Here is a 56004-nt window from a genome sequence, read left to right as displayed (position 1 = left end):
TGTCGCTGGGCGTCTATGCCAGCGCCTGGGCGTTTTACGGCACCGTGGGCCTGGCCTATCAGTACGGATACGGATTCCTGTCCAGCTACCTCGGTGTGTCCGGGGCATTCCTGCTGGCGCCGGTGTTGCTGTATCCGATCCTGAAAATCACTCGCACCTATCAGCTGTCGTCCCTCGCGGACCTGTTCGCGTTTCGCTTCCGCAGCACCTGGGCCGGCGCGCTGACCACGATTTTCATGCTGATCGGCGTGCTGCCATTGCTGGCGCTGCAGATTCAGGCGGTAGCCGACTCCATCGGGATCCTCACTCGCGAACCGGTGCAACATCGCGTGGCCCTGAGTTTCTGCGCCCTGATCACCCTGTTCACGATTTTCTTCGGCTCCCGGCACATTGCCACTCGCGAGAAGCATGAAGGCCTGGTGTTCGCGATTGCCTTCGAATCGGTGATCAAGCTGATCGCCATCGGCGGCGTTGGTCTGTATGCGCTTTATGGCGTATTCGACGGTCCGCAACAGCTCGAACTGTGGCTGCTGCAAAACCAGACCGCCCTCGCCGCCTTGCATACACCGCTGCAGGAAGGCCCGTGGCGCACGCTGCTGCTGGTGTTCTTCGCTTCGGCGATCGTGATGCCGCACATGTACCACATGACCTTCACCGAAAACCTCAACCCGCGCTCGCTGGTCAGCGCAAGCTGGGGCCTGCCGCTGTTCCTGTTGCTGATGAGCCTGGCAGTTCCGCTGATTCTCTGGGCCGGCCTGAAACTTGGCGCCACCACCAACCCGGAATACTTCACGCTGGGTATCGGCATCGCCGCCAACAGCAAGGCCCTGGCGCTGCTGGCCTATATCGGCGGATTGTCCGCCGCCAGCGGCCTGATCATCGTTACCACCCTGGCGCTGTCGGGGATGGCCCTGAACCATCTGGTATTGCCGCTGTACCAGCCTCCGGCCGAAGGCAACATCTACCGCTGGCTGAAATGGACGCGCCGGGCGCTGATCGTCGCGATCATCATGGCTGGCTATGGCTTCTACCTGCTGCTGGGCGCCGAACAAGACCTGGCCAACCTCGGCATCGTCGCCTTTGTGGCCACCTTGCAGTTCCTGCCGGGCGTACTGTCGGTCCTGTACTGGCCGACGGCCAACCGCCGAGGTTTCATCGCCGGGTTGCTGGCGGGGATTCTGGTATGGCTGGTGACCATGCTGCTGCCGCTGGTCGGCAACCTGCAGGGCTTCTACATTCCGCTGCTGAACATGATCTATGTGCTGGACGATACGAGCTGGCACATGGCCGCAATCGCCTCGCTGGCGGCCAACGTACTGATGTTCACCCTGATCTCGCTGTTCACCAACGCCAGCACCGAAGAGGCCAGCGCCGCCGAAGCCTGCGCCGTAGACAACGTGCGTCGCCCACAGCGCCGTGAACTGCACGCCGCCTCCCCCCAGGAATTCGCCACGCAACTGGCCAAGCCCTTGGGCGCCAAGGCCGCGCAGAAAGAGGTCGAGCAAGCCCTGCGTGACCTCTACCTGCCATTCGACGAGCGTCGGCCTTACGCCTTGCGCCGCTTGCGCGACCGGATCGAAGCCAACCTCTCGGGCCTGATGGGACCGAGCGTGGCCCAGGACATGGTCGAGACGTTCTTGCCTTATAAGGCGGGCGGTGAAAACTACGTCACCGAAGACATCCACTTCATCGAAAGCCGCCTCGAGGACTACCACTCTCGCCTGACCGGCCTGGCCGCCGAGCTCGATGCGCTGCGCCGCTATCACCGACAGACCCTGCAGGAATTGCCGATGGGCGTCTGCTCCCTGGCCAAGGACCAGGAAATCCTCATGTGGAACAAAGCCATGGAGGAGTTGACCGGGATCGCCGCGCAACGCGTGGTTGGTTCGCGCTTGAGCACCATTGCGGCCCCGTGGAAAGAACTGCTGCAGGGCTTCATCAACGTACCGGACGAACACTTGCACAAGCAGCATCTGGCCCTCGACGGTCAAACCCGCTGGCTGAACCTGCACAAGGCGGCGATCGACGAACCGCTTGCACCGGGTAACAGTGGCCTGGTGTTACTGGTGGAAGACCTGACCGAAACCCAGATGCTCGAAGACAAACTGGTGCACTCGGAGCGCTTGGCCAGCATCGGTCGCCTCGCGGCTGGCGTGGCCCATGAAATCGGCAACCCGATCACCGGGATCGCCTGCCTGGCGCAGAACCTGCGCGAAGAGCGCGAAGAAGATGGCGAACTCAAGGAAATCAGTGGTCAGATCCTCGAGCAGACCAAACGCGTATCGCGCATTGTCCAGTCGCTGATGAGCTTCGCCCATGCCGGCAGCCATCAGCACAGCGACGAGCCCGTCTGCCTGGCCGAAGTCGCCCAGGACGCCATCGGCCTGCTGGCATTGAACCGACGCAATTTCGAAGTGCAGTTCTACAACCTGTGCGATCCGGACCACTGGGTCGAAGGCGACCCGCAGCGTCTGGCACAGGTGTTGATCAATCTGCTCTCAAACGCCCGCGACGCCTCGCCTCCCGGCAGCGCGGTGCGCGTCAAAAGCGAAGCCGGCGAGCACACGGTCGACCTGATCGTGGAAGACGAAGGCAGCGGAATACCTTCGAGCATCATGGACCGATTGTTCGAACCCTTCTTCACCACCAAGGACCCGGGTGAAGGTACCGGCCTGGGCCTTGCACTGGTCTATTCCATCGTTGAAGAGCATTATGGACAAATCACCATCGACAGCCCGGCTGATGTTCAGAGCCAACGCGGCACCCGTATCCGGGTGACATTACCGCGTCATGTCGAAGCGACGTCCGCTGTGAACTGAGACCGTCGAGAGTATCGAATCAATGCCGCACATTTTGATCGTCGAAGACGAAACGATTATCCGCTCCGCCTTGCGCCGCCTGCTGGAACGCAACCAGTATCAGGTCAGCGAAGCCGGTTCAGTGCAGGAAGCACAAGAACGCTTCACCATTCCCACGTTCGACCTGATCGTCAGTGACCTGCGCTTGCCTGGCGCACCGGGCACCGAGTTGATCAAACTCGGCCAGGGCACTCCGGTGCTGATCATGACCAGCTACGCCAGCCTGCGCTCGGCGGTCGACTCGATGAAGATGGGCGCGGTGGACTACATCGCCAAGCCTTTCGATCACGACGAAATGCTCCAGGCCGTCGCACGCATCCTGCGTGACCGGCAATCGACGCCTGCCAGCGGTGAACCGGTTGCCGGCAAAGTCGCCAACGGCGCGGCAAAACCGGGTACCGACAACAGCAACGGCGAAATCGGCATCATCGGCTCCTGCCCGCCGATGCAGGACCTGTATGGCAAGATCCGCAAAGTGGCGCCGACCGATTCCAATGTCCTGATCCAGGGCGAGTCCGGCACCGGTAAAGAGCTGGTGGCGCGCGCCCTGCACAACCTGTCGAAACGCGCCAAGGCACCGATGATCTCGGTGAACTGCGCGGCCATTCCGGAAAGCCTGATCGAGTCCGAACTGTTCGGTCATGAAAAAGGTGCGTTTACCGGAGCGAGCGCCGGGCGTGCCGGCCTGGTGGAAGCGGCGGACGGCGGCACCCTGTTCCTCGATGAAATCGGCGAACTGCCACTTGAAGCACAGGCCCGCCTGCTGCGCGTACTGCAGGAAGGCGAAATTCGCCGGGTGGGCTCGGTACAGTCGCAGAAAGTCGATGTGCGCCTGATCGCCGCGACTCACCGCGACCTCAAGAGCCTGGCGAAAGTCGGCCAGTTCCGTGAAGACTTGTATTACCGCCTCCACGTGATCGCGCTGAAACTGCCGGCCCTGCGTGAGCGCGGTGCCGACGTCAACGAAATCGCCAATGCATTCCTGGCGCGGCAGAGCGCGCGGATCAACCGCACCGACCTGAAGTTTGCCCCGGATGCCGAGCAAGCCATTCGCCATTACTCATGGCCCGGTAACGTTCGAGAACTGGAAAACGCCGTCGAGCGCGCTGTCATCCTGAGCGAGAGCCCGGAAATATCCGCCGAGCTGCTGGGCATCGACATTGAGCTGAGTGATCTGGAAGACGACGAATTCATCGGCCTGGCACCGCAACAAGGCAACAGTGCCGCCAACAACAGCCACGAGCCGACCGAAGACCTGTCCCTGGAAGACTACTTCCAGCACTTCGTCCTTGAACATCAGGACCACATGACCGAAACCGAGCTGGCACGCAAACTCGGGGTAAGCCGCAAATGCCTGTGGGAACGCCGTCAGCGCCTGGGCATCCCACGGCGCAAGACCGGGGTTGCCAGCGAAAGCTGAACCCCACCTGTCTCATGTGCGGGTAACACATGATTTTGTGAAGAAACTGTTACCTCAGGTTTTTCACGTAACAGAAGCCGGGGCTTACGGTAACGAAGCCCCGGCTTTTTTTGGCCGTCAGCCACCCCACCAGTACAGGCAAGCCCTTGTTTTACTGGGGTTTGTAAAAGTTGGCACGCACCCTGCTATATGTTTGGTACAAGAACAATAACAAGCAATGCACAAGACAATAAAAATAAGACGAATCGACTCACGCACAATAAAAACAAGACGGCGAGAGGCGCAGCTAACTGATTCTTTTGGAGAGGCGTTGTATTTGGGGCTTGCCCCACGACCAGGCCGAGAACAACAAAAAACTGTCTTAAGACAGAGCCTGTACTGGTTGGATCGCAAGATCAACGCAACACAGCGACCAAAGCAATCCGTTTGCTCTTGGCTCCCGATTGGGAGGGTCATGAAGGAAAACTTCATGGCGAGGGCACTTAACAAAAACAAAAAGCCCGAAACCAATAATAAAAACAGAGCATGCAACTACTTCTTGGGGAGCTTCGGCTCCCCTTGTAGTTTCTGGCGAGTGGGCTTGCCCCCGCTGGGTTACGAGGCAATCCCAAGCGATTGAGCGTTTCCGACGTCATGCCACAGTGCCTACCAGACATCTCCCTCAAGCGCTTTCGCAGCTTCCTACACCATCCCCCGACTAAATGCTAGAATCCCCGCCCATCATGCGGTCATTCTTCGTTTTTGGCCGAACATTCCTTCAAACAGTGCATCCCATGCTGAAGAAGCTGTTCCAGTCATTCCGTACTCCCCTGCGTCGTACGCAACACATCCGCAGCACACCTGAAGTGCTTAACAGCGGCCAACACTCGCTGCAAAAGGCGCAATTCAGCCGTTATGCGGTGAATATCGTCGAACGCCTGCAGGGCGCCGGCTACCAGGCCTACCTGGTCGGCGGCTGTGTGCGCGACATGCTGCTAGGCATCACGCCGAAAGACTTCGATGTCGCCACCAGCGCCACCCCTGAACAGGTACGGGCCGAATTCCGCAATGCGCGGATCATCGGGCGTCGGTTCAAATTGGTGCACATCCACTTCGGCCGCGAAATCATCGAAGTCGCGACCTTCCGCGCCAATCACCCGCAAAACGACGAAGAGGAAGACAGCAATCAGTCTTCCCGCAACGAAAGCGGGCGCATCCTGCGCGACAACGTCTACGGCACCCTGGAAGAAGACGCGCAACGCCGCGACTTCACCATCAATGCCCTTTACTACGATCCGGTCAGCGAACGCATCCTCGACTACGCCAATGGCGTACACGACATTCGCAATCATCTGATCCGTCTGATCGGCGATCCGAAGCAACGCTACCAGGAAGACCCGGTCCGTATGCTGCGGGCCGTGCGTTTTGCAGCGAAGTTGAATTTCGGCATCGAGAAACACAGCGCCGTGCCCATCCGCGATCTGGCACCGATGCTGCGCGAAATTCCGTCAGCCCGCCTGTTCGAAGAAGTGCTCAAGCTGTTCCTCTCCGGCCATGCCGCGGACACCTTCGAGATGCTGGTCGACCTGCAATTGTTCGACCCCCTGTTCCCGGCCAGTGCCGAAGCGCTGGAATACAATCCGACCTACACCCACACATTGATCAGCGAAGCGCTGATCAATACTGACTTGCGCATCAAGCAGAACAAACCGGTGACGCCGGCGTTCCTGTTTGCCGCGCTGCTCTGGCCTGCGCTGCCAGCGCGTGTGTTGCGCCTGCAGGAACGTGGCATGCCGCCGATTCCGGCGATGCAGGAAGCGGCCCACGAGTTGATTGCCGAACAATGCCAGCGCATCGCCATTCCAAAACGCTTCACCATGCCGATCCGAGAGATCTGGGACATGCAGGAGCGTCTGCCCCGTCGCAGCGGTAAACGTGCCGACCTGCTGCTGGACAACCCACGATTCCGTGCCGGTTACGACTTCCTGCTGCTGCGCGAAAGCGCGGGCGAGCAGACTGATGGCCTGGGCGAATGGTGGACGGATTATCAGGATGCCAATGAAAGCGAGCGTCGCGACATGATCCGCGACCTCAGCGGCAAGGATGACGGCACCGGCGCACCGCGCAAGCGTCGCCGCAGTGGTGGCTCCAAGCGCAAGCGCGCCGCGGGCGCCTCGAGCAACACGGGCGAATAATCCATGGAACGCATCTACATCGGCATGGGCAGCAATCTGGCGGCCCCCGCCGAACAGTTGCGCAGTGCCGTCGCCGCACTGGCCCGGCTGCCGCGATCGGTACTGGTCGGTGTTTCCGGGTTTTATCAAAGCGACTCGCTGCTTCCTGGACAACCGCGCTACACCAACGCGGTCGCCGCCCTCGACAGTGCCCTGGCACCGCTGGAGCTGCTGGATGCGCTGCAAGCCATCGAGAACGAGCAAGGCCGCGAACGCCTTGAACGCTGGGGGCCACGCACCCTGGATCTCGATATCGTGCTGTTCGGTGATCGGTTGATCGATGAGCCTCGCCTGAAGGTGCCGCACTACCATATGCAGGAACGAGCCTTTGTCCTGTATCCGCTGGCGGAGTTGGCGCCAGCCGATCTGCGTTTGGCCGATGGTCGCTTCCTCAGCGAACTGCTCGCCGCATGCCCGTTCGTCGGCCTGGAACGCCTGCCCCCAAATTGACCCCAATACCCCTGTGGGAGCGAGCCCGTTCCTACATTGGTGCGGTGTCAGTCCTACAGAACTTGCTGAATCGCATCAGTAACCCCGGTAACACCCCAGACGTAACAAGGCGGTAACACACCCAATTGACTTCCCGAGTTCTCCTCACGACTATAGGCGTCCCGTTGCCGTCAACACGGCGTTGAAGGGCGCAATCCAGGCCTTACAAGCACGACAAAAGAACGTGCGCCTGTATTTAACGAAGAATCACGCGCGTTACTCGCAGTAGTTTCCACAGCGCCTGAATGAGGAACTTTTCATGCCAGCCATCACCCTGACCACGCTGCAAGGTCTCAAGCAAAAAGGTGAAAAAATCACCATGCTGACCTGCTATGACGCGACCTTCGCCCACGCCTGCAATCAGGCTGGCGTTGAAGTTTTGCTGGTGGGCGACTCCCTCGGCATGGTTTTGCAAGGTCACGACAGCACCCTGCCGGTCACGACCGCCGAAATGGCTTACCACGTGGCCGCGGTCAAACGCGGTAACACCGATGCGTTGATCCTCGCCGACCTGCCATTCATGGCCTATGCCACCACCGAACAGGCCATGACCAACAGCGCTCTGTTGATGCAGGCCGGCGCGCACATGATCAAGGTCGAAGGCGCGTTGTGGTTGGCGGATTCGATCCGTCTGCTCGCCGAACGCGGCATCCCGGTGTGCGCGCACATGGGCCTGACGCCACAATCGGTGAACATCCTCGGCGGCTACAAAGTCCAGGGTCGTAACGAAAACCAGGCGCGGCAGATGCGTGCCGATGCGATTTCGCTGGAACAGGCCGGCGCGGCAATGCTGCTGCTCGAGTGCGTTCCCAGCGAACTGGCCGAGGAAATCACCCAAGCGGTAAAGATTCCAGTGATCGGCATCGGCGCCGGCCATCGCACCGACGGTCAGGTACTGGTCCTGCACGACATGCTGGGCCTGTCCATGACCGGCCGCGTCCCCAAATTCGTGAAGAACTTCATGGCCGGCCAGGAGAGCATCCACGCAGCCTTGAGTGCCTACGTCACTGAAGTCAAAGCAGCAACTTTCCCCGGCATCGAACACGGATTCTCTGCATGAACACCGTAAAAACCGTACGCGAACTGCGAGCCGCCGTGGCTCGCGCCCGCAGCGAAGGCAAGCGCATCGCTTTCGTGCCGACCATGGGCAACCTGCACAGTGGTCATATCGCACTGGTGACCAAAGCCTCGCAACGAGCGGATTTCGTGGTCGCGAGCATTTTCGTCAACCCGTTGCAGTTCGGTGCCGGCGAAGACCTCGACAAGTACCCGCGCACCCTCGCCGCCGATCAGGAGAAACTGCTCCAGGCCGGCTGCCACTTGCTGTTCGCACCCACCGTTGAAGAGATGTACCCCGACGGCATGGCGGGCCAGACCCGCGTCAGCGTCCCACAACTGTCAGAAGGCCTGTGCGGCGCCAGCCGTCCGGGGCATTTCGAGGGCGTGGCGACAGTGGTCAGCAAGCTGTTCAACATGGTCCAGCCGGACCTGGCGATCTTCGGTCAGAAAGACTTCCAGCAACTGGCGGTGATTCGTGCGCTGGCCCATGACCTGAACATGCCGATCCAGATCATCGGCGAGCCGACCGTTCGTGCGGCCGACGGCCTGGCGCTGTCATCGCGCAACGGTTTCCTCAACGAAGACCAGCGGGCCGTTGCGCCGGTGGTGTATCGCACACTGAGCGAGATCGCCGAGTCGATCAAGCAGGGTGAACGCGATTATCCGACCCTGATCCGCGCACAACTGCAAAAGCTCGAAACGGCAGGCCTGCGTCCGGATTATCTGGAAATTCGCCATGCGTTGACCTTGCGTCCGGCAACGCCCGAGGACCGCGATCTGGTGATTCTGGTCGCGGCATTCCTGGGCACGACGCGGTTGATCGACAACCTGCACCTGAATCTCGACGCATAATTCCGAGCGCCTCCACTCCTGTGGGAGCGAGCTTGCTCGCGATAACGGACTGACATTCAACAGCTGTGTTGGCTGACAGTCAGGCATCGCGAGCAGGCCCCCTCCCACAGAGTTTCCGACTGCTCCGTCAATTGAATTCCAAGCTGTATTGTCGCCCCCAACGCCATCGGGCAAACTGCCCGCCGTTCGATTCCGACCCGGGAAACACTCATGCACGCCATCATGCTCAAAGCCAAGCTGCACCGCGCCGAAGTCACCCATGCCGTACTCGATTACGAAGGCTCCTGCGCCATCGACGGCGAATGGCTGGATTTGTCCGGCATTCGTGAGTACGAACAGATCCAGATTTACAACGTCGACAACGGCGAGCGCTTCACCACCTACGCCATCCGTGGCGAAGAAGGTTCGCGCATGATCTCGGTTAACGGTGCCGCCGCGCACAAGGCCAAGGTCGGCGATCGCGTGATCATCTGCGCTTACGCCCATTACAGCGAAGCCGAATTGCTCAATTTCAAGCCGCGCATGCTCTACATGGCACCGGGCAATGAACTGAGCCACACCAGCAACGCCGTTCCGGTTCAGGTCGCCTGATCGAACCCGCCATTCTCCACCCCGGACCCCTCTCTATTGTCCTCGCCTGCCGTACCGGTATAAAAAAGTACCGGTCGCAGGTCAGACAAAGCCAAGACAGATCAACCCGCGAGGTTTACTGTTACCGGTCTGCGCTATTTAATCGTGTGCACGCAGGCTGACCGGACTTCGTCCACAATGTGGCCGAGACATTCCGGGACTTTCAGTGTCATAAAAGCCGTTCAAGTAAAAAGGAAACCCGCAGCGATGGCGTACTACCGCACCCCTCATGACGTTACCGCTCTGCCTGCCTGGCAAGCGTTGAATGACCACCGCCAGGCCATGCAGGATTTCAGCATGCGCGAGGCCTTCAATGCCGACCCGCAGCGCTTTACCCAATTCACCCTCAGCAGCTGCGGCCTGTTTCTCGATTATTCGAAAAACCTGATCAACGCCGAGACCCGCAAGCTGCTGGTTGGCCTGGCCAACGAAGTCGACCTCAAGGGCGCGATCAAGTCGCTGTTCGACGGCGAAATCGTCAATGCCTCCGAAGGCCGCCCTGCCCTGCACACCGCCCTGCGTCGCCCGGTTGGCGACAAGCTGTCGGTCAACGGCGTCAACGTGATGCCGGAAGTGCACAAGGTGCTGAACCAGATCACTGACCTCGTCGGCCGCATCCACGACGGTCTGTGGCGCGGTTACACCGAAAAACCGATCACCGATGTGGTGAACATCGGCATCGGTGGCTCGTTCCTCGGCCCTGAACTGGTGTCAGAGGCACTGCTGGCCTACGCCCAGAAAGGCGTGCGTTGCCACTACCTTGCAAACATCGACGGCAGCGAGTTCCACGAACTGGCCATGAAATTGCGCGCCGAGACCACGCTGTTCATCGTCTCGTCGAAATCCTTCAACACCCTCGAAACCCTGAAAAACGCCCAGGCCGCCCGCGCCTGGTACCTGGCCCAGGGTGGTTCGGAAGCCGAGCTGCATCGTCACTTCATCGCGGTTTCAAGCAACAACGCTGCCGCCGTGGCCTTCGGTATCCGCGAAGAGAACATCTTCCCGATGTGGGACTGGGTGGGCGGGCGTTACTCGCTGTGGTCGGCCATTGGTCTGCCGATTGCCCTGGCCATCGGCATGTCGAACTTCAAGGAACTGCTGTCCGGTGCCTACACTATGGACCAGCACTTCCTGACCGCGCCGTTCGAACAGAACATGCCCGTGCTGCTGGCCTTGCTCGGCGTGTGGTATGGCAATTTCTGGGGTGCCCAGAGCCACGCGATCCTGCCGTACGACCACTACCTGCGCAACATCACCAAGCACTTGCAACAGCTGGACATGGAATCCAACGGCAAGAGCGTGCGCCAGGATGGCACCGCCGTTTCTACCGATACCGGGCCGGTGATCTGGGGCGGCGTGGGTTGCAACGGTCAGCACGCTTACCACCAGTTGCTGCACCAGGGCACCCAATTGATTCCGGCCGACTTCATTGTGCCGATCGTCAGCTTCAACCCGGTGGCCGACCACCACCAGTGGCTGTACGCCAACTGCCTGTCGCAAAGCCAGGCGCTGATGCTGGGCAAAACCCTCGCCGAGGCGCAAGCCGAGCTGCGTGACAAGGGCATGAGCGAAGCCGAAGTGCAACGACTCGCGCCACACAAAGTGATCCCGGGCAACCGTCCGAGCAACACCCTGGTGGTCGAGCGCATCAGCCCGCGCCGCCTCGGCGCACTGGTGGCGATGTACGAGCACAAGGTCTTTGTACAAAGCGTGATCTGGGGCATCAACGCCTTCGACCAGTGGGGCGTGGAGCTGGGCAAGGAGTTGGGCAAGGGCGTCTACAACCGTCTGGTTGGCAGCGAAGAAGCGCCGGCTGACGACGCGTCCACACAAGGCTTGATCAACTACTTCCGTGGTCGTCACCGCGGCTGATTTGACGCTATTCCTGCGTGTGGTACTAACCTTGTAGGAGCTGGCTTGCCAGCTTCTACGAGGGTCGCGCAGCTCCCCTCTTGTCGCAAAAACAAGAATGAGGAACCGTCATGTTCGATATCAGCACGTTTCCCAAGGCCGATGCCGTCCGCCGGGCTGCACAGTTGAGTCAGGACGAATACCATCGTCTTTACCGCGAATCCATTGAACACCCCAGTACCTTCTGGGCCGAACAGGCCAACCGTTTTCTCGACTGGAGCGCACCCTGGCAGACCGTCCAGCGCTATGACCTGAAAACCGGTGAGGCCAGTTGGTTTGCCGGCGGCCAGTTGAACGTCAGTTACAACTGCATCGACCGTCATCTGGAAAAGCGCGGCGATCAAACCGCGATTATCTGGGAAGGCGACGACCCCGCCGAATCCACACAGATCACCTACAAAAAATTGCATCACAACGTCTGTCGCCTGGCCAACGTGCTCAAAAGCCGTGGCGTAAAAAAAGGCGACCGGGTGTGCATCTACATGCCGATGATTCCCGAAGCGGCGTTCGCCATGCTCGCCTGTACCCGCATCGGCGCGGTGCACTCCGTCGTGTTCGGCGGTTTCTCCCCCGATTCATTGCGCGACCGGATTCTCGACGCCGACTGCCGCACCGTGATCACCGCCGATGAAGGCGTGCGCGGCGGCAAGTTCGTGCCACTCAAACAGAATGTCGACAAGGCGCTGCAAAGTTGCCCTGGCGTCAGCACAGTGATCGTGGTCGAGCGCACACAGAATCAGGTGAACTGGGTCGAAGGCCGGGATATCTGGTACCACCAGGCGTTGCGCGATGTCACGGACGACTGCCCACCCGAACCGATGGACGCCGAAGATCCACTGTTCATCCTCTACACCTCTGGCAGCACCGGCAAACCCAAGGGGGTGTTGCACACCACCGGTGGGTATCTGCTGCAAGCAGCGATGACCTTCAAATACGTGCTGGACTACCGCGATGGCGAAGTGTTCTGGTGCACCGCCGATGTCGGCTGGGTGACCGGACACAGCTACATCGTCTATGGCCCGCTGGCCAATGGCGCGACCACACTGATATTCGAAGGCGTGCCGAGCTACCCGAGCACTTCGCGCTTCTGGCAAGTGATCGATAAACACAAGGTCAACATCTTCTACACCGCCCCCACGGCCCTGCGCGCACTGATGCGTGAAGGCGCCGGGCCGTTGCAGGACACTTCGCGGGCAAGCCTCAGACTGCTGGGCAGCGTCGGTGAGCCGATCAACCCGGAAGCGTGGGAGTGGTACTTCCATGTGGTCGGCGAAGAGCGTTGCCCGATCGTCGACACCTGGTGGCAGACCGAAACCGGCGGCATCATGCTCAGCCCCTTGGTCAGCGCGCAACGGATCAAACCCGGCTGCGCCACCCAACCGATGTTCGGCGTGCAGCCGGTGCTGCTCGACGAGCACGGCAAGGAAATCAAAGGCGCCGGCAGCGGTGTCCTGGCCATAAAATCGAGTTGGCCAGCGCAGATCCGCAGCGTCTACCGCGACCCGCAACGAATGGTCGACACCTACTTCAAGCCCTACCCCGGCTATTACTTCACCGGTGACGGCGCACGCCGCGACGAAGATGGCGACTATTGGATTACCGGGCGAATTGACGACGTGATCAACGTTTCCGGGCATCGTATCGGCACCGCCGAGGTGGAAAGCGCGTTGGTGCTGCACGACAGCATTGCCGAGGCCGCGGTGGTCGGTTATCCCCATGACGTCAAGGGCCAAGGCATCTATGCCTTCGTCACCCCCATGGACGGCATTACGCCTGACGAAGAACTGAGAAAGGAATTACTGGCCCATGTCAGCAAGGAAATCGGCAGCTTCGCCAAGCCGGACCTGATTCAGTGGGCGCCAGCCTTGCCGAAAACCCGTTCGGGCAAGATCATGCGGCGTATCCTGCGCAAGATCGCCTGCAACGAACTGGACAGCCTGGGGGATACCTCGACCCTGGCCGACCCAAGCGTAGTGCAGGGCTTGATCGACAAACGCCTGAACCCATAACGAACCTTTGTAGGAGCAAGCTCGCTCCTACAGAAACTTACTGAGCCCCCATGGAATTCATCCGCAGCCGTATCGAAAGCCAAATCATGAGCCTGACCGGTCTGTCCCTGGGCAAGCTCGACCTGGAAAACCCCAAAGGCGATCCGGGCCTGTTCGGGCCTGACTCGGTGAGTTGGCAGGTTCACGGCGACTTCAGCAGCATGCTCATCGGCGGTATTAGCGCCCTGATGCTGCAAGCCTTGCATCCGCTGGCACTGGCCGGAGTGTGGGACCATTCGAATTTTCGCGAGGACATGCTCGGTCGCCTGCGCCGCACCGGACAGTTTATTTCCGGCACCACCTTCGGTTCGCGACAGGACGCTGACTGGCTGATCGAGAAGGTCCGCACCATTCATCTGCAAGTGACCGGCACGGCGCCCGATGGGCGCCCCTATGCCGCCAGCGACCCCGACCTGCTGACCTGGGTGCATGTGGCCGAAGTCAGCAACTTCCTCGCCGCGCACCTGCGCTATCGCAACCCGCACCTTTCTCCAGCCGATCAGGATAGCTACTACGCTGAAATCGCCCTGGTCGCCGAACGCCTGGGGGCCCGCGATGTGCCCCGTTCCCGGCGGGCCGTGGCCGAGTATCTGGAGCAAATCCGCCCGCAACTGTTGTGCGACGAACGCAGTCGCGAAGTCTTGCGGCTGCTCTTGAACGCCCCCTCTCCCAGCCGTTTGGCCAAGCCTTTCGGGGGGATGATGATGCAGGCCGGGATCGATCTGCTACCGGACTGGGCCAGTGACCTGCTCGGCGTCAGCCAGAGCCCGTTGCAACGCAAGCTGATCCGCGCCAGCGTCAATCGCAGCGCACCGATGCTGCGTTGGGCGGTGCGCAATGGCTCGGTGCAACGTGCCAAGCGACGGATGGGGTTATTGACCTGATGCTCAGAGCTGCAAGCCGCAAGCTGCAAGCTGCAAGCCGCAAACTTGAAGCTTGAAGCTTGAAGCTTCAACCTCAGTAACTGCTAAACTCCCGCGCCAAATTCTCTCCTGCAAGGCGCCCAGCATGTCTTCCTTGAATCAGGCGCTGCGCGCCGCCCTTGAACATCGCCAGGACCTGCTGGCCGAACTGCACCAGCAAGGCACCGACTGCTATCGCCTGTTCCATGGCAGCCAGGAAGGCGCCGGGGGCCTGACGATTGACCGCTACGGCCCGCAACTGTTGGTGCAAAGCTTCCACCAGTCGCTGGAACGCGAGGCGCTGCTGCAACTGCATGAAATCGTCAGCCAGCATCTGGGCCTCGACTTGCTGCTGGTCTACAACGACCGCTCCCGTGGCAACTCGCGTATCGATCGCGAAGACACCGTCTACCGCGCCGACGAAGCGGCCCTGCAAGATCTGGTCGGCCACGAGTGGGGGCTCAATTACCGGGTCCGCGGACGCCACGCCGGGCAAGACCCTTTGCTGTTCCTCGACTTGCGCAACACGCGCGGCTGGGTCAAGGACCACAGCAAAAACAAAAGTGTGCTGAACCTGTTCGCCTACACCTGTGGGGTCGGCCTCAGTGCCGCGGCCGGTGGCGCCAGCGAGGTGTGCAACCTGGACTTCGCCGAAGGCAATCTAGCAGTCGGTCGTGAAAATGGCCTGCTCAACCCGCAATTGCCGACCATGACGTTCATTCAGTCCGATTACTTCCCGGCCATCCGCCAATTGGCCGGCCTGCCGATCAGCCAGCGACGCGGGCAGAAACTGCCAAGCTATCAGCGCCTGGAACAGCGCCAATATGATCTGGTACTGCTCGATCCACCGGCCTGGGCCAAGAGTGCTTTCGGCACCGTCGACCTGCTGCGCGACTACCAGAGCCTGCTCAAACCCGCCCTGTTGACCACCGCCGACAATGGCGTGCTGATCTGCTGCAACAACCTGGCAAAAGTCAGCATGGACGACTGGCGTGAACAGGTTTTACGTTGTGCCGAGAAAGCCGGGCGGCCGGTGCGAGAGTGGACGGTGATGAAACCCGGGGCCGATTTCCCGTCGATGGATCAGCAACCGCCACTGAAAACCCTGATCCTGCAGCTTTGATCCGTGTCAGACAAATCTGAAAAATCCTGAGCAGGCTGTTTGCTTCGGAACCGGAATCGCGTGCCATACTCCAAGGCACTCCGATTCAGACAGATGAAGCCACACATGTACAAAGGATTGATTCGCGCCATTGGCGCCTTGTTGACTGCTCTGGCGCTCTACAGTCTGCTGGGGTTTCTGATTTTACCGGGCATCGCCCTGCGTATTGCCAACCAACAACTGGCCAACTACGCCACGATGCCCGCCACTCTCCAGCGGATCGAACTCAACCCGTTCAGCCTTGAAGTGACACTTTGGGGCTTGAGTATCGGCGAGCCCGGCAAGGAGCAGATCGGCTTCGAACGCCTGTACGCCAACCTGCAACTCGATAGCCTCTGGACCAAGACGCTGCATCTGTCCGATATCGAACTGGAAAAATCCAAGACCGAGATCCTCTTCGGCAAGGACGGCAAACTCAACCTGCTCGGGTTGTTCAAACTGCCACAGAGCGAACCGACGCCCGCCGATCCCGATGCAAAACCGTTCCCGCTACGCATAGACCGGATCAATCTGGCCGGTGGTGTCGTGCACTTCAAGGATGAGCGCCCCAGCGAACCCATCGAATTTATCTACGACAAACTCGATTTCGAGCTGAAAAACCTCAGTACCCGGCCCGAAGACAGTGCCGACATGACATTGGTCGCCATCGGCCCGGGCGGCGGGCAGGTCGACTGGACGGGTAACTTCAGCCTGATCCCGATTGCCTCCGAAGGTAAGCTGAAAATCACTGACGGCAAGATGAAATCCTTCTGGCCCTACGTGCGCGACGCAGTGCCCCTGGACCTGGAAAGCGGTGTGGTCAATATCAGCACCGACTACAAACTCAACCTGTCCAAGCAGACCGAGTTGCTGCTGAGCAATGTCGCGGTCAGCGTTGCGCCCTTCTCCATCAAGGCGCCGGATGGACGGCCACTGGTGAAGCTTGAGCGACTGGACATCAGCGATACCACCGTGGACCTGGCCAAACAGCAGGTGGTGGTCGGCAAGATCCGCAGCCGTAAACTGGAAACCTGGGCGGCACTGGAGGCTGATGGCCAACTCGATTGGCAGAAGCTGTTCGCCAGCCAGCCATCCAAACCCGCCGCCAAGGCCAAGGCCGAACCGGCCAGCACGCCGGCATCAGCCGATTCACCCAAGCCCGCCCCTGCTCCAGCGAGCAAACCGTGGCAGGTCCTGCTCAACGACGTGCAACTGCGTGACTATCAGGTGCATCTGGCCGACCGCAAGGCACAACCCGCCGTCGCGCTGGAATTGGGACCATTGAATCTCGACCTTCAGAAGTTCGACAGTCTCAATGGCTCGCCTTTTACGCTCAAACTCGATACTGGCGTAGGCAAACAAGGCAAGCTTTTGGCAGACGGGGAGGTCAATCTGGCCCCGATCAGCGCCAGACTCAATGTCCAGACCAAGGACATCGACCTGCGGGTCGCCCAGTCCTACATCACGCCATTCATACGCCTGGAACTGCGCAGCGGCATGCTCGGCAGCGATCTGGCGGTCAACCTGAAAAGCACCGAACCCTTGGCCTTCAGCGTAACCGGGCGCGCCCAGGTTGATCAGCTGCATACGCTCGACACCCTGAAAACCCGCGACTTTCTCAAATGGCAGCAGGTCATGGTCGAAGGCCTGAACTATCAACACGGTGATAGCCTCTCGATCGACAGAATCAACCTGATGCAGCCCTATGTGCGATTCATGATCAACGATGACCGCACCACCAACATCGATGATCTGCTGATCCCGCAACCGGCCGATTCCGGCGCCAGGACTGCTGCCGCCAAACCCGCCGCCAGCAAGGACAAGCCACTGGGTATTCATATCGGCGGGATTGCCATCAATGACGGTTCGGCCAATTTCGCCGACTTCAGCCTGACACCAAACTTTGCAACCGCCGTTCAACAACTCAACGGGCAAATCGGCACCATCGACAGCCGCCAGGCCAAACCCGCCAGTGTCGACGTCAAGGGCAAGGTCGACCGCTATGCACCGGTGACCATCAAGGGAGCGGTCAATCCGTTCGACCCGATGGCCAGCCTCGACATCGCCACCAGTTTCAAACGCGTGGAACTGACCACGCTGACGCCCTACTCCGGCAAGTTCGCCGGTTACCGTATCCGCAAGGGCCGACTCAATCTTGACCTGCATTACCTGATCACCAAAGGCCAGCTAAAAGCCGAGAACAAAGTGGTGGTCGAACAACTGCAACTGGGCGAAAAAGTCGACAGCCCCGACGCCGTGAGCCTGCCGCTGAAACTGGCGATTGCCTTGCTCAAGGACGTCGACGGCAAGATTTCTATCGAACTGCCGGTCACCGGCGACCTCAATAATCCGCAGTTCAGCGTCATGCCGATCGTCTGGCAGACCTTGCGCAACCTGATCGTGAAAGCGGCGGCGGCTCCCTTCAAACTGATTGGCGGGCTGGTCAGCGGCGGTGGCTCGGAAGACCTGGGTAGTGTGTCTTTTGCACCTGGCTCAAGCGACCTGGGCAAGGACGCTGAAGCGGCGTTGGTCAAATTATCCAACGCGCTCAAGGAGCGTCCGGCCCTGCGTCTGGAGATCGAAGGCACGGCGGCGCAAAGCAGCGACGGCCCATTGATCGCCGAACAACGCCTGGAACGGGAATACCAGTACAACTACTACAAAATGCTCCAGCGCCGCGGCGACAAAGTGCCCGCCCAGGCTTCGATGCTGGTGGTGCCGGACAACGAGAAGGGCCCGCTGCTGGAAGGGATCTACCGCACCCGCCTGAAGACCCAGCCACCCGCCGAATGGAAGGATCTGGGCAAGGAGGAACGCACGGCGAAGATGCGCGCCGACGTGATCAAGTTCTGGAGTACCAGCGACGTGCTATTGCGTCAGCTGGGGCAGGATCGCGCCAGCAGCATCAAGGATTATCTGGTCGACAAGGGTCAACTCGCCGATGACCGCGTGTACTTTATCGATGCCCAACTGGGCGAAGCGGAAAAGGACGGCAAGGTCGTTACACCACTGCATCTGGACGCCGAGTGAAGCAAAGACAACGCTAGAACCGATCTCCCGTTCGTTTGCGACGCCACAATAGAACAGGCCCCGACACGAGTGCCGGGGCCTGTAATGGCCACATCCGTATGGCCGTTCGCATGAACTCCTCAGAGGCGACAGGCGTATAGCTCGGCCCGCCTGCCGCGCCTTCTCCCAGTCCAGGCGAGAAGTCGTGCCTTATTCGGCTTTCAGGCCGTCAGCGGAGACCGCTTTGACGCCTTTGATTTTTTTGGTGATCGCCACGGCAGTGGCTTTCTGAGCGTCAGTCACCGCAACGGTGGATGACAGAGACACGACACCCTTATTGGTTTCAACTTTGATGTCGGTGCCAGGGATGCCTTTTTCGGTGAGCAGGTCACTTTTGACTTTGGTCGTAATCCAGGTATCGGAAGTAGCTTCCTCGGCTTTGGTCATCTCACCGGCCGCCAGCATCATGGGTGCCTGGGTGGCTTGAGTCTGTGCAAATGCAGCATTGGCCATGGTCAGGGTCAGCGCGGTAACAGTGGCGGCAGCGATAGCGAACTTCTTCATACGAGTAACTCCTGTTTTTCTGGAAAGTCTGCTGGATTTCTTTTCAGCAGGGTTACCAGAGAGAGTGCGAACGCTATGCCAACTTTGAAACAGACAATAAACTGATATAAATCAATCACTTATAAAATTTGCCATATTCCGGAATCATGCAAAATGCATGACTTTGAAAATCTCTACATGCAAGTTGCGGGTTTTGCCGCAGGCCTAAGGCCATGAATTAACGCGGTTTTTCTTCAAGCCTCATTTGCTGTGAAGCCGGACACAAAAATACCCCGCGAACGGCGGGGTATTGGCAATCAGCTCATGGATCAGACTTTCGGGGCAACGCCCGTGCAACCTTTGGGCGCGTAGTCCTGATCGACTGTGGTGGCGCACGTCCACCCCGTCAGCGTTCGCGACAAGGTGATGGTCTTATTCAGCACGGGGCCCGGTGCATTCACAAGGGTGCAGACAATAGTGCCAGCACCCTCCGCAGCGTTACCGGTCGCTGTCATTGTGCAGTTAGAGGTGACCGGTGTCCCGGTTACCTTAGCCAGATCCGGATCGTCGCCTTGATTGATGACGTCTTCGAACGGCACCTTCAAGGCCGAAATCTCAGCCAGCCCCGCCGTCACTTTGGCCCGCGCCTGGTATTTGGAGTACGCAGGAATGGCGAACGTCGCCAGAATCCCGATGATTGCGACCACTATCAGTAGCTCGATCAGGGTAAAGCCTCTTTGTTTGTGCATTGACAGCCTCCGTGCATGAGTCGAAATCTCATGATCTAAAGCTGTCGCAGCACAGCCCATGCCAGGCCCCGCGCGCCCTGTTGGCGGGGTGCGCGACCGCCACAACACCCTTTCCTACCCCCAGAATCCGCACTATCTGACAGTTTTTGTCACCTCCTCCTTGGCGGCTTGGTCCCGCCGTTTGACTAGGCTATGAGTCGTGTGTCCGGCACTCCGAGGCATGGCATCGCCTCCAACAGCCAGGCCAAACAATGGGCCCTGAGCGGCGCAGACTCCCCGCGGGGCCCAGCCAATGAGAGGTATCTGCGAGGAACACATCGGCATATCCACGATCTATGAGCCCGGGGGTGCCAACACTGCATCCCCAGCCTTGAAGAATTCAACCAGGTCACCAAGGACAGAACATGGCGGTCAAAGCAGCAAAAATCAGCGTATATGCCTGGGAAGGCACTGATCGCCAAGGCACCCGAATAACCGGCGAGCTGAGCGGACATAACCCGGCACTGATCAAGGCGCAATTACGCAAGCAAGGCATCACCCCCGGCAAGGTTCGCAAGAAAACCCCCTCGCTGCTCAACCTGGGCAACCACATCAAGGCCCGGGACATTGCCCTGTTCACCCGGCAAATGGCAACCATGATGAAAGCCGGGGTGCCGCTACTGCAGTCGTTCGACATCATCGGCGAAGGCTTCGATAACCCGGCCATGCGCACGTTGGTGGACGAGGTGAAACAGGACGTCGCGGCGGGCAACAGCTTTGCCGCGGCCCTGCGCAAAAAGCCCCGGTATTTCGATGAGCTGTACTGCAATCTGGTGGACGCCGGCGAACAGGCCGGGGCGCTGGATACGCTGCTGGAACGGGTGGCGACTTATAAGGAAAAGAGCGAAAGCCTCAAGGCCAAGATCAAGAAAGCCATGACCTACCCGCTGGTGGTGGTGTTCGTCGCGATCATCGTCACCGGGATTCTTCTGGTCAAAGTGGTGCCGCAATTCCAGTCGGTATTCCAGGGATTCGGAGCCGAGTTACCCGCTTTCACTGTGATGGTCATTGGCTTGTCGCGGTTCATGCAGGACACGTGGTGGATGATGCTCGGGGTGCTGATCGCAGGGTCGTTCGCCATGCGCCATGCCTTCAGGACGTCCCAGGCTTTTCGCGACCGAATGGACACCGGGTTGTTGAAACTGCCGCTGGTGGGCACCTTGATGTACAAATCCGCCGTGGCCCGTTTCGCCCGTACGCTGGCGACCACGTTCGCCGCCGGTGTGCCGCTGGTGGAAGCTCTTGAGTCAGTGGCGGGCGCGACCGGCAACATTGTGTTCAAGCGCGCAGTGCAGCGGATCAAGCAGGATGTTTCGACGGGTATGCAGCTGAATTTCGCCATGCGCACTTCGGGCATCTTTCCGAACATGGCCATCCAGATGACCGCCATTGGCGAGGAGTCCGGCGCGCTGGACGGCATGCTCGACAAGGTCGCGGGTTTCTACGAAGACGAAGTCGATAACATGGTCGATAATCTGACCAGCCTGATGGAACCGTTCATCATGGTGGTGCTGGGTGTTATCGTCGGTGGCCTGGTCGTCGCGATGTACCTGCCCATCTTCCAACTAGGCTCAGCGATCTGATATGCCCTTGAACGAAATTCTCACCCACTACCCGCTAGCCTTTGTCGTCATCACCGGGGTGATCGGCCTGCTGGTCGGCAGCTTTCTTAACGTGCTGATCTGGCGCCTGCCGAAAATGCTCGAGCGCGAGTGGCGCCTGCAGGCCCATGACATTCTCGGGCTGCCCGGCGAAACACCGCTGCCGACCTACAACCTGCTGCTGCCCCATTCCCAGTGCCCGAACTGCGGTCACCGGATTCGGGCCTGGGAAAATATTCCGCTGCTCAGCTTCCTGCTGCTGCGCGGACGCTGCTCGTCTTGCACGACACCGATCAGCAAACGATACCCATTGACCGAACTCGCCTGCGGCCTGTTGTCGGCGTTCATTGCCTGGCACTTCGGTTTCGGCTGGCCAGCCGGCATGACCCTGCTACTGACGTGGGGCCTGCTGGCCATGAGCCTGATCGACGTTGAACATCAATTATTGCCGGACGTGCTGGTGCTGCCGCTGATGTGGCTGGGGCTGATCGTCAACAGCCTCGGCCTGTTCGTGCCGTTGCAGGATGCATTGTGGGGCGCGATCACCGGCTATATGGCGCTGTGGTCGGTGTTTTGGTTGTTCAAACTGATCACCGGCAAGGAAGGCATGGGCCATGGCGATTTCAAATTGCTGGCGATGTTTGGCGCCTGGGGTGGCTGGCAAATATTACCGCTGACCATCCTCCTCTCCTCCCTGGCGGGTGCCGTGATTGGCTTGATTATCCTGCGCCTGCGCAAGGCAAAAACCTCGACCCCCATCCCCTTCGGGCCCTATCTGGCCATTGCTGGCTGGATTGCCTTGCTCTGGGGTGTTCAAATAACCGACTTCTATTGGCAGTTTGTCGGTTTGAAATGAATACCCCTGTGGAAAAACCCTGGATTCTCGGCCTCACCGGCGGCATCGGCAGCGGAAAAAGCGCGGCGGCCCAACATTTCATCGACCTCGGCGTACATGTGGTCGACGCCGATCATGCCGCCCGTTGGGTGGTCGAACCGGGGCGGCCGGCGCTGGCGAAGATCGTCGAACACTTCGGACCGGATGTGTTACTCGCCGACGGGCAACTGGACCGCGCCGCGCTGCGCAAACGGATCTTCGAGGTGCCGGAAGAACGTCGCTGGCTCGAAGCGTTGCTGCATCCGCTGATCGCCGAGGAAATCGCTCGACATCTGGCGCTGGCAAAATCGCCTTATGCGATTCTGGTTTCGCCGCTGCTGATCGAGTCCGGGCAGTACGCCATGACCCAACGGGTGCTGGTGATCGATGCCCCCGAACAGCTACAGATCGAACGCACGCTGCTGCGTGACCAGACTAGCGAACAGCAGGTCCAGGCGATCCTCAAGGCCCAATCCAGCCGCCAGGATCGCCTGAGACATGCCAACGACGTGGTGGTCAACGACCGCGACCTCGCCTGGCTGCACAGCGAGGTTGAACGCCTGCATCACTTTTACCTTACTTTGCGTGGAGGCCAGTCATGAGCCAAACCCCAACCGTCGAATGCCCGACTTGCGGAGCCCCTGTCGAATGGAGTCCCGAAAGCAAATTCCGCCCGTTCTGTTCGGACCGTTGCAAACTGATCGACCTGGGGGCCTGGGCGTCGGAAGAACACAAGATTCCCGTGGCTCCCGATGCCGAGGACGAGTTGTTCAGCGGCGACTTCGATCCGCGTCACTGATGCCCGTCGTCAGGGCCGCATGAAGCCGTAGTCCTGACCGTCGTCGAGGTTTTCCGCCAGGAAATGCAACTCGTCGGCCAGATCCTCCGCACTGCGTACGGCCTTGCTCTGCTGCACCACGGCACTGAGCAAGGCGCGCAGGCTCAACCCAGGATCAAATCCTTCCGCTTGCGCCGAATCCAGACTCTGGCGCAATTCCTGCCTTGCCCACTCATAAACACTCATGACGAAACTCCTGAAGGTTTTGCCGAGCATGGGATCACCAGCGCTTTCAGGGTTTGATGTGAATCAAGGCTTCGGATCGTCGTCCTTCCAGGGCGCCGAAAGGTAGCGCGTGCGGTTGAAGGTCTCCAGCCATTCCGGGCAGAACACCACCAGAGCACTGACCACCATGCCGTTGATAAAGGCCTCGGGAAAAATCAGCAACCACAGGTAACCGACAAAATCCTCCAGCCAGTACGGCATCTCAAAACGCTCGTCGAACCACAACAGCCAAAGCGCCAGCAGCAGACACAGCAACGCCGACAGTGCCGCGGCAAAAAATCCGGAAACGAAGATATACACAAAGGGATTTCGTGGCTGCGCGCGCTCCACCAGGATCGCGCAGCATTCGGTCACCAGCACCGGCAACAGAATCAACAACGCGCCGTTGACCCCGACCGCCATCAAATCCTGTCGCCCGAGCGACACCAGCCCCAACTGCGCCACCAGTCCGCCGATGATCGCCAGCGGCCAATCCAGCAACAGCGTTACCGCTGTCATGCCAATGAAGTGATAGGACACGCCGGTATCGAAATCCCGCCGCACCAACCACAACATGAACAGCGCGAACACCGTGCCGAACAGTAAATGCTGGCGACGGCTATCGGTGAACAGCTCAACCCACGGCGCACGCCAGATCGCCCAGAGCAATACCGGCACATAAATCAGCCAGCCGACTGTCAGACTCTGAGATGACAGCAGCTCGGCACCGATCATGGGCGAGACGTCTCCAGCGCCTCACGCAACTGCGCAGCCGTGGCGTACTCGTGCTGCGCCACCAACTGGCCGTCCTTGAGCTGTAACCACAGCACGCTATCCACAGCACCGGGATACTTCGGTGCAACGCGGCCCTCGCGATCCAGCATGACCCGGTAGGAATAATCGCGCATGGCCGGCACGGCGAACATTTTTGCGATCAGCCGTGGCATGCGCTGGATATCCGCGAGAAATACTGCATGACGGGCCTCCAGATAGCCTTTGGGCTGGCCCTGCAACGCAGCATTGACCAACTTGGCGCCTTCCATGCTGCGCGCCACCAGCAGCGTCTGAGTGCGATTGTCGAGGGTAAAGGCCTGATCGAACTGATCGAGCAGCGTCCATGGCGCCAGTCGCTCACCCACTTCCAGCGCATGGGCCCACAGTGGCAAAAGCCCGAGCAGTAACACTGACCAATACTTCACGTTCAATTCCTCGCTCAATCGCATGGGTAGTGGCAAGCAGTTTACACCGGCGCTTCCCGGTGCCCAGTAACGCTGTTTACCGCTTAACGCTTTCTGCTTGTCGCAATTGAACGCTAAGCTTGGGCCTATGGATGACTCAGATTACTTACGCTTGCTGACCATCGCGGCCGAGCAAGCCAACGCGTTCCTGTCCAATGCCCGCAAATGGGAGCGTGAGCGTTGGGTCTGCCAGCGCCTGCTGCAAGGCTTGAACATTCCTTATCGTGCCGACGAATTCGCCCCGGCCGGCGAACCGCCGGACGTGTTGTTTCGCGATGCCAGCTTCGAGGTGTTCTTCGTCCTCGACGAAGGCCGGCGCCTCAACGACGAATGGCGCGATGAGCTGCAACGCCGCCGCAGCGCATTCTCCCTGAGCCAACTGGTCCGGCGCGAGGCCAAGCCGCGGCGCATCCCGGCCAACGAATTCTTGCTGCGACTGGCGCCGACCTTGCGCAAAAAAGCGCATAACTACAAAGAACGCGGCATGGATCTCGGCGACCTGGACATCATCGCCTTCGCCAGCCTCAAGCGCGAAGTGCTGGACCTCAACAGCCATTTCCCGCCGCCTACCGAATACCTGCGCCAAGGCTGGCGCTCGTTGTCATTGGTCGGCCCGACTTTCGCCCGCGTGCTCTTCGCGCATCCGGATGCACCGGACTTCCTGCGCAGCAACCTGGGGCGCAGCATCGTTTTCGACGTCGGTATCAGTCTGTGAGCCCATTGCAGGAACTGATAGCTGATGTCCCGCAAATCGGTCGCGTACGCTGGATTGGCGTGCGCCCGCAACCTCATGTGCCGATGATCGAACTGGAAGCCGTGGAAGCGCGACTGGAGGCTGGCTTGACCGGTGATCGAGCCCGGCCAGGCGTACGCAATGCGCGGCAAGTGACGTTGATCCAATGGGAGCATCTGGCGGTGATCAGTTCGCTGATGGGCCGCCCGCACGATAAACCGGTGCTGCCTGATGAGTTACGGCGCAATCTCGTTATCAGCGGTATCAACCTGTTCAGCCTCAAGGGGCGTCGCTTCAGAATTGGCCAGGCGATTTTCGAAACCACTGGCTGGTGCCAGCCTTGCGCACGCCTGCAAAACAACCTCGGCCCCGGGACCTTTCAAGCCGTTCGCGGACATGGCGGAATCACCGCCCGAGTGTTACAAAGTGGAATCATTCGCCTGGACGATACGGTGAGCGTCGAGCCCATTCCGGACAGCGGCTATGCTCCGTTCAACGTTCGTTAAATCGACTTGTAACCTCTCCGCAATCAGCAACGTCTACCCCTGACGAGGCCCGATATGACCAGCCGCCTGAACCCCGACGACCAGAAGCATGTCGAAGAGTACCTGCATCTGTCCCAGCACCGAGTCGAGCGCCGGCCCTTCCGGCCGTGGATGCTCCTTGTGCTGGTGTTGGCAGTGACCATTGGTCTTGGCCTTTTGAGCCGACTTATCAGTTACCTGACGCTATGAGCCGCTTCGCGACTGCACCGATTTCTTTTAGCCTTGTGAGATATCCCCATGACTCATCGTATTGTCATCGCTGGCGGCGGCGCCGGCGGTCTGGAGTTGGCTACCCGTCTGGGTAAGACTCTGGGTAAACGCGGCATCGCCAGTGTAATGCTGGTCGACGCGAACCTGACCCACATCTGGAAACCGCTGTTGCACGAGGTGGCGGCCGGTTCCCTGAACTCCTCCGAAGATGAACTCAACTATGTTGCCCAGGCCAAATGGAACCACTTCGAGTTCCAGCTGGGACGCATGAGCGGGCTCGATCGCGCACAAAAGAAAATCCAGTTGGCCGCCACTTATGACGAGGCCGGCCTTGAGCTGGTTCCGGCGCGGGAAGTGGCTTACGACTCGCTGGTGATTTCCGTCGGCAGCACCACCAACGATTTCGGCACCCAGGGTGCAGCCCAGCATTGCCTGTTCCTCGATACCCGCAAACAGGCCGAGCGCTTCCACCAGCAATTGCTCAACCACTACCTGCGTGCCCATGCCGGGCAGACCGACAAGGTTGAACAGATCAGCGTTGCCATCGTCGGCGCCGGTGCCACCGGAGTCGAACTGGCCGCCGAACTGCACAATGCCGCCCACGAACTGGCAGCCTATGGCCTGGACCGGATCAAACCGGAAAACATGCACATCACCCTGATCGAAGCGGGGCCACGGGTTCTGCCTGCGCTGCCGGAGCGAATCGGCGGGCCTGTGCATAAAACCCTGGAGAAACTCGGGGTCAATGTCATGACCAACGCAGCGGTCAGCGAAGTGACGGCAGACAGCCTGATCACCACCGATGGCAACGTGATCAAGGCCAGCCTTAAAGTCTGGGCCGCAGGGATTCGCGCACCGGGTTTCCTCAAGGACATCGATGGCCTGGAAACCAACCGCATCAATCAGCTGCAAGTGCTGCCGACCCTGCAAACCACCCGTGACGAAAATATCTTCGCCTTCGGTGACTGCGCGGCCTGCCCGCAACCGGGTACCGACCGCAACGTGCCGCCACGCGCGCAAGCCGCGCATCAACAGGCGTCATTGCTGGCCAAGTCGCTGAAACTGCGGATTGAAGGCAAGGCATTGCCTGAATACAAGTACACCGACTACGGCTCGCTGATCTCGCTGTCGCGTTTTTCTGCTGTGGGTAACTTGATGGGCAACCTCACTGGCAGCGTGATGCTCGAAGGTTGGCTGGCGCGGATGTTTTACGTGTCGCTGTACCGCATGCACCAGATGGCGCTGTACGGGCCGTTCCGCACGGCAATGCTGATGCTGGGCAGTAAGATCGGGCGCGGCACCGAGCCACGGCTCAAGTTGCACTGATACCGCCCGACCACTGTGGGAGCGAGCAGGCTCGCTCCCACAGTTTTATCCGAGAACATTACACCCGGAAGCGCCGCACCATCCCCTGCAGGGCATTCGCCAACTGCGACAGCTCATGGCTCGATGCACTGGTCTGATCGGCCCCGGCGGCCGAACGCACAGACAGGTCACGGATATTCACCAGGTTGCGATCGACCTCGCGCGCCACTTGGGCCTGTTCCTCGGCTGCACTGGCGATCACCAGGTTTCGCTCGTGAATCTGATGCACCGACGCCGTGATGGTTTGCAGCGCCTCACCTGCCTTCTCGGCCAGCAACAACGTGCTGGCGGCACGGGAGGTGCTGGCGTTCATGGCCTCCAGGGCCAGGCTCGAACCGTTGCGCATACCCTGCACCATTTGTTCGATTTCCTGGGTCGATTGCTGCGTGCGATAGGCCAGCGCGCGCACTTCATCGGCCACCACCGCAAACCCGCGACCACTCTCACCCGCGCGCGCGGCTTCAATCGCAGCATTGAGCGCCAGCAAGTTGGTTTGTTCGGCAATGGCGCGAATCACATCCAGCACCTTGCCGATATCCTGGGATTGGTTGGCCAGCGATTGCACCAGCTCACCGGTGCTCTGCACGTCGTCGGCCAGTGCACTGATCGAACGGGCGGTTTCGCTGACCCTCTCCCGCCCTTGATGCGCTGACTCACTGGACTGGCGAGTGGCATCGGACGTGGAGACTGCGTTGCGCGCGACCTCTTCCACGGCAATGGTCATTTCATTGACCGCCGTGGCCGCTTGCTCAATCTCGTTGTTCTGTTGTTGCAGGCCCTGAGTGCTATCGAGGGTCACGGCGCTCAATTCATCGGCCGCCGTGGCCAATTGCGTGGCTGACCCGCTGATGCCCTGCAGGGTTTCCCGCAGGTTTTGCTGCATGGTCGCCAACGCTTTGAGCAAACGACTGACTTCGTCATTGCCATGGGTTTCGATCGGACGGGTCAGATCACCCTGAGCCACATGCTCTGCAGCGCTCACCGCTTCACTCAACGGACGCACGATGCTGCGTGTCAGCAACATCGCCAGGCCAACCGTGGCCAATGCCGCGAGGGCGATGAATACGCTCACGATGGTGCGTGAAGTGTCGTAGTGGTCTTTGGACTTGTCGCTTTCCGCCGCGACTTGTTTGGCGAACAGCTCAGCCAGATCACTGAGCTGTTTGCCGGAACCGTCGACCACGGTCTTCATGTCCACCAGCAACAATTTGGTCAGTTCGTCGCGACGCCCCTGTTCAGCCAGGGTGAACGATTGGGCAATGCCAGTGCGATAGGCCGCGAAGGTACTTTTGAACTGCTCGTACAGCGCCTTGCCTTCAGCCGTGGTAACCAGCTTGTCGTAGGCGGCAATCTTTTCGCTCAGTTCCTTGTCGCGGGTATCCATTTGGCTGCGGTATTGCGCAATGTTCTTCGGGTCCTGATCCAGGGCCATCCGCAGGGAAATCGTGCGAATGCGCAGCATGATCTCGCGAATCTCGTCACCGCCACGAATACTCGGTAGCCATTGTTTTTCCACCGCCACTTCACTCTCGCGGATGCTCGACATTTGCCCCAGTGCAAATATCCCGAGCAGCGCGACAAGCACCGCAATCAAGGCGAAACCCAACGCAGCACGGGGGGCAATATTCAACTGTCGAAGAAACATAACGAGTGCCTTTCTTGTTGTGGGCTTGAGCGGGGGCTGTGCCCCGACAGCTCGTTATCGGCAAGTTGTACGATGACTTGAAGCGAAGTGTTTTTTTTTGCAGACAAAAAAATCCCCGTATCTTTCGATACGAGGATTTTTAATATGGTCGGGGTAAGGGGATTCGAACTCCTGACATCCTGCTCCCAAAGCAGGCGCGCTACCGGACTGCGCTATACCCCGGTAAAAAAAAGGCACCTTTGAAAGGTACCTTTTGCGAACAGCGCTTTTGGCGTCTGATCTTAAGATTTGATTCCAGCGTTAACTGGTTTCAAAAATGGTGGGTCGTGTGGGATTCGAACCTACGACCAATTGGTTAAAAGCCAACTGCTCTACCAACTGAGCTAACGACCCTAAAATGGTCGGGGTAAGGGGATTCGAACTCCTGACATCCTGCTCCCAAAGCAGGCGCGCTACCGGACTGCGCTATACCCCGGTTTGAAATTGGCTCCGTGACCAGGACTCGAACCTGGGACCCAATGATTAACAGTCATTTGCTCTACCGACTGAGCTATCACGGAACTACATATTTCAATTTACAACGGTGAAGCTTTACTGCGTTCTCTTCGACCCGTTCGCATCACTGCGTTCGTGTGTCTGAGGCGCGCTATTCTACAATCTTCAGCACCTCTGTCAACCCCCTAAATTGCTTTCAAGTTAATGATTTGCAACTTATTTTGGATTCCTGCTTGGGGAGCGGAAACCCTGGTGGGTGACTGACTGCGGGGCGCACTTTACAAGCCTTTTCCTTTAAGTTCAACAGCCTAACGAAAAAAAGGCCTCGCAATGCGAGGCCTCCTGTTCAACTACACATTTTTGTAGGAGCTCGCTTCCTCGCGAAGACCTCTTGAGCGCTGCGTTTAGCCTGATAACACGCGTTATCGTTAACGACCATCGCGAGCAGGCTCGCTCCTACAGTGGATCAAACGAAGACGATTTCGTCGTTCTCCACAACGCCCTTGGCAGTATCGCCGGGCATGAAACGACCCGACAGAATCAGCTGTGCCAGCGGGTTTTCGATCCAGCGCTGGATCGCTCGTTTCAGCGGCCGAGCGCCATACACCGGGTCGTACCCTACCGCGATCAGCTTATCCATGGCCTCAGGGCTGAGTTCCAGCTTCAGCTCCCGCTCGGTCAGACGACTGCGCAGACGACCCAACTGGATCTCGGTAATGCCGGCGATCTGATCCCGTGCCAATGGCTCGAAGATCACCACTTCATCGACCCGGTTGATGAACTCCGGCCGGAAGTGCGAAGAAATCGCGTCCATTACTGCCGCACGCTGGGCCTCGCGATCACCGACCAACTCCTGGATCTGCACCGAACCGAGGTTGGACGTCATGACAATCACGGTATTTTTGAAGTCCACCGTGCGGCCATGGCTGTCGGTCAACCGGCCATCTTCCAGCACTTGCAGCAGGATGTTGAACACATCCGGGTGCGCCTTCTCGACCTCGTCCAGCAGGATCACCGAGTAAGGCTTGCGACGCACGGCCTCGGTCAGGTAACCGCCTTCTTCATAGCCTACATAGCCCGGTGGTGCGCCAATCAGGCGAGCCACGGAATGTTTCTCCATGAACTCGGACATATCGATGCGCACCATCGCTTCTTCGGTGTCGAACAAGAACTCCGCCAGCGCCTTGCACAGCTCGGTTTTACCGACACCGGTCGGGCCGAGGAACATGAACGAACCGCTTGGTCGGTTCGGATCAGCCAAACCGGCACGGGAACGCCGCACGGCGTTGGAAACCGCCACCACCGCTTCGTCCTGCCCGATCACACGCTGGTGCAACAGGCTTTCCATCTTCATCAGCTTGTCGCGCTCGCCTTCGAGCATTTTCGACACGGGAATACCGGTCCACTTCGACACGACTTCCGCGATCTCTTCTTCAGTCACCTTGCTGCGCAGCAACTGGTTCTCGCTCTTGCCGTGCTGGTCGACCATCTGCAAGCTGCGCTCCAGGTCCGGGATCACCCCATACTGCAACTCAGCCATGCGGTTCAGATCGCCTTTACGGCGTGCGGTTTCCAGTTCCTGGCGGGACTGCTCGATCTTCTGCTGAATCTGCGCTGAACCCTGTACCTCGGCCTTTTCCGAGTTCCAGATTTCTTCGAGATCCGAGTACTCACGCTCAAGGCGCACGATTTCTTCCTGGAGTTTTTCCAGACGTTTCTTCGCCGCGTCGTCGCTCTCTTTCTTCAGCGCCTGGGATTCCACCTTCAACTGAATCAAGCGACGTTCCAGACGGTCCAGCACTTCCGGCTTGGAGTCGATCTCCATGCGGATACGGCTGGCGGCTTCGTCGATCAGGTCGATGGCCTTGTCCGGCAACTGACGATCAGTGATATAGCGATGGCTGAGCTTGGCCGCGGCAATGATCGCACCATCGGTGATCGCCACCTTGTGGTGAACCTCGTAGCGTTCTTTCAGGCCCCGCAGGATCGCGATGGTGTCTTCTTCACTCGGCTCCTCCACCAACACTTTCTGGAAGCGTCGCTCGAGGGCGGCGTCCTTCTCTATATATTGGCGGTACTCATTGAGCGTGGTGGCGCCGACGCAATGCAGCTCGCCGCGAGCCAATGCTGGCTTGAGCATGTTGCCCGCATCCATCGAGCCTTCGCCCTTGCCGGCACCGACCATGGTGTGCAGTTCGTCGATGAACAGAATGATCTGCCCTTCCTGCTTCGACAGTTCATTGAGCAAGGATTTGAGGCGCTCTTCGAATTCGCCGCGATACTTGGCACCGGCAATCAGCGCCCCCATGTCGAGGGACAGCAGACGCTTGCCCTTGAGGCCATCCGGCACTTCACCGTTGATGATGCGCTGGGCCAGGCCTTCAACGATGGCGGTCTTACCGACACCAGGCTCACCGATCAATACCGGGTTGTTCTTGGTGCGGCGTTGCAACACCTGAATGGTCCGGCGAATTTCGTCGTCACGACCGATCACCGGGTCGAGCTTGCCCTCTTCGGCGCGCTTGGTCATATCGACAGTGTATTTATCCAGCGCCTGGCGCGACTCTTCGTGGTTAGGGTCATTGACCGCCTCGCCACCGCGCAGGTTGTTGATCGCATTTTCCAGCGCTTTCTTACTCACGCCCTGACCGAGCAACAATTTGCCGAGCTTGCTGTTCTCGTCCATGGCGGCGAGCAACACCAGCTCGCTGGAGATGAACTGGTCGCCCTTCTGCTGGGCCAGGCGATCAGCCTGGTTGAGCAGACGCGCCAGATCCTGCGACATGTTGACGTCACCGGTCGGATTCTGGATTTTCGGCAGCTGGTCGAGCTCTTTGGTCAGCTCTTTACGCAGGCTGTTGATGTCGAAGCCTGTTTGCATCAGCAGAGGCTTGATCGAGCCGCCCTGCTGTTCGAGCAGGGCCTGCATCAAATGCGCCGGCTCAATGGCCGGATGGTCGAGACCGACGGCCAGGGACTGGGCATCGGACAAGGCTAATTGCAATTTGCTTGTTAAACGATCTATACGCATGGGTCACCTTCCTTTTGAGCAGGTCGGACCAATAAAACATCCTGAATGAAGAAACCTGCCAGATAGCACAATAGATGCGGTCGATTCTGGGAGATTCAAGCGTCGTGATGTTGATGCAGATCAGACAAGTCTAGCGCTAGCGCCCTTTCTTGCGAGTAACAGTACTCGTGAGACAGGGCGCTACAGCCAGATAAGGGAGGCAAACCGGCCGGTTTTCGGACTGCGGCGGTAAGAAAAGAAGCGCGGATCGGTCACGGTGCAGAAACCGCCACCATAAACGGCGGTGACACCGCGAGCCGCCAGGCGCAGACGCGCCAGCTTATAGATATCAGCCATGAACTTGCCGGGGTTGTGGCTCGGCACAAAGGCCTCAGCCGCTTGCGGCAGCTGCTGCACGAAGGTTTCGCGTACTTCCGGGCCGACTTCAAAGGCTTGCGGGCCAATGGCCGGGCCGAGCCATACCAATGTGTCGGCAGCGGGCACATCCAGGCTGTCCAGAGTGGCTTCCAGCACGCCGGCCGCCAACCCGCGCCAACCGGCATGGGCCGCCGCGACGCGAGTGCCGGCACGGTCGCAAAACAACGCCGGCAGGCAGTCGGCGGTCATGGCCGCGCAAGCGATGCCCGGCGTCGCCGTCCAACTGGCGTCGGCAGTGACCACTCGGCCTGGGTCGGCATGGGCCACGACGATGCCGTGGACCTGCTGCAGCCAGGCCGGTTGAATGGAGAAATGATCGGTGAGGCGACGGCGATTTTCGGCGACAGCTTCAGGGCTGTCGTCGACGTGATCGCCCAGATTGAGGCTGTCGAACGGCGCCAGACTGACGCCGCCCGCACGAGTGGTCACACAGGCTTTGACCCCGGCCGGCGCGGGCCAGTCAGGAATCAGCCAGTCACTCATCCGATGAACGCCTCGCGATCTTGCTTGAGCAGGGTCAGCAACCAGACGAAATCTTCCGGCAACGGCGACTCCCAGCTCATCCGTTGACCGGTGGTCGGATGATCCAGCTCCAGGAAACGCGCGTGCAGCGCCTGGCGCGGGAAGTTTTTCAGCGATTCGACCATCGTCGGGTTCGCTGCCGGCGGAATACGGAAGCGACCGCCGTAGGCAGGATCTCCGACCAACGGGAAGTTGATGTGCGCCATATGCACGCGAATCTGGTGCGTACGACCGGTTTCGAGCTTCACCCGCACGTGCGTGTGGGAACGGAAACGCTCGAGCACACGGTAATGGCTGACGGCTTGCTTGCCCCCCTCCATCACCGCCATGCGCTGGCGCTGCTGACCATGACGACCGATCGGCGCATTGATCTTGCCGCCAGCCGTCACCACGCCGATCACGATGCATTCGTAGATCCGGCTGACGCTGCGGCTCTGCAATTGTGTCACCAACTGCGTCTGCGCCTGAATGGTCTTGGCCACCACCATCAGACCGGTGGTGTCCTTGTCCAGGCGGTGCACGATACCGGCGCGCGGCACGTTGACGATGTCCGGCACGTGGTGGAGCAAGGCGTTGAGCAAGGTGCCATCAGCGTGACCGGCAGCCGGATGCACCACCAGGCCCGCAGGCTTGTTGATCACCAGGATGTCGTCATCTTCATAGACGATGTCCAGGGCAATGTCTTGAGCGACCCATTCGCCCTGAGCTTCCTGCTCGGCAGTGAGTTCAAGAATGGCGCCACCGTGAACGATGTCTCGCGGGCGGATAACCGCCCCATCCACAGTCAGGCGGCCGTCTTTGATCCAGGCGGAAAGGCGCGAGCGCGAGTGCTCAGCGAATAATTGTGCGGCGACTTGATCGAGGCGTTGGCCGCCCAATTCGGACGGCACCTCTGCGCGAAGTTCAATTTTATCGGACATGCTCAGACTAGGCGTCGGCACAGCCTTTGGTTTCGGCTGCGCGCTTGTGGTTAAATACGGCGTCTTTTGCCCCGAGGCTATTCAACGGGGCGCTCATCATAACAGGACGGCCACGCCCAAGACAGCGGCCGTCATAGGGACGCAAGCCGCCATGCAAGTGAAACACCTGCTGCTGATCGCCATCCTCGCATTGACCGCTGCTTGCTCATCGAAGGAAGTCGTAGACGAAAACCTGAGTGAAGTCGAGTTGTACCAACAGGCTCAGACCGATCTGGACAACAACAGCTACAACAGCGCCACCGCCAAGCTGAAGGCTCTGGAATCGCGTTATCCGTTCGGTCGTTATGCCGATCAGGCCCAACTCGAGCTCATCTACGCCAACTACAAGAACGCCGAGCCCGAGGCTGCAAAAGCCGCGGCCGAGCGCTTCATTCGTCTGCATCCACAGCATCCGAACGTCGACTACGCCTACTACCTCAAGGGCCTGACGTCGTTCGACCAGGACGTCGGACTGCTGGCGCGCTTCCTGCCACTGGACATGACCAAGCGTGACCCCGGCGCCGCCCGCGACTCCTACAACGAGTTCGCCCAGCTGACCAGCCGCTTCCCGAACAGCCGTTACGCGCCGGATGCCAAGCAGCGCATGATCTACCTGCGCAACCTGCTGGCGGCGTACGAAATTCACGTTGCCGACTACTACCTGACCCGTCAGGCCTATGTGGCTGCCGCGAACCGTGGCCGTTACGTGGTGGAAAACTTCCAGGAAACCCCATCGGTCGGCGACGGCCTGGCGGTGATGACCGAAGCCTACCAGCGTCTGCACCTGGATGAGCTGGCCGCCACCAGCCTCGAAACCTTGAAGCTCAACTACCCGAACCACCCAAGCCTGGTCGACGGTCAGTTCGTACCGTCGGTGGCCGAAGCCGATAACCGTTCGTGGCTGAGCAAGGCCACCCTGGGCATGATCGAATCCCGTCCTCCGCTGCCACCGGGAGAAACCCGCGCCAACCAGGACGTGCAGAAGCAGTTCCAGGACGCCAAGGATGCGATTCCGAACGAACTCAAGCCAAAAGACACCAACGGCGATGTGATCGAAGAAGAAAATCACGAAGCGGAAGGCAACAACAGCGACCGCTCGTGGTTCAGCTACATGACGTTCGGTGTGTTCGACTGACACCCCGCACGGGCCCAAAAGGGAGACTCTCGAGTCTCCCTTTTTTATTGCGCCATTTTTTATAAGGAGCATTGCGCTGTGCGGCTGCGATGTCCCCGGCTAAACTGGCGCTTCATCAACCAAAAAGCAGCTCACCATGCTTCGTTTAATATTCTGGATCGCCGTTATTGCCGCTGCGGTGTGGTTCTGGCGTAAATACAAGGGCCAGGCTTCCGTGCCCAAGTCCCCCGCCGAGCTGGAAGCGGCACCGATGGTCCGATGCGCCCATTGCGGCGTGCACCTGCCCCGCGACCGGGCGCTGAGTCTTCAACAACAGTGGTATTGCAGCCAGGCTCACCTCGAGCAAGGCCCAGGGTCCAGTGGTCGCTGAGACTCAAAGTCCCGGCGGCAAACAGGCCCAGCGACTGCTGCGCCTTTATCACCTCTACCGTTTGAGCGTCGGCATCATCCTGGTGCTTTTGATTTCCAGCGACATGGACAATCAGTTGCTGACGTCCGGCAATGACGCGTTGCTGCGTGGTGGCAGCTGGTTGTACCTGATACTGAACATTCTGCTGGTTGTGTTCTTCGAGGACACACGCCGGCCGGCGCAATTGTTCAGCCTGGCGCTGGCTGACGTGCTGCTGTTGTGCGGCCTGTTTTATGCCGCAGGTGGCGTGGCCAGCGCCGTTGGCAACCTGTTGATCGTATCGGTAGCCATCGGCAACACCTTGTTGCGAAGGCGCATCGGGCTGTTGATTGCCGCTGTCGGCGCGCTCGGCATCGTCGGCTTGAGTTTCCTGCTGAGCTTCAGCCACCCTTCCAGCCCCAACGATTACTTGCAGGCAGGAGCCCTTGGCACCCTGTGTTTTGCCGCAGCGTTATTGGTGCAAGGCCTGACCCGACGCCTGGAGGTCAGCGAAACCCTGGCCGAGCAAAAGGCCAGTGAAGTCATCGGCCTGGAAACCCTCAATGCGCTGATCCTGCAACGGATGCGCACCGGCATACTGGTGCTCGACGAGTGCAGACGAGTGCAGCTCGCCAACCACAGCGCCCTGGCCCTGCTCGATTGCGAGCATCTCGAAGGCCTCGTGATTGACGAGCACTGCCCTGCCCTGATCGAGCGCCTGGACCTTTGGCGCAAGAATCCAACGCTGCGTCCCCACAGCTTGAAGATCACCGGCAGCGGCCTGGAACTGCGACCCAGCTTCATCGCCTTGGGCATCAGCCCGAACCACCAGACCCTGGTCTTTCTCGAGGACCTCGCCCAGATCGCGCAACAGGCGCAGCAATTGAAACTGGTGGCCCTGGGTCGCCTGACCGCCGGCATCGCCCATGAAATCCGCAATCCGCTGGGCGCCATCAGTCATGCCGCGCAGCTATTACGAGAATCGGAGGAACTGAACGGCGCGGATCGACGTCTGACGCAGATCATTCAAGACCACTCTGAGCGAATGAATCGGGTAATCGAAAACGTCCTGCAACTGTCCCGCCGCCAGCAAACTGTGCCGCAACGACTCGACTTGAAACCGTGGCTGGAACAATTCGTGGGCGAAACCCGCGAGGCGGCAACCGCACGCCAGCAGATTCACTTGCACACCACTGGTGCAGACTTCAAGACCCTGATGGATCCCGACCAATTGCGGCAGATTCTCGACAACCTGATAGGCAACGCATGGCGCCACAGTGGCTTGCGCCGCGAGCAGGCGCAGGTCTGGCTGGAACTGTTTATCGATCCAAACAGCCAGTTGCCGATCCTGGAAATAATCGACGACGGTCCCGGTGTCCCCCCGGACCATCAAGCGCAACTGTTCGAACCCTTCTTCACCACCAGTCAGCACGGCACTGGCCTGGGCCTCTACCTGTCCCGTGAGCTGTGCGAAAGCAATCAGGCTCGCCTGGACTTCAAGCCACGCCAGGATGGCGGCTGCTTTCGCATTACCTTTGCGCACGGACGGAAACAAGGTTGAACAAGAAATCACGGCAAAAAGTCCTGATCGTCGACGATGAACCGGACATCCGCGAACTCCTGGAAATTACCCTGGGAAGGATGAAACTCGACACCTACAGTGCCCGCGATGTGGGTGAGGCCCTGGGCCTGCTCAAGCGCGAAACGTTCGATCTGTGCCTCACCGACATGCGCCTGCCGGACGGCAACGGCCTTGAGCTGGTGCAGCACATCCAGCAACGTTACCCGCAAGTTCCGGTGGCCATGATCACCGCCTACGGCAATGTCGAAACGGCGATCAATGCACTGAAGGCCGGCGCCTTCGACTTCCTGAGCAAACCGGTGGACCTTGGCCGCCTGCGGGAACTGGTCGCCAGCGCCCTGCTGCTTGCTGTTCCCGGCAGCGCTATCGATCGTCGTCTGCTGGGTGATTCATTGCCCATGCGCAACCTGCGCAAACAGATCGACAAACTGGCGCGCAGCCAGGCACCGGTCTACATCAGCGGCGAGTCCGGCAGCGGCAAGGAACTGGTTGCGCGCCTGATCCATGAGCGAGGACCACGGGCCAATCACCCCTTCGTGCCGGTCAACTGCGGAGCGATTCCATCGGAGTTGATGGAAAGCGAGTTTTTCGGCCATCGCAAAGGCAGCTTCAGCGGTGCCATCGAAGACAAACCCGGACTGTTCCAGGCCGCGCACGGCGGCACCCTGTTCCTTGACGAGGTGGCTGATCTGCCGCTGCCGATGCAGGTCAAACTGCTACGCGCGATTCAGGAGAAAGCCGTACGCAGCGTCGGCGGGCAACAGGAAGAGGTCGTCGATGTGCGCATCCTTTGCGCCACCCACAAAGACCTCGATGCCGAGGTAGCCAGTGAACGCTTTCGCCAGGACTTGTACTACCGCTTGAATGTGATCGAGCTGCGGGTTCCGCCGCTGCGCGAGCGCCGCGACGACATAGAACCGCTGGCCAGCCACGTGCTCATGCGCCTGGCCGCCGACACCGGGCAACCGGCGGCAAAACTCCACCCGCACGCCCTCGACGCGCTGAAAAGCTACCGCTTCCCAGGCAATGTGCGGGAACTGGAGAACATGCTCGAACGGGCTCATACCCTGTGCGAAAACAAACAGATCGAGGCCAGCGACCTGCGTCTGGCCGAGGGCAACTGCGCTATCGTGGGGGGATTACTCGACCTGACACAGATCGACAACCTGGAAGCGTACCTGGAAAACGTCGAGCGCCAGCTCATTCTCCAGGCCCTGGAAGAAACCCGCTGGAACCGCACGGCAGCGGCTCAGCGGTTGAATTTGTCGTTCCGGTCGATGCGCTACAGGCTGAAGAAATTCGGCCTGGATTGAACGGCTCTTGATCTTGTCTCAGATCCGACCGGTCGGCGCATAGGGTGCAGGATCGATAATCGGCTCTCGCCCCAACATCACATCAGCGAACAACTGACACGACGCCGGCGCCAGTACCAGACCGTTACGGTAGTGCCCGCAGTTGAGCCACAACCCATTAAATCCAGGCACCCGACCAATATAAGGAATGCCTTCCGGCGAACCTGGGCGCAATCCGGCCCAATGCCCCACCACTTCTGCATCCGCCAGCGCCGGAATCAACTCCACCGCCGATGCCTTGAGGCTCTCCAGGGCCGACTCGGTCGGCGTCTTGTCATAGCCTTCATGCTCCAGGGTACTGCCAATCAGAATGTGTCCGTCGCGCCGCGGAATCGCGTAACGCCCCTTGGCCAGCACCATGCTTGGCAGAAAGTCAGCGGCGCACTTGTAGAGAATCATCTGGCCTTTTACCGGCTCGACCGGCAACTCCAGCCCCAGCCCCTTGAGCAAGTCACCGCTCCAGGCGCCCGCCGTCAGGACCACCTGATCTGCATGGACACTCCCTGTCGAGGTGTGCACGCCAACGACTTTATCGCCTTCACGGAGAAACCCGCTGACTTCACACTGCTCGTGGATCGTCACGTTCGGCAGCGCCGACAACGCAGCCTTGAGCGACTTCACCAGCCGTGGATTGCGCACGTTGGCCACATCAGCCATGTAGATCGCCCGGGAAAAACCGCCGCCCAGCACCGGCACCGCATCGTGTGCCGCCGAGATATCCACAGCCCGCAATGGACGGTTCTCGCGTGCAGCCCACGCCAGCGCCTCGGCCTCGTCATCCAGATCCAGCCAGTACAGACCGGTGATGTGCACCTCGGGATCAACCCCGGTGGCCGCAAACAGGCGCTCACCCAGCTGTGGATAAAAATCCTGGGACCAGTGGGCCAATGCGGTGACCGCCGGGCTGTAACGCCATGGATAAAGCGGCGAAACAATCCCGCCGCCTGCCCAGGAGGATTCCCGGCCCACGTTCGAGCGATCCAGCAGCACAACGCTCTGCACTTCGGACGCGAGATTGAATGCCGTCAGCAGCCCGATTACCCCGCCGCCGACAATCACCACTTGCTGTTGCCTGGTCATGTTCTGATCCAACCGATAAATAGACAGTGGACGCAAAGGGGCGTCCGAAAAGTAAACTCAGCGACCCCAGCAATCCTTGGCGGTCAGGCCGGCCGTGGCGTTGACCATGCCACGGACACCGGTATTGGTCATAGTGAAATCTCCGCACTTGTCCGCAGCCATGCTCGTGCCCGGCTTGCGCACGGCGGTCAGCAGGAACGTCTGATCGGTCAGAGTCGGGGTAATGGTGTAGTAATCGTTGCCGGCGCTCAGACCGGTGGCATCGGTGTAGACATTTTTTTGCGAATAGAAGCGCTCAAGGATTTGCGCCTGCTCGGAAAGCAGACTGGCCACTTCGGTACGGCGGCCCTTGTTCAGGTATTCGGTGAAGCTCGGGACAGCAATGGTCATGACAATCCCGATGATTGCAATCACGATCATAATTTCGATCAGGGTAAAACCGCGGTTGGATCTGTGCATGCCTCAACTCTCACTTACTGAATTTGTCGCCACATGATGCGACGGCTGCCGCCGGATTTTTCCAGCCCCGGGGTATCGTCGCCAATGGATTCGTGCGCCTCCGCGCCATTGTCATCGGCGTCCCGGGGCGAATTTTCTCCGATGAAGGTCACGCCGTTCGAAAGCAAATCGTTGCCGTCGACCACGCCATCGTCGTTGCTGTCGAGCATCTTAGCGCTGATCGCTTCGGGCAGCTTCAGGCAGATGGGTATCAGCCCATGATTGTTGCGATAAAAACCGTACCAGTTGCCATTGGCCAGACAGGTTCGCCGGTCCAGCGCCGGTGAATCCGGCGGCGTGATGGCCTGGGCCGGCACCGACAGGTTCAGCGCGATGATCACACCGCACAGCAACAGCCAGAACCTGGCAGGCCGCTCAGTACTTGGCATAAATGCTCTCCACAACACTGCGAGAATGGCCCGCGATGCCTACCGCCGTTATCCGGTACAAGGTTGCCTGTGTATTGATCGGCACATTCACGGCGTCGCGGCTGACGCCGATGTTTTGCACGCCATAAAAGCCCTTGCCCGACGCCACCCACATCACTCCGGAGGTAGCGTTGAAACCCGCAGACGTAATGGTCAGCGACTCGGCCGGTGGAGCGCATTGAAGGTGCCCGCTGCAATCCGGCAGCGCAAAACCGCCCCGTTGCACCGCGCTTTCGCCCACCCGCAATGCAGCCTCGGCGCCTTGAAACGACTGATTGCGCAGGCTCACGCTGCCGGCCATTTTTTCCTGCAAGGTGGCGTTCTGCATTGAAGAGATACCTGTCAGCGTCAGCAACAACAGGAATACCAGGCTGACGAGCAATGCCATGCCGCGCTGGTGATACGAAATCACGGATGAATAACTCATCGCCCCTCCCTTCATGGCAGGCGATTGCGCAGAGCGGCAACCACGTTGAAGGTTTGATCGCTTACCCGATGGTGAGGGTCGAAGAGCGTCAGGCTCAGCCGCACGCTGCGAATGCGTGCCGGGTCAGACGGATTGCTGCTATAGCTGGACGCGGCGATATCCGTGGCAGAGCTGGCAATGCCGAAGCTCACGTCAAAGGCTTTGACGTTATCCACCAGCGGCTGCCGGAGCGGTGCGCCATTGCCGACGGCAATCGTCAGCTGATCCTTTCTCAAGCCATAGGCTATCCGCCGGATCGGAAATGCCAGTTGGCCGGGACCAGGCGTACGCGACTCACTGTAAGCCGTCGCACCGGTCCGACAATCGGAGACCACGGTCCATGTCGGCGTCCCACCGTTACTGCCGACATCCGCCGTCACCAGCGTCAGGCTTTGGCGGGCATTGTCCCAACTGATCGGCGTTATCCGACTGGCATTGAAATCACGCGCCGCCCCCTCCGCGGTGATGGTCTCCAGACAGCCGAACATGCCGACCATACGGATTTCCTGAATCATTTTGCTCAGCACGAAACGCGCATCTTCCTGCATGGCTGCGGCGGCGTTCTGACTGACGTAAGTGTTTTTGGCGGCGATGAACACCTGCACCACGCCCAACACCACAACCAGGCTCAACGCCAGGGCGATGAGCAATTCGATCAGGCCAAACCCTCGACTGGAACCGTTCATGGCGTGCCCACCGGGTCGACAGTGGCCCGGCTGCTCAGGACGAAGCTGCGACGGGATTCGGCGCTGTTGGCGGCCCGTGAGTCGTCCCAGGAAATGGTGATGGTGTACACGCGCTGATTGAGGCTGATGCTGCCGGTCGCACTGGGGCCGCCAAAACCAATGATGTTACTGGTGAAATCGTAGAGATCCTGGTCCCGGGCAACGTTCGGATTGCCCGAGGTCGGTGGCGTAACGGTGTAGTCGGCGGCCGCGTTGGCGCGAATGCGGTCCATCATGTCGTAGGCGATAAAACTGGCCTGGCTGGTCATGCGCGCACTGTCCGTGTACTTGAGTGCATTCAGCTGCAATGCCGCCGCCCCCAACAGACCCACGCTCAGAATCAACAATGCAACCAGGACTTCGATCAGTGTCATGCCCTCCTGTGCACCTTTGCGCCATTGCCTCATCCGCAACTTCCACCCAATAGAATTCGTCCGTTCAAACACAGGTTCAACGTCCTGCTTTGCGCACCCAATACATAACTGATCACCACCGCCGTGGACGGTGACGACAACCCTCCCAGATTGTTGAAATCGATGGCCGACACACCCGAGGTTAGCGTCAGCGTCGCGCCACTGCTCATCGCCGGCACAACCCGCAATACATTCGCCGGCGTACTGGTTCCGTCATACACCGACAACTCCCCGGTCCATGCGCTGCCACCCGCCGTCGGGCGCACGCGGGTCGTCACTCCGCGATTGATCGCCTCCAGTCGTGCGAAGTTAAGAGCATGTTGCAGATCACCGATTTCAGTATCGGCCCTGGTGATTTGCGCCGAACGCGTAAACGCCGGTACAGCCAGGGTGATCAGGACCAGAAAGACCGCAATCGCCACCAGCAACTCCAGCAACGTGAAACCATTTGAACGATGTTGCATCGGTGCCCTTTGCTGCCGTTGGCTATACCTGCTGTTGCTCGCCAGAACATGCGGCCGCCAAATTCCGGTTGCATTGCCATCGCCCGCGCATGGATTGCTCGGCCGAGAAAACTTCAGGGAGGGAAATGTCATGCATCAGCGCGGTTTCAGCCTGATCGAACTGCTCATGGGACTGACAATTGTCGGGATTGTTCTGCACTTGGTCAGTCCGGCGTTTGCGGCACTGTCAGAATCGACCTATCGCGAGGAGACAGCGAAGTCACTTGCCAGCGGAATGCGTAGCGCAAGAGTCGCCGCGATCACACGAAACCAGTCCGTCGTCATTCATGGCATAAACGATGACTGGAGCCAGGGCTGGCGAATCGTCCTGGATGTCAGCGGCAAGGGGCATGAGGACATCAGCAATCCGCTACTGATGGAGCACCGGAGCGGAAACCGAGTGCCGGTGTTCGGCAATCAACATGTCAGGACGTCAGTACGCTTCAGTCATTTGGGCGAACCGGCGAAAAAAGGCCTTCAATCGGGGACATTACACGTTTGCGCCAGCCGCGAACCAGTGAGCCGGCACCAGGTGGTACTGGCGTCCACCGGCCGCGTCAGCCTGCGCAGCGAAAAAGCTGAACAGGCATTATGCGCAGGAGGGGAAGGAATCAGAGCAGGGAACGAACGCGCAACTCTTTAGGCATGGAGAATGTGATGTTCTCCTCGCGGCCGGCCAGTTCATCAGCACCAGTAGCGCCCCAGGCTTGCAACTGCTGGATCACGCCGCGCACCAGGACTTCCGGTGCAGAAGCGCCTGCCGTGATGCCGATGCGCTCGACGCCGTCGAACCAGCTTTTTTGCAGGTCTTCAGCACCGTCGATCAGGTAGGCCGGGGTCGCCATGCGCTCGGCGAGCTCACGCAGGCGATTGGAGTTGGAGCTGTTCGGACTGCCAACCACCAACACGACATCGCATTCGTCGGCCAGTTGCTTGACCGCATCCTGACGGTTTTGCGTGGCGTAGCAGATGTCGTCCTTGCGCGGACCACCGATGGCCGGGAAACGCGTACGCAGGGCGTCGATGACACGGCTGGTGTCGTCCATGGACAGGGTGGTCTGGGTGACGAACGCCAGTTTCTCGGGGTTGTGCACTTGCAGTTCGGCGACGTCTTTTTCGTCCTCGACCAGATAGATCGCACCACCATTGCTCGCGTCGTATTGGCCCATGGTGCCTTCGACTTCCGGGTGACCGGCGTGGCCGATGAGAATGCATTCGCGACCGTCGCGGCTGTAGCGCGCCACTTCGATGTGCACCTTGGTCACCAGTGGGCAGGTGGCGTCGAACACTTTCAGGCCCCGCCCGGCAGCTTCAGTGCGAACGGCCTGGGAAACACCGTGGGCACTGAAGATCACGATCACATCGTCCGGCACCTGATCCAGTTCCTCGACGAAAATCGCCCCGCGCGCGCGCAGGTCTTCGACGACGAATTTGTTATGGACCACTTCGTGGCGTACGTAGATCGGAGGACCGAACACTTCCAGGGCGCGGTTGACGATTTCGATCGCGCGGTCCACACCGGCGCAGAAGCCACGGGGGTTGGCGAGTTTGATTTGCATGCTGTGCCTCGTGTCTTGCCCTGTAGGAGCGAGCCCGCTCGCGATGGGCGTCAACGACAATGCGATCATTCTGAATGAAAGCGGTGTCTTTGAGTCCTTCGCGAGCGGGCTCGCGCCTACAACGAGCCGGTTTGGTCAGTTACAGCGCTGTGACGGAAATGATTTCCACGTCAAAGGTCAGCGTCTTGCCTGCCAGCGGGTGATTGAAGTCGATGGTCACTTGAGCATCATCGAACTCTTTCACCACACCTGGCAATTCAGTATTGGCCGCATCATTGAAGATCACCAACAGACCAGGCGACAGCTCCATGTCCTGGAACTGAGAGCGCGGAATGATCTGCACATTTTGCGGATTGGGCTGGCCGAAGGCGTTTTCCGGCTCGATGCTCAGAGTACGCTTGTCGCCAGCCTTGAAACCGAACAACGCCGCTTCGAAACCTGGCAACAGGTTGCCGTCACCGACCTTGAAGGTCGCCGGGGCTTTGTCGAAGGTGCTGTCCACCGTGTCGCCATTCTCCAGGCGCAATGCGAAATGCAAGGTGACTTCCGTGTTCTGGCCAATGCGTTGCTCAGCCAATACCTGTTCAGTCATGAACGGCTTCTCCGGTCTTTTTACTTTTGAACATATCCAGTGCCAACATCACGGCACCGACGGTAATTGCACTGTCGGCAAAGTTGAACGCCGGGAAATACCAGCGGTTCTGCCAATGCACCAGGATGAAATCGATCACATGCCCCAAGGCAATGCGGTCATACAGATTGCCCAACGCACCACCGAGCACCAACGCCAGGGCGATGGCCAGCCAGGTTTCGTTGCGCCCCAGGCGCTTGAGCCAGACCACCAGCACCGCACTGACCAGCACCGCGATCAGTGCAAACAGCCAGCGCTGCCAACCGGAACTGTCCGCCAGGAAGCTGAACGCCGCGCCAGTGTTGTAGGCCAGGGTCCAGCTGAAGTAATCGGGGATCACCACGATTTGCTGGTACATCGCAAGCTTGCCTTCGAAGTAGAACTTGCTGGCCTGGTCGATGACCAGGACCAGCAAACTCAACCAGAGCCAGCTCAGCCGTCCGAAACGGCCAACAGCATTAGGCATAGTGACGAACCTCGCCAGCGCCGCTGATGTTGTCGACGCAACGACCGCAGATTTCCGGATGCTCCGGATTCACGCCGACGTCTTCACGGCAGTGCCAGCAACGGGCGCACTTGGCGAAGGCCGACTTGACGATCTTCAACTTCAGGCCGCTGACTTCGGTGACCACGGCATCGGCCGGCGCCTGCACGAAAGGTGCGACGCTGGCGGTGGAGGTGATCAGCACGAAACGCAGTTCGTTGCTCAGTTTGGCCAGGTCGGCGCTCAGCGCGTCTTCGGCGAACAGCGTCACTTCAGCCTGCAGGTTGCCACCGACGGCTTTCGCCGCGCGCTGGATTTCCATCTCTTTGTTGACCGCAACCTTCACTTCCATGATGCGATCCCAGTAGGCGCGACCGAGTTCGAAACCTTCCGGCAATTCGGTCAGGCCTTCGTACCAGGTGTTGAGCATCACCGATTCGTTGCGCTCGCCCGGCAGGTATTGCCACAGCTCGTCGGCGGTGAACGCCAGGATCGGCGCGATCCAGCGCACCAGCGCTTCGGAGATGTGGAACAGCGCGGTCTGGCACGAACGACGGGCCTTGCTGTCGGCGCCGGTGGTGTACTGGCGGTCCTTGATGATGTCCAGGTAGAAACCGCCCAGCTCCTGCACGCAGAAGTTGTGGATCTTGGAGTAGACGTTCCAGAAGCGGTATTCACCGTAGTGCTCTTGCAGCTCGCGTTGCAGCAGCAAGGTGCGATCCACGGCCCAACGGTCCAGTGCCAGCATTTCTTCGGCCGGCAGCAGGTCGGTGGCCGGGTTGAAGCCGGTCAGGTTCGAGAGCAGGAAACGCGCGGTGTTACGGATACGCCGGTAGGCGTCCGCACTGCGTTGCAGGATCTGCTCGGAAACCGCCATTTCACCCGAGTAATCGGTCGACGCGACCCACAGACGCATGATGTCGGCGCCCAGGGTGTCGTTGACTTTCTGCGGTGCAATGACGTTGCCCAAGGACTTGGACATCTTGCGGCCGGACTCGTCGACGGTAAAGCCGTGGGTCAGCAGTTCGCGGTACGGCGCGTGGTTGTCGATGGCGCAACCGGTCAGCAGCGACGAGTGGAACCAGCCACGGTGCTGGTCCGAGCCTTCCAGGTACAGGTCGGCGCGTGGCCCGGTTTCGTGGCCCATCGGGTGCGAGCCGCGCAGGACGTGCCAATGCGTGGTGCCCGAGTCGAACCAGACGTCCAGGGTGTCGCTGATCTTGTCGTACTGTGGCGCTTCATCACCGAGCAGCTCGGCGGCATCCAGCTTGAACCACGCTTCGATGCCTTCGACTTCGACGCGCTTGGCGACTTCTTCCATCAGCTCGACGGTACGTGGGTGCAGCTCGCCGCTTTCCTTATTCAGGAAGAACGGGATCGGTACCCCCCAGTTGCGCTGACGGGAGATGCACCAGTCCGGACGGTTGGCGATCATCGAGTGCAGTCGCGCCTGGCCCCAGGCCGGCACGAACTTGGTCTCTTCGATGGCTTTGAGCGAGCGCTGGCGCAGGGTGTCACCGGTGGTTGGCTGCTTGTCCATGCCGATGAACCACTGCGCGGTGGCACGGTAGATCAGTGGCGTCTTGTGGCGCCAGCAGTGCATGTAGCTGTGCTCGATGATGGTGGTGTGCAGCAGCGCACCCACTTCGGTCAGCTTGTCGACGATGGCCGGGTTGGCCTTCCAGATGAACTGGCCGCCGAAGAATTCCAGCGATGGCACATAAACGCCGTTGCTTTGTACCGGATTGAGGATGTCGTCGTTGACCATGCCGTATTTCTTGCAGGTCACGAAGTCGTCGACGCCGTAGGCCGGTGCTGAGTGAACCACGCCAGTACCGGCGCCCAGTTCGACGTAATCGGCCAGGTAAACCGGCGACAGACGGTCGTAGAACGGGTGACGGAAGTTGATCAGCTCCAGGTCGGAACCGGTGGCAGTGGCGATCACCGAGCCTTCCAGCGAGTAACGTGCCAGGCACGACTCGACCAGCTCTTCAGCCAGCACCAGCAATTTGTCGCCGACATCGACCAGGGCGTAGTTGAATTCCGGGTGGACGTTCAGCGCCTGGTTGGCCGGGATGGTCCACGGGGTCGTGGTCCAGATCACGATCGAAGCCGGTTTGGCCAGCGATGGCAGACCGAATGCGGCAGCCAGCTTGGCTTCATCGGCAATCGGGAAGGCCACGTCGATGGTCGAGGACTTCTTGTTCTCGTACTCGACTTCCGCTTCGGCCAGGGCCGAGCCGCAATCGAAGCACCAGTTCACAGGCTTGAGGCCCTTGAACACGAAACCGCCCTTGACGATTTCTGCCAGGGCGCGGATTTCACCGGCCTCGTTCTTGAAGTCCATGGTCTTGTAGGGGTTGGCGAAATCGCCCAACACGCCCAGACGGATGAATTCGGACTTCTGGCCTTCGATCTGCTCGGTGGCATACGCCCGGCAGAGTTCACGGGTCTTGTCCGCGCCCAGGTTCTTGCCGTGGGTCACTTCGACTTTGTGCTCGATCGGCAGACCGTGGCAGTCCCAGCCCGGAACATAAGGCGCGTCAAAGCCCGACAGGGTCTTCGAGCGGATGATCATGTCCTTGAGAATCTTGTTCAGCGCATGACCGATGTGAATCGTGCCGTTGGCGTACGGAGGACCGTCGTGCAGTACGAACTTCGGACGATCCTTGCCAATCTCGCGCAACTTTCCGTACAGGCCAATACTGTCCCAGCGCTGCAGAATCTGCGGTTCGCGCTGTGGCAGGCCGGCCTTCATTGGGAAGGCGGTGTCCGGAAGGTTTAGCGTGGCTTTATAGTCGGTCATTTAAGGCTCTTCATTAGCGATTGGCGCTAGGTGCGACAGGGCACGGGCGGCGGCGACATCCGCATTGATCGCCGTCTTAAGCGCCTCCAGAGAGGCGAAACGCTGCTCTTCACGCAGCTTTTGGTGGAAAACCACCGTCATACGCCGGTCATACAGATCGCCGGCAAAATCTAAAAGATGGACTTCGAGGTGGGCTTTGCCATCTCCCTGGACCGTAGGTCGAACGCCGATATTGGCGACGCCTGGCCAGGTCTTGCCGTCGAGGTCGACGCTGACCAGGTAAACCCCGGTAAACGGCACGCGACGGCGCTTGAGTTGAATATTGGCCGTTGGCGTACCCAACTGACGCGCCAGTTTCTGGCCATGCAACACCCGCCCGGCAATCCGGTACGGGCGGCCAAGCAGACGTTCGGCAAGGGCAAAGTCAGCAGCCGCCAGCGCATTACGCACCTGTGTGCTGCTGACCCGGATACCGTCGAGTTCGACAGTCTGCGCCGCTTCAACGGTAAAGCCCTGCATGACGCCGGCCTGTTGCAGGAAATCGAAATCCCCTACCCGGTCACAGCCGAAACGGAAGTCGTCGCCGACTTCAAGATGCTGCACGCCCAGGCCATCCACCAGAATGGTGTCTACAAACTCGCTGGCGCTGAGCTTGCTCAGACGCTGGTTGAAGGCGAGGCACAAGACCCGGTCAACGCCTTCGGCAGCGAGCAGCTGCAACTTGTCGCGCAGGCGTGCCAAACGGGCCGGTGCCGTGTCCGGCGCGAAAAACTCACGCGGCTGCGGCTCGAAAATCACCACGCAGCTGGGCACGCCCAATTCAAGCGCACGCTCACGCAGTCGCGCCAGGATAGCCTGGTGGCCACGGTGTACACCGTCAAAGTTGCCAATAGTGGCGACACAGCCCCGATGCTGGGGGCGCAGATTTTGGAGGCCTCGAACCAGCTGCATAACGCGCTTCTTGCTCATAAAGTGGTCGATTATAACCACACCCGGCGGCCGACGACAGGCAACACCGTATCCCAAAGTGATCGAGCCGACAAAAACGCCGGCCCACCCGTGTTTATCGAGGCCCGGGCCTTAGCCCAACGCCTTGCGATTAAAGTCGCGCAAGCGAAAACCCATCAACACTAACATCCCGAAATACGCCACCACACCGGCGACCACCAATGCCCCCAGGCGCAGGAACCGCTCAAGCATATGCCCTTGATCCCAGGCTGGCATAAAGTGCATCGCACCCAGCAACACGCCTGACATCACCGTCACCGCGATCACCAGCTTCAAGCCGAATACCCCCCAGCCCGGTTGTGGCTGGTACATCTGCTGTTTGCGCAGTTGATAGAAGAGCAACCCGGCGTTGATACAGGCACCGCCACTGATGGCGAGCGCCAAACCAGCGTGAGCCAGCGGACCGATCAGCATGAGGTTGAACAGCTGGGTGATGATCAAGGTGAAAATTGCGATCTTTACCGGCGTGCGGATGTTTTGTTGCGCATAAAAGCCCGGTGCCAGCACTTTAATCACGATGATCCCGAGCAACCCGACCGAATAGGCGATCAACGCACGCTGGGTCATGGCCGCATCAAATGCATTGAATTGACCGTACTGGAACAGCGAAACCGTCAACGGCTCGGCCAGAATCCCCAACGCCAGGGAACATGGCAGCACCAGCACGAAGCACAGGCGCAGGCCCCAGTCGAGGATTCGCGAATATTCATGTCGATCCTTGTTGGCGTAGGTCTTGGCCAGGGTCGGCAACAGGATCGTGCCCAATGCCACGCCCAGCACGCCGGACGGCAGCTCCATCAAACGGTCGGCGTAGTACATCCAAGACACGGAACCGGCGACCAGGAACGAAGCGAAAATAGTGTTGATGATCAGCGAGATCTGACTCACGGACACCCCGAGAATCGCCGGCAGCATCTGCTTCATGACCCGCCAGACCCCCGTATCACGCAGATTCAGGCGCGGCAGCACCAGCATGCCGATCTTTTTCAGGTGTGGCAGCTGATACAACAGCTGCGCCAGGCCGCCGGCCAGAACCGCCCAGCCAAGCGCCATCACCGGCGGATCGAAGTACGGCGTCAGGAACACCGCAAAAATGATCATGCTGACGTTCAACAGGGTCGGCACAAAGGCCGGCACCGAAAAGCGGTTCCATGTGTTGAGGATCGCGCCCGCCAGCGAGGACAGGGAAATCAGCAGGATGTAAGGAAAGGTCACCCGCAGCAGGCTGGAGGTCAGCTCGAATTTTTCCGGCGTATCGGTAAAGCCCGGCGCCGTCACCCAGATGACCCAGGGGGCGGCAATCATCCCCAGCGCGGTCACCACGGCCAGCACCAGCGTCAGCAGACCCGAGACGTAAGCAATGAACGTTCGCGTCGCTTCCTCGCCCTTCTGGCTTTTGTATTCGGCAAGAATCGGCACAAAAGCCTGGGAGAAGGCGCCCTCCGCGAAGATACGCCGCAACAGATTGGGCAATTTGAAGGCGATGAAGAACGCGTCGGTCGCCATTCCCGCACCAAATATGCGTGCAATGAGGGTGTCACGAACGAAGCCCAGGATCCGGGAAAGCATCGTGATAGAGCTGACGGCGGCCAACGATTTGAGCAGATTCATTGAAAGAGTTTGTGCCTGTCGATAAACAGCAGGCGAACTGAGCGCCTACTTATGCGATACTCCGCGCCGCAACAGCACAGAGCCAAAGCTCGCGAGTTTACAGGTCGCACGCCGGAAAGAAATATTCTGTGCCACCGACCTCATGAAAACGTGACGAGCGAAGGCAAGACAAGGCGAAAACAGGCGAGAAAGCGGAGTTGACGAACGTCAATGAGCATTTCAAGACTGTTTTCAACGCTGTATTGCCGAGCACAGTAGTTTTCAAGGGGTCGGGACCTACCACTTAGCGGAACGTTTCCTCCGCCCTTGACAACACTGCAACTCATCGGCATGATTCGCGGCCTATTTTGATTGCTATTTCCTAAAAGTCTTTCGAGGAGCTCGACGGTGGCCAACTCACCTTCCGCCAAAAAACGTGCAAAACAGGCTGAGAAGCGTCGCAGCCACAACGCCAGCCTGCGTTCCATGGTTCGTACCTACATCAAGAATGTAGTTAAGGCCATCGACGCAAAAGACGCTGAAAAAGCTCAAGCTGCTTACGTTCTGGCCGTGCCAGTTATCGACCGTATGGCCGATAAAGGCATCATCCACAAGAACAAAGCCGCTCGCCATAAGAGCCGCCTGAATGGCCACGTCAAGGCCCTGAACGTTGCCGCTGCTGCCTAAGCGACACGCTCATTAAAAAACCGACCTCAGGGTCGGTTTTTTATTGCCTGCAATTTGATGAACACACAAAAAACTGTGGGGGCGAGCTTGCTCACCCCCACAGTTCTGATTGGGTCAGATTATTGGGTGTTCGCCCAAGGAAGAATCGGAATCGCCGTGACGGCATTCTGCGGGCTACCCTCGATCAAACGGTCGCTGTACACCAGATACACCAGCGTATTGCGCTTCTTGTCGAGGAAACGCACCACCTGCATGGTCTTGAAGACCAGCGAAGTGCGCTCCTTGAATACTTCGTCGCCATCCTTGAGCTCACCCTTGAAGCTGATCGGCCCGACCTGCCGGCAAGCGATGGACGCCTCGGCGCGATCCTCGGCCAATCCAAGACCCCCCTTCACACCACCGGTCTTGGCGCGTGAGAGATAGCAGGTCACGCCATCGACCTTGGGATCATCAAAGGCCTCGACCACGATCCGGTCATTTGGCCCGACGAACTTGAACACCGTCGAGACCTGACCGATTTCTTCCGCCGAAGCCAGCAAGGGCATCGCCAACAGCAAGCCCAACAATCCTTTTGCCACGCGCATTCAGATATTCCTTCAGACCAGAATCAGGTTATCGCGGTGAACCAGCTCCGGCTCTGCCATGTAACCCAATAGACCGACAATCGCCTCGGACGACTGACCGATGATTTTTTGTGCTTCCAGCGCACTGTAGTTGGCCAGGCCACGGGCGATTTCACGACCGTCCGGCGCCACGCACACCACCATCTCACCGCGACGGAAGCTGCCCTGAACCAGCTTGACCCCGACCGGCAGCAAGCTCTTGTTACCCTGGGACAACGCCACCACCGCCCCTGCATCCAGCACCAATGTGCCGCGGGTTTGCAGATGCCCGGCCAGCCATTGTTTGCGCGCCGCCAGCATGCCGCGTTCAGGCGAGAGCAAGGTGCCGATGCGCTCGCCCGCCTTCAGGCGATCCAGCACGCGCTCAAGGCGCCCACCGACGATGATCGTATGAGCACCCGAACGCGCCGCCAGACGCGCCGCGCGCAATTTGGTCTGCATGCCGCCACGCCCCAGCGCACCACCAGTGCCACCCGCTACCGCATCGAGCGCCGGATCATCGGCACGCGCTTCGTAAATCAACTTGGCATCGGGATTGTTGCGCGGGTCGGCGTCGAACATGCCATCGCGATCGGTCAGGATCACCAGCAGATCAGCCTCGACCAGGTTGGCCACCAACGCCGCCAGGGTATCGTTATCGCCGAAACGGATTTCATCGGTGACCACGGTGTCATTCTCGTTGATCACCGGAATAACCTTCAGCTCCACCAGCGCACGCAAGGTACTGCGGGCATTCAGGTAGCGCTTGCGGTCGGACAGGTCGTCGTGAGTCAGGAGAATCTGCGCCGTGTGCCGGCCGTGCTCGGCAAAGCTCGACTCCCAGGCCTGCACCAGCCCCATCTGGCCGATTGCAGCGGCGGCCTGAAGCTCGTGCATCGCACTGGGTCGCGCAGTCCAGCCCAGACGACTCATGCCGGCCGCCACCGCCCCGGAGGACACCAGCACCAGCTCGACGCCCGCCTCATGCAAAGCCACCATCTGCTCAACCCAGACACTCATTGCCGCGCGATCCAGGCCCTTGCCGTCCGCCGTCAGCAAAGCGCTGCCGATCTTCACGACCCAACGCCGCGCACCTGTCACCTTGCTCCGCATCATCTTCAACCTTAGCTTGAGGGCAACGCGACCTAGCACTGCCCGTGACGTTATTCGTGGTTATTCGTGACCAACGATCGATTTCCAGATACCAAAACGCCGCTCAATTGAGCGGCGCTTAAGTTTATCGCAACGAATCAGTCACGCACGTAAATGATTTCCGGACCGTCTTCGTCATCCACGTCTTCTTCATCCCAATCATCGTCGCCGATGTCGTGGACCGACTTCACCCCGCTGCGACGCAGGGCACGCTGATCGTCCAGCGCTTGCAGCTGGGCACGCGCCTCGTCTTCAATGCGCTGATCGAGCTCTGCCAGCTCCTCCCGGTAGGCGGGATCATTGGCCAGACGATCGGCGCGATCTTCCAGATAGCGCATGATGTCGTGGCACAAGCGCTCGGTGTTCTGCTTGGCGATGGCCGAAATCACATAGACCGGACCTGTCCACTCCAGGCGATCAACGATTTCCTTGACGCGTGCATCATGCTCTTCTTCAAGAATCTGGTCGCATTTGTTCAGGACCAACCAACGATCACGCTCAGCCAGGGACGGACTGAACTTGGTCAATTCGTTAACGATGACTTCTGCGGCGTCCGGAGCACTGGTGTCATCCAGCGGCGCCATGTCGACGAGGTGCAGCAGCAGACGGGTACGCGACAAGTGCTTGAGGAAGCGAATGCCCAGACCCGCGCCTTCGGAAGCACCTTCGATCAGGCCCGGAATGTCCGCAACCACGAAGCTTTTCCAGCGATCGACGCTGACCACGCCGAGGTTTGGCACCAGCGTGGTGAACGGGTAGTCGGCAACTTTCGGCTTGGCCGCCGATACCGAACGGATAAAGGTACTTTTGCCAGCGTTCGGCAAGCCCAGCAGACCCACGTCCGCCAGCACTTTCATTTCCAGCTTGAGATCACGCTGCTCGCCCGGCTTGCCCGGCGTAGTCTGGCGCGGTGCACGGTTGGTACTGGATTTGAAACGCGTGTTACCCAGACCGTGCCAGCCGCCATGGGCCACCAGCAGCTTCTGGCCAGCCTTGGTCAGGTCACCGATCACTTCCTGAGTCGCGGAATCGATCACGGTGGTGCCGACCGGAACGCGCAGAACCAGATCCTCACCCTTCTTGCCGGTGCAGTCGGTGCTGCCACCATTGGAGCCACGCTCGGCATCGAAGTGCCGGGTGTAACGGTAATCCACCAGGGTATTGAGGTTTTCGTCGGCGATCATGTAGACCGAGCCGCCATCACCACCATCACCACCGTTCGGACCACCGTTCTCGATGAATTTCTCGCGCCGGAAACTCATGCAACCGTTACCGCCGTCGCCAGCCTTTACTCGAATCGATACTTCATCAACAAACTTCATAACACAACGCCTCTCGCCATACGGACGAGCCGAAAAACACTAAGACATAAGACTCTTGCAAAAATGAGCGCAGCGACCTCAATCAACGACCGCACAATCCAGCGCGCCGACAGCCCATACAAACAGTTTTGCAAGAGACTCACCCCACAAACGAAAAAGCCCCGTCGCGAGACAGGGCTTTTCCAGCGATCGCGCAATTAAGCTGCGACTACGCTCACATAACGACGACCGAAGGCGCCTTTTACTTCGAACTTGATCACGCCTTCGACTTTAGCGAAGAGGGTGTGATCTTTACCCATGCCAACGCCGTAGCCAGCGTGGAATTGGGTGCCGCGCTGACGCACGATGATGTTGCCTGCTTTGATAGCCTGGCCGCCATACATCTTCACGCCAAGGCGTTTGGCTTCTGAGTCGCGACCGTTACGGGTACTACCACCAGCTTTTTTGTGTGCCATGAGTTCAATTCTCCTAGTGAGGAATTAGGCTGTAATTAAGCCTGAATACCGGTGATTTTGATCTCGGTGTACCACTGGCGGTGGCCCATACGCTTCATGTGGTGCTTACGGCGACGGAACTTGATGATGCGGACTTTATCGTGACGACCTTGGGAGATCACTTCAGCCACAACGGTAGCGCCAGCAACAACTGGAGCACCGATATTCACGTCGTCACCATTGGCAACCAACAGAACGCGATCAAAGGTAACGGATTCGCCGGTAGCGACTTCCAGTTTTTCGATCTTCAGGTATTCACCTGGGGCGACTTTGTACTGCTTGCCGCCAGTAACGATTACTGCATAAGACATGGTATTTCTCCGATAATCCTGCTCACCCAGCTCTTTATAAGAAGAGGTATTGGCTGGCATGGCTGCATGGGGCTGGAAGGCCCGCTTGCAATTGCGTAAGGCAGGTGCTGCCCAGGAAGTTCAGGGTGCGCGATTGTACGCAAGGCACGAGCGCCTTGCAATAGGCCGTCCATCGCGCCTTGACACCTGCCGACGCGGGTCCTAGCATGCCGCGCAACCCTTCTGGAGCAACTGTCGCTGATGCAACC

The 56004-nt window shown here is 59.5% G+C and carries 54 protein-coding genes, 4 tRNA genes and 1 pseudogene (2 of these 59 running past the window's edge); 27 read left to right on the top strand and 32 right to left on the bottom strand.

Annotation, left to right across the window (positions count from 1 at the left end; translation table 11 throughout):
* The 12 genes from BLV61_RS19725 to BLV61_RS19670 form a co-directional block, all read left to right on the top strand.
* A protein-coding gene (locus BLV61_RS19725; protein WP_161793941.1) for a sensor histidine kinase crosses the window boundary here: on the top strand, positions 1-2819 show its 3' portion. Its footprint begins 136 nt before the window's first position; 2819 of the gene's 2955 nt are visible here — the last part of the coding sequence; the start codon falls outside the window, past its left edge; the stop codon is at positions 2817-2819.
* A gap of 22 nt (positions 2820-2841) precedes the next feature.
* Positions 2842-4278 carry a sigma-54-dependent transcriptional regulator gene (locus BLV61_RS19720; protein ID WP_047533330.1) on the top strand — a complete coding sequence of 479 codons (1437 nt, stop codon included), beginning with the start codon at positions 2842-2844 and terminating at the stop codon, positions 4276-4278.
* A 773-nt stretch (positions 4279-5051) separates the two neighbouring features.
* A complete protein-coding gene (locus BLV61_RS19715) occupies positions 5052-6452 on the top strand; it encodes a polynucleotide adenylyltransferase PcnB (protein WP_047533333.1) in 1401 nt (466 codons plus the stop codon).
* 3 nt (positions 6453-6455) lie between these two features.
* Complete coding sequence (gene folK / locus BLV61_RS19710) at positions 6456-6941, top strand: 2-amino-4-hydroxy-6-hydroxymethyldihydropteridine diphosphokinase (protein ID WP_090467012.1); 486 nt, start codon at positions 6456-6458, stop codon at positions 6939-6941.
* Between the two features lie 298 nt (positions 6942-7239).
* Positions 7240-8040 (top strand): 3-methyl-2-oxobutanoate hydroxymethyltransferase, encoded by an 801-nt coding sequence (gene panB / locus BLV61_RS19705; protein ID WP_090467009.1) that lies wholly within the window; start codon positions 7240-7242, stop codon positions 8038-8040.
* Positions 8037-8891 (top strand): pantoate--beta-alanine ligase, encoded by an 855-nt coding sequence (gene panC / locus BLV61_RS19700; protein WP_047533340.1) that lies wholly within the window; start codon positions 8037-8039, stop codon positions 8889-8891. Before panB ends, panC begins: the two co-directional genes overlap by 4 nt.
* Before the next feature lie 210 nt (positions 8892-9101).
* Positions 9102-9482: an aspartate 1-decarboxylase gene (gene panD / locus BLV61_RS19695; protein WP_090467006.1), complete on the top strand. Its 381-nt coding sequence runs from the start codon at positions 9102-9104 to the stop codon at positions 9480-9482.
* Positions 9483-9728: 246 nt separating this feature from the next.
* On the top strand, positions 9729-11393 hold the full coding sequence (gene pgi, locus BLV61_RS19690) for a glucose-6-phosphate isomerase (RefSeq protein ID WP_047533342.1): 1665 nt from the start codon (positions 9729-9731) through the stop codon (positions 11391-11393).
* A 110-nt stretch (positions 11394-11503) separates the two neighbouring features.
* On the top strand, positions 11504-13441 hold the full coding sequence (gene acs, locus BLV61_RS19685; protein WP_047533345.1) for an acetate--CoA ligase: 1938 nt from the start codon (positions 11504-11506) through the stop codon (positions 13439-13441).
* A gap of 50 nt (positions 13442-13491) precedes the next feature.
* Positions 13492-14364: an oxygenase MpaB family protein gene (locus tag BLV61_RS19680; RefSeq protein WP_047533348.1), complete on the top strand. Its 873-nt coding sequence runs from the start codon at positions 13492-13494 to the stop codon at positions 14362-14364.
* Between the two features lie 124 nt (positions 14365-14488).
* Complete coding sequence (locus BLV61_RS19675; protein ID WP_047533351.1) at positions 14489-15505, top strand: class I SAM-dependent rRNA methyltransferase; 1017 nt, start codon at positions 14489-14491, stop codon at positions 15503-15505.
* Positions 15506-15598: 93 nt separating this feature from the next.
* Positions 15599-18553 carry a DUF748 domain-containing protein gene (locus BLV61_RS19670; RefSeq protein ID WP_090467003.1) on the top strand — a complete coding sequence of 985 codons (2955 nt, stop codon included), beginning with the start codon at positions 15599-15601 and terminating at the stop codon, positions 18551-18553.
* A 189-nt stretch (positions 18554-18742) separates the two neighbouring features.
* On the opposite strand, the gene BLV61_RS19665 is transcribed toward BLV61_RS19670, so the two are convergent.
* Together BLV61_RS19665 and BLV61_RS19660 are read right to left on the bottom strand one after the other, a co-directional pair.
* Positions 18743-19096, bottom strand: a complete 354-nt coding sequence (locus tag BLV61_RS19665; protein WP_047533355.1) for a BON domain-containing protein — start codon at positions 19094-19096, stop codon at positions 18743-18745.
* Positions 19097-19404: 308 nt separating this feature from the next.
* The gene (locus BLV61_RS19660) at positions 19405-19824 is read right to left on the bottom strand and encodes a pilin (protein WP_047533357.1); all 420 of its coding nucleotides are present in this window, start codon (positions 19822-19824) and stop codon (positions 19405-19407) included.
* A 404-nt stretch (positions 19825-20228) separates the two neighbouring features.
* Between BLV61_RS19660 and BLV61_RS19655 the strand changes: the two genes are divergently transcribed.
* From BLV61_RS19655 to yacG, 4 genes are read left to right on the top strand one after another with little or no spacing between them, the layout of a single operon-like run.
* On the top strand, positions 20229-21446 hold the full coding sequence (locus BLV61_RS19655) for a type II secretion system F family protein (RefSeq protein ID WP_090467000.1): 1218 nt from the start codon (positions 20229-20231) through the stop codon (positions 21444-21446).
* A 1-nt stretch (position 21447) separates the two neighbouring features.
* Positions 21448-22320, top strand: a complete 873-nt coding sequence (locus BLV61_RS19650; RefSeq protein ID WP_090466997.1) for a prepilin peptidase — start codon at positions 21448-21450, stop codon at positions 22318-22320.
* Positions 22317-22940, top strand: coding sequence for a dephospho-CoA kinase (gene coaE / locus BLV61_RS19645; protein ID WP_047533366.1), 624 nt, complete (start codon positions 22317-22319; stop codon positions 22938-22940). The genes BLV61_RS19650 and coaE overlap by 4 nt, the downstream gene beginning before the upstream one ends.
* Complete coding sequence (gene yacG / locus BLV61_RS19640; protein WP_008058361.1) at positions 22937-23137, top strand: DNA gyrase inhibitor YacG; 201 nt, start codon at positions 22937-22939, stop codon at positions 23135-23137. The genes coaE and yacG overlap by 4 nt, the downstream gene beginning before the upstream one ends.
* A 9-nt stretch (positions 23138-23146) precedes the next feature.
* Here yacG and BLV61_RS19635 read toward each other — a convergent pair whose 3' ends face one another.
* From BLV61_RS19635 to BLV61_RS19625, 3 genes are all read right to left on the bottom strand, one after another.
* Positions 23147-23362: a hypothetical protein gene (locus BLV61_RS19635; protein ID WP_047533370.1), complete on the bottom strand. Its 216-nt coding sequence runs from the start codon at positions 23360-23362 to the stop codon at positions 23147-23149.
* A gap of 63 nt (positions 23363-23425) precedes the next feature.
* Positions 23426-24115 carry an energy-coupling factor ABC transporter permease gene (locus BLV61_RS19630; protein ID WP_047533373.1) on the bottom strand — a complete coding sequence of 230 codons (690 nt, stop codon included), beginning with the start codon at positions 24113-24115 and terminating at the stop codon, positions 23426-23428.
* Positions 24112-24579 carry an FAD/FMN-containing dehydrogenase gene (locus tag BLV61_RS19625; RefSeq protein WP_090469930.1) on the bottom strand — a complete coding sequence of 156 codons (468 nt, stop codon included), beginning with the start codon at positions 24577-24579 and terminating at the stop codon, positions 24112-24114. Before BLV61_RS19625 ends, BLV61_RS19630 begins: the two co-directional genes overlap by 4 nt.
* A gap of 127 nt (positions 24580-24706) precedes the next feature.
* Here BLV61_RS19625 and BLV61_RS19620 point away from each other — a divergent pair, with 127 nt between their 5' ends.
* The 4 genes from BLV61_RS19620 to BLV61_RS19605 are packed head-to-tail and all read left to right on the top strand — an operon-like array spanning position 24707 to position 27432.
* Positions 24707-25333, top strand: a complete 627-nt coding sequence (locus BLV61_RS19620) for a DUF1780 domain-containing protein (protein WP_047533376.1) — start codon at positions 24707-24709, stop codon at positions 25331-25333.
* On the top strand, positions 25330-25857 hold the full coding sequence (locus tag BLV61_RS19615; protein ID WP_047533379.1) for an MOSC domain-containing protein: 528 nt from the start codon (positions 25330-25332) through the stop codon (positions 25855-25857). The genes BLV61_RS19620 and BLV61_RS19615 overlap by 4 nt, the downstream gene beginning before the upstream one ends.
* Positions 25858-25911: 54 nt before the next feature.
* On the top strand, positions 25912-26085 hold the full coding sequence (locus tag BLV61_RS19610; protein WP_047533382.1) for a DUF3094 family protein: 174 nt from the start codon (positions 25912-25914) through the stop codon (positions 26083-26085).
* A 48-nt stretch (positions 26086-26133) separates the two neighbouring features.
* Complete coding sequence (locus BLV61_RS19605; protein ID WP_047533385.1) at positions 26134-27432, top strand: NAD(P)/FAD-dependent oxidoreductase; 1299 nt, start codon at positions 26134-26136, stop codon at positions 27430-27432.
* A gap of 58 nt (positions 27433-27490) precedes the next feature.
* On the opposite strand, the gene BLV61_RS32155 is transcribed toward BLV61_RS19605, so the two are convergent.
* From BLV61_RS32155 to rluD, 9 genes and pseudogenes are all read right to left on the bottom strand, one after another.
* Entirely contained in the window at positions 27491-28354 is an 864-nt protein-coding gene (locus tag BLV61_RS32155) for a methyl-accepting chemotaxis protein (protein ID WP_425272124.1), read from the bottom strand.
* Positions 28346-29116 (bottom strand): annotated as a pseudogene (locus BLV61_RS32150) (MCP four helix bundle domain-containing protein); the annotation flags it as partial. The gene BLV61_RS32155 and the pseudogene BLV61_RS32150, both read right to left, overlap by 9 nt.
* A 145-nt stretch (positions 29117-29261) precedes the next feature.
* Positions 29262-29338 (bottom strand) — tRNA-Pro (locus BLV61_RS19595).
* 95 nt (positions 29339-29433) lie between these two features.
* A tRNA-Lys gene (locus BLV61_RS19590) sits at positions 29434-29509 on the bottom strand.
* Positions 29510-29514: 5 nt separating this feature from the next.
* Positions 29515-29591 (bottom strand) — tRNA-Pro (locus BLV61_RS19585).
* 9 nt (positions 29592-29600) lie between these two features.
* Positions 29601-29676 (bottom strand) — tRNA-Asn (locus BLV61_RS19580).
* A gap of 401 nt (positions 29677-30077) precedes the next feature.
* A complete protein-coding gene (clpB, locus tag BLV61_RS19575; protein WP_090466991.1) occupies positions 30078-32642 on the bottom strand; it encodes an ATP-dependent chaperone ClpB in 2565 nt (854 codons plus the stop codon).
* A 180-nt stretch (positions 32643-32822) separates the two neighbouring features.
* Positions 32823-33542 carry a peptidoglycan editing factor PgeF gene (gene pgeF, locus BLV61_RS19570; RefSeq protein ID WP_047533392.1) on the bottom strand — a complete coding sequence of 240 codons (720 nt, stop codon included), beginning with the start codon at positions 33540-33542 and terminating at the stop codon, positions 32823-32825.
* Positions 33539-34501 (bottom strand): 23S rRNA pseudouridine(1911/1915/1917) synthase RluD, encoded by a 963-nt coding sequence (gene rluD, locus BLV61_RS19565; protein WP_047533394.1) that lies wholly within the window; start codon positions 34499-34501, stop codon positions 33539-33541. Before rluD ends, pgeF begins: the two co-directional genes overlap by 4 nt.
* A gap of 151 nt (positions 34502-34652) precedes the next feature.
* On the opposite strand from rluD, the gene BLV61_RS19560 reads away from it, so the two are divergent.
* From BLV61_RS19560 to BLV61_RS19545, 4 genes are all read left to right on the top strand, one after another.
* A complete protein-coding gene (locus BLV61_RS19560; RefSeq protein WP_047533396.1) occupies positions 34653-35675 on the top strand; it encodes an outer membrane protein assembly factor BamD in 1023 nt (340 codons plus the stop codon).
* Positions 35676-35811: 136 nt separating this feature from the next.
* Positions 35812-36045 (top strand): PP0621 family protein, encoded by a 234-nt coding sequence (locus BLV61_RS19555; RefSeq protein WP_090466988.1) that lies wholly within the window; start codon positions 35812-35814, stop codon positions 36043-36045.
* Positions 36035-37624 carry an ATP-binding protein gene (locus BLV61_RS19550; protein WP_090466986.1) on the top strand — a complete coding sequence of 530 codons (1590 nt, stop codon included), beginning with the start codon at positions 36035-36037 and terminating at the stop codon, positions 37622-37624. Before BLV61_RS19555 ends, BLV61_RS19550 begins: the two co-directional genes overlap by 11 nt.
* The gene (locus BLV61_RS19545) at positions 37621-38958 is read left to right on the top strand and encodes a sigma-54-dependent transcriptional regulator (RefSeq protein WP_090466984.1); all 1338 of its coding nucleotides are present in this window, start codon (positions 37621-37623) and stop codon (positions 38956-38958) included. Before BLV61_RS19550 ends, BLV61_RS19545 begins: the two co-directional genes overlap by 4 nt.
* 18 nt (positions 38959-38976) lie before the next feature.
* On the opposite strand, the gene thiO is transcribed toward BLV61_RS19545, so the two are convergent.
* From thiO to BLV61_RS19510, 7 genes are read right to left on the bottom strand one after another with little or no spacing between them, the layout of a single operon-like run.
* Entirely contained in the window at positions 38977-40077 is a 1101-nt protein-coding gene (gene thiO / locus BLV61_RS19540; RefSeq protein WP_090466982.1) for a glycine oxidase ThiO, read from the bottom strand.
* Between the two features lie 57 nt (positions 40078-40134).
* Complete coding sequence (locus tag BLV61_RS19535; protein WP_090466980.1) at positions 40135-40536, bottom strand: type IV pilin protein; 402 nt, start codon at positions 40534-40536, stop codon at positions 40135-40137.
* 14 nt (positions 40537-40550) lie between these two features.
* Positions 40551-40964, bottom strand: coding sequence for a hypothetical protein (locus tag BLV61_RS19530; protein ID WP_090466978.1), 414 nt, complete (start codon positions 40962-40964; stop codon positions 40551-40553).
* A complete protein-coding gene (locus tag BLV61_RS19525; RefSeq protein ID WP_090466977.1) occupies positions 40951-41430 on the bottom strand; it encodes a pilus assembly PilX family protein in 480 nt (159 codons plus the stop codon). The genes BLV61_RS19530 and BLV61_RS19525 overlap by 14 nt, the downstream gene beginning before the upstream one ends.
* A gap of 11 nt (positions 41431-41441) precedes the next feature.
* The gene (locus BLV61_RS19520) at positions 41442-42155 is read right to left on the bottom strand and encodes a prepilin-type N-terminal cleavage/methylation domain-containing protein (RefSeq protein WP_090466975.1); all 714 of its coding nucleotides are present in this window, start codon (positions 42153-42155) and stop codon (positions 41442-41444) included.
* Positions 42152-42601: a type IV pilus modification protein PilV gene (pilV, locus tag BLV61_RS19515; protein ID WP_090466973.1), complete on the bottom strand. Its 450-nt coding sequence runs from the start codon at positions 42599-42601 to the stop codon at positions 42152-42154. Before pilV ends, BLV61_RS19520 begins: the two co-directional genes overlap by 4 nt.
* Positions 42598-43071 (bottom strand): GspH/FimT family pseudopilin, encoded by a 474-nt coding sequence (locus BLV61_RS19510; RefSeq protein WP_090466971.1) that lies wholly within the window; start codon positions 43069-43071, stop codon positions 42598-42600. The genes pilV and BLV61_RS19510 overlap by 4 nt, the downstream gene beginning before the upstream one ends.
* 130 nt (positions 43072-43201) lie before the next feature.
* Here BLV61_RS19510 and BLV61_RS19505 point away from each other — a divergent pair, with 130 nt between their 5' ends.
* Positions 43202-43753, top strand: coding sequence for a GspH/FimT family pseudopilin (locus BLV61_RS19505; RefSeq protein WP_047533419.1), 552 nt, complete (start codon positions 43202-43204; stop codon positions 43751-43753).
* Here the strand turns inward: BLV61_RS19505 and ispH are convergent.
* The 6 genes from ispH to murJ all read right to left on the bottom strand — a co-directional run bounded on the left by ispH (position 43722) and on the right by murJ (position 51209).
* Positions 43722-44669: a 4-hydroxy-3-methylbut-2-enyl diphosphate reductase gene (gene ispH / locus BLV61_RS19500; protein ID WP_047533422.1), complete on the bottom strand. Its 948-nt coding sequence runs from the start codon at positions 44667-44669 to the stop codon at positions 43722-43724. The two genes, BLV61_RS19505 and ispH, sit on opposite strands and share 32 nt — an antisense overlap.
* 139 nt (positions 44670-44808) lie before the next feature.
* Positions 44809-45261, bottom strand: a complete 453-nt coding sequence (fkpB, locus tag BLV61_RS19495) for an FKBP-type peptidyl-prolyl cis-trans isomerase (RefSeq protein WP_047533425.1) — start codon at positions 45259-45261, stop codon at positions 44809-44811.
* Positions 45254-45766 carry a signal peptidase II gene (lspA, locus tag BLV61_RS19490; RefSeq protein WP_047533428.1) on the bottom strand — a complete coding sequence of 171 codons (513 nt, stop codon included), beginning with the start codon at positions 45764-45766 and terminating at the stop codon, positions 45254-45256. The genes fkpB and lspA overlap by 8 nt, the downstream gene beginning before the upstream one ends.
* Positions 45759-48590, bottom strand: coding sequence for an isoleucine--tRNA ligase (gene ileS / locus BLV61_RS19485; protein WP_047533431.1), 2832 nt, complete (start codon positions 48588-48590; stop codon positions 45759-45761). Before ileS ends, lspA begins: the two co-directional genes overlap by 8 nt.
* Complete coding sequence (ribF, locus tag BLV61_RS19480) at positions 48591-49541, bottom strand: bifunctional riboflavin kinase/FAD synthetase (RefSeq protein ID WP_047533434.1); 951 nt, start codon at positions 49539-49541, stop codon at positions 48591-48593.
* Positions 49542-49670: 129 nt separating this feature from the next.
* Positions 49671-51209 (bottom strand): murein biosynthesis integral membrane protein MurJ, encoded by a 1539-nt coding sequence (gene murJ, locus BLV61_RS19475; RefSeq protein WP_047533437.1) that lies wholly within the window; start codon positions 51207-51209, stop codon positions 49671-49673.
* Positions 51210-51596: 387 nt separating this feature from the next.
* On the opposite strand from murJ, the gene rpsT reads away from it, so the two are divergent.
* Positions 51597-51875, top strand: coding sequence for a 30S ribosomal protein S20 (gene rpsT / locus BLV61_RS19460; protein ID WP_020798646.1), 279 nt, complete (start codon positions 51597-51599; stop codon positions 51873-51875).
* Positions 51876-51994: 119 nt separating this feature from the next.
* Here the strand turns inward: rpsT and BLV61_RS19455 are convergent, their stop codons facing one another.
* The 5 genes from BLV61_RS19455 to rplU form a co-directional block, all read right to left on the bottom strand.
* The gene (locus tag BLV61_RS19455; RefSeq protein ID WP_047533442.1) at positions 51995-52459 is read right to left on the bottom strand and encodes a CreA family protein; all 465 of its coding nucleotides are present in this window, start codon (positions 52457-52459) and stop codon (positions 51995-51997) included.
* A gap of 12 nt (positions 52460-52471) precedes the next feature.
* Positions 52472-53590: a glutamate 5-kinase gene (gene proB, locus BLV61_RS19450; RefSeq protein WP_047533447.1), complete on the bottom strand. Its 1119-nt coding sequence runs from the start codon at positions 53588-53590 to the stop codon at positions 52472-52474.
* A gap of 137 nt (positions 53591-53727) precedes the next feature.
* The gene (gene cgtA / locus BLV61_RS19445; RefSeq protein WP_047533450.1) at positions 53728-54951 is read right to left on the bottom strand and encodes an Obg family GTPase CgtA; all 1224 of its coding nucleotides are present in this window, start codon (positions 54949-54951) and stop codon (positions 53728-53730) included.
* 197 nt (positions 54952-55148) lie between these two features.
* Complete coding sequence (gene rpmA / locus BLV61_RS19440) at positions 55149-55406, bottom strand: 50S ribosomal protein L27 (RefSeq protein WP_003281574.1); 258 nt, start codon at positions 55404-55406, stop codon at positions 55149-55151.
* Positions 55407-55441: 35 nt separating this feature from the next.
* A complete protein-coding gene (gene rplU / locus BLV61_RS19435) occupies positions 55442-55756 on the bottom strand; it encodes a 50S ribosomal protein L21 (RefSeq protein ID WP_007950961.1) in 315 nt (104 codons plus the stop codon).
* A gap of 240 nt (positions 55757-55996) precedes the next feature.
* Here rplU and BLV61_RS19430 point away from each other — a divergent pair, with 240 nt between their 5' ends.
* Positions 55997-56004, top strand: partial view of a polyprenyl synthetase family protein gene (locus BLV61_RS19430; protein ID WP_047533460.1) — the start only. The gene runs 961 nt beyond the window's last position; only the first 8 of its 969 coding nucleotides appear in the window; it begins with the start codon at positions 55997-55999; its stop codon lies beyond the right edge, outside the window.

It is taken from the genome of Pseudomonas mohnii, assembly GCF_900105115.1.
GTDB classification, from domain to species: domain Bacteria; phylum Pseudomonadota; class Gammaproteobacteria; order Pseudomonadales; family Pseudomonadaceae; genus Aquipseudomonas; species Aquipseudomonas mohnii.
This window is presented reverse-complemented; position numbering and strand designations above follow the sequence as displayed.

Bases quoted from the DNA above. Each gene is read 5' to 3' on its own strand.
- BLV61_RS19720 (WP_047533330.1), top strand. From the start codon at position 2,842: ATGCCGCACATTTTGATCGTCGAAGACGAAACGATTATCCGCTCCGCC.
- BLV61_RS19715 (WP_047533333.1), top strand. From the start codon at position 5,052: ATGCTGAAGAAGCTGTTCCAGTCATTCCGTACTCCCCTGCGTCGTACG.
- folK (WP_090467012.1), top strand. From the start codon at position 6,456: ATGGAACGCATCTACATCGGCATGGGCAGCAATCTGGCGGCCCCCGCC.
- panB (WP_090467009.1), top strand. From the start codon at position 7,240: ATGCCAGCCATCACCCTGACCACGCTGCAAGGTCTCAAGCAAAAAGGT.
- panC (WP_047533340.1), top strand. From the start codon at position 8,037: ATGAACACCGTAAAAACCGTACGCGAACTGCGAGCCGCCGTGGCTCGC.
- panD (WP_090467006.1), top strand. From the start codon at position 9,102: ATGCACGCCATCATGCTCAAAGCCAAGCTGCACCGCGCCGAAGTCACC.
- pgi (WP_047533342.1), top strand. From the start codon at position 9,729: ATGGCGTACTACCGCACCCCTCATGACGTTACCGCTCTGCCTGCCTGG.
- acs (WP_047533345.1), top strand. From the start codon at position 11,504: ATGTTCGATATCAGCACGTTTCCCAAGGCCGATGCCGTCCGCCGGGCT.
- BLV61_RS19680 (WP_047533348.1), top strand. From the start codon at position 13,492: ATGGAATTCATCCGCAGCCGTATCGAAAGCCAAATCATGAGCCTGACC.
- BLV61_RS19675 (WP_047533351.1), top strand. From the start codon at position 14,489: ATGTCTTCCTTGAATCAGGCGCTGCGCGCCGCCCTTGAACATCGCCAG.
- BLV61_RS19670 (WP_090467003.1), top strand. From the start codon at position 15,599: ATGAAGCCACACATGTACAAAGGATTGATTCGCGCCATTGGCGCCTTG.
- BLV61_RS19665 (WP_047533355.1), bottom strand. From the start codon at position 19,096: ATGAAGAAGTTCGCTATCGCTGCCGCCACTGTTACCGCGCTGACCCTG.
- BLV61_RS19660 (WP_047533357.1), bottom strand. From the start codon at position 19,824: ATGCACAAACAAAGAGGCTTTACCCTGATCGAGCTACTGATAGTGGTC.
- BLV61_RS19655 (WP_090467000.1), top strand. From the start codon at position 20,229: ATGGCGGTCAAAGCAGCAAAAATCAGCGTATATGCCTGGGAAGGCACT.
- BLV61_RS19650 (WP_090466997.1), top strand. From the start codon at position 21,448: ATGCCCTTGAACGAAATTCTCACCCACTACCCGCTAGCCTTTGTCGTC.
- coaE (WP_047533366.1), top strand. From the start codon at position 22,317: ATGAATACCCCTGTGGAAAAACCCTGGATTCTCGGCCTCACCGGCGGC.
- yacG (WP_008058361.1), top strand. From the start codon at position 22,937: ATGAGCCAAACCCCAACCGTCGAATGCCCGACTTGCGGAGCCCCTGTC.
- BLV61_RS19635 (WP_047533370.1), bottom strand. From the start codon at position 23,362: ATGAGTGTTTATGAGTGGGCAAGGCAGGAATTGCGCCAGAGTCTGGAT.
- BLV61_RS19630 (WP_047533373.1), bottom strand. From the start codon at position 24,115: ATGATCGGTGCCGAGCTGCTGTCATCTCAGAGTCTGACAGTCGGCTGG.
- BLV61_RS19620 (WP_047533376.1), top strand. From the start codon at position 24,707: ATGGATGACTCAGATTACTTACGCTTGCTGACCATCGCGGCCGAGCAA.
- BLV61_RS19610 (WP_047533382.1), top strand. From the start codon at position 25,912: ATGACCAGCCGCCTGAACCCCGACGACCAGAAGCATGTCGAAGAGTAC.
- BLV61_RS19605 (WP_047533385.1), top strand. From the start codon at position 26,134: ATGACTCATCGTATTGTCATCGCTGGCGGCGGCGCCGGCGGTCTGGAG.
- BLV61_RS32155 (WP_425272124.1), bottom strand. From the start codon at position 28,354: ATGCAGCAAAACCTGCGGGAAACCCTGCAGGGCATCAGCGGGTCAGCC.
- clpB (WP_090466991.1), bottom strand. From the start codon at position 32,642: ATGCGTATAGATCGTTTAACAAGCAAATTGCAATTAGCCTTGTCCGAT.
- pgeF (WP_047533392.1), bottom strand. From the start codon at position 33,542: ATGAGTGACTGGCTGATTCCTGACTGGCCCGCGCCGGCCGGGGTCAAA.
- rluD (WP_047533394.1), bottom strand. From the start codon at position 34,501: ATGTCCGATAAAATTGAACTTCGCGCAGAGGTGCCGTCCGAATTGGGC.
- BLV61_RS19560 (WP_047533396.1), top strand. From the start codon at position 34,653: ATGCAAGTGAAACACCTGCTGCTGATCGCCATCCTCGCATTGACCGCT.
- BLV61_RS19555 (WP_090466988.1), top strand. From the start codon at position 35,812: ATGCTTCGTTTAATATTCTGGATCGCCGTTATTGCCGCTGCGGTGTGG.
- thiO (WP_090466982.1), bottom strand. From the start codon at position 40,077: ATGACCAGGCAACAGCAAGTGGTGATTGTCGGCGGCGGGGTAATCGGG.
- BLV61_RS19535 (WP_090466980.1), bottom strand. From the start codon at position 40,536: ATGCACAGATCCAACCGCGGTTTTACCCTGATCGAAATTATGATCGTG.
- BLV61_RS19530 (WP_090466978.1), bottom strand. From the start codon at position 40,964: ATGCCAAGTACTGAGCGGCCTGCCAGGTTCTGGCTGTTGCTGTGCGGT.
- BLV61_RS19525 (WP_090466977.1), bottom strand. From the start codon at position 41,430: ATGAGTTATTCATCCGTGATTTCGTATCACCAGCGCGGCATGGCATTG.
- BLV61_RS19520 (WP_090466975.1), bottom strand. From the start codon at position 42,155: ATGAACGGTTCCAGTCGAGGGTTTGGCCTGATCGAATTGCTCATCGCC.
- pilV (WP_090466973.1), bottom strand. From the start codon at position 42,601: ATGAGGCAATGGCGCAAAGGTGCACAGGAGGGCATGACACTGATCGAA.
- BLV61_RS19510 (WP_090466971.1), bottom strand. From the start codon at position 43,071: ATGCAACATCGTTCAAATGGTTTCACGTTGCTGGAGTTGCTGGTGGCG.
- BLV61_RS19505 (WP_047533419.1), top strand. From the start codon at position 43,202: ATGCATCAGCGCGGTTTCAGCCTGATCGAACTGCTCATGGGACTGACA.
- ispH (WP_047533422.1), bottom strand. From the start codon at position 44,669: ATGCAAATCAAACTCGCCAACCCCCGTGGCTTCTGCGCCGGTGTGGAC.
- fkpB (WP_047533425.1), bottom strand. From the start codon at position 45,261: ATGACTGAACAGGTATTGGCTGAGCAACGCATTGGCCAGAACACGGAA.
- lspA (WP_047533428.1), bottom strand. From the start codon at position 45,766: ATGCCTAATGCTGTTGGCCGTTTCGGACGGCTGAGCTGGCTCTGGTTG.
- ileS (WP_047533431.1), bottom strand. From the start codon at position 48,590: ATGACCGACTATAAAGCCACGCTAAACCTTCCGGACACCGCCTTCCCA.
- ribF (WP_047533434.1), bottom strand. From the start codon at position 49,541: ATGCAGCTGGTTCGAGGCCTCCAAAATCTGCGCCCCCAGCATCGGGGC.
- murJ (WP_047533437.1), bottom strand. From the start codon at position 51,209: ATGAATCTGCTCAAATCGTTGGCCGCCGTCAGCTCTATCACGATGCTT.
- BLV61_RS19455 (WP_047533442.1), bottom strand. From the start codon at position 52,459: ATGCGCGTGGCAAAAGGATTGTTGGGCTTGCTGTTGGCGATGCCCTTG.
- proB (WP_047533447.1), bottom strand. From the start codon at position 53,590: ATGCGGAGCAAGGTGACAGGTGCGCGGCGTTGGGTCGTGAAGATCGGC.
- cgtA (WP_047533450.1), bottom strand. From the start codon at position 54,951: ATGAAGTTTGTTGATGAAGTATCGATTCGAGTAAAGGCTGGCGACGGC.
- rpmA (WP_003281574.1), bottom strand. From the start codon at position 55,406: ATGGCACACAAAAAAGCTGGTGGTAGTACCCGTAACGGTCGCGACTCA.
- rplU (WP_007950961.1), bottom strand. From the start codon at position 55,756: ATGTCTTATGCAGTAATCGTTACTGGCGGCAAGCAGTACAAAGTCGCC.